The sequence below is a fragment of the Streptosporangium sp. NPDC051023 genome, assembly GCF_040689595.1.
In the GTDB taxonomy this organism is placed as follows: domain Bacteria; phylum Actinomycetota; class Actinomycetes; order Streptosporangiales; family Streptosporangiaceae; genus Streptosporangium.
Genome location: NZ_JBFBCE010000027.1, coordinates 71,625 through 115,730, shown reverse-complemented (window position 1 = coordinate 115,730; position 44,106 = coordinate 71,625). Strand labels below are relative to the sequence as shown.

General features: G+C 69.4%; 42 protein-coding genes and 1 tRNA gene (1 of these 43 cut by a window edge). 10 read left to right on the top strand and 33 right to left on the bottom strand.

The window, feature by feature from the left end; translation table 11 throughout:
- Positions 1-578 precede the first annotated feature (578 nt).
- The 10 genes from AB0395_RS19750 to AB0395_RS19705 form a co-directional block, all read right to left on the bottom strand.
- On the bottom strand, positions 579-1,094 hold the full coding sequence (locus AB0395_RS19750; protein ID WP_366282429.1) for a hypothetical protein: 516 nt from the start codon (positions 1,092-1,094) through the stop codon (positions 579-581).
- A 255-nt stretch (positions 1,095-1,349) separates the two neighbouring features.
- Entirely contained in the window at positions 1,350-1,859 is a 510-nt protein-coding gene (locus AB0395_RS19745) for a hypothetical protein (protein ID WP_366282427.1), read from the bottom strand.
- Between the two features lie 585 nt (positions 1,860-2,444).
- Positions 2,445-2,834 (bottom strand): 50S ribosomal protein L7/L12, encoded by a 390-nt coding sequence (rplL, locus tag AB0395_RS19740; RefSeq protein WP_366282425.1) that lies wholly within the window; start codon positions 2,832-2,834, stop codon positions 2,445-2,447.
- Between the two features lie 85 nt (positions 2,835-2,919).
- Positions 2,920-3,444: a 50S ribosomal protein L10 gene (gene rplJ / locus AB0395_RS19735; protein ID WP_366282424.1), complete on the bottom strand. Its 525-nt coding sequence runs from the start codon at positions 3,442-3,444 to the stop codon at positions 2,920-2,922.
- Positions 3,445-3,835: 391 nt separating this feature from the next.
- Complete coding sequence (locus AB0395_RS19730; RefSeq protein ID WP_366282423.1) at positions 3,836-4,675, bottom strand: LppX_LprAFG lipoprotein; 840 nt, start codon at positions 4,673-4,675, stop codon at positions 3,836-3,838.
- Positions 4,676-4,827: 152 nt separating this feature from the next.
- Entirely contained in the window at positions 4,828-5,541 is a 714-nt protein-coding gene (gene rplA / locus AB0395_RS19725; RefSeq protein ID WP_366282421.1) for a 50S ribosomal protein L1, read from the bottom strand.
- 183 nt (positions 5,542-5,724) lie between these two features.
- A complete protein-coding gene (gene rplK / locus AB0395_RS19720; protein WP_366282419.1) occupies positions 5,725-6,156 on the bottom strand; it encodes a 50S ribosomal protein L11 in 432 nt (143 codons plus the stop codon).
- Between the two features lie 115 nt (positions 6,157-6,271).
- On the bottom strand, positions 6,272-7,096 hold the full coding sequence (gene nusG / locus AB0395_RS19715) for a transcription termination/antitermination protein NusG (protein WP_366282417.1): 825 nt from the start codon (positions 7,094-7,096) through the stop codon (positions 6,272-6,274).
- 66 nt (positions 7,097-7,162) lie between these two features.
- Positions 7,163-7,411 (bottom strand): preprotein translocase subunit SecE, encoded by a 249-nt coding sequence (gene secE / locus AB0395_RS19710; protein WP_366282415.1) that lies wholly within the window; start codon positions 7,409-7,411, stop codon positions 7,163-7,165.
- Between the two features lie 76 nt (positions 7,412-7,487).
- Positions 7,488-7,560, bottom strand: a tRNA-Trp gene (locus AB0395_RS19705).
- 244 nt (positions 7,561-7,804) lie between these two features.
- On the opposite strand from AB0395_RS19705, the gene AB0395_RS19700 reads away from it, so the two are divergent.
- Positions 7,805-9,010: a pyridoxal phosphate-dependent aminotransferase gene (locus AB0395_RS19700; protein WP_366282413.1), complete on the top strand. Its 1,206-nt coding sequence runs from the start codon at positions 7,805-7,807 to the stop codon at positions 9,008-9,010.
- 355 nt (positions 9,011-9,365) lie between these two features.
- A complete protein-coding gene (locus tag AB0395_RS19695) occupies positions 9,366-10,445 on the top strand; it encodes an adenosine deaminase (RefSeq protein ID WP_366282412.1) in 1,080 nt (359 codons plus the stop codon).
- Positions 10,446-10,618: 173 nt separating this feature from the next.
- Here the strand turns inward: AB0395_RS19695 and AB0395_RS19690 are convergent, their stop codons facing one another.
- The 3 genes from AB0395_RS19690 to AB0395_RS19680 all read right to left on the bottom strand — a co-directional run bounded on the left by AB0395_RS19690 (position 10,619) and on the right by AB0395_RS19680 (position 16,841).
- The gene (locus AB0395_RS19690; RefSeq protein ID WP_366282410.1) at positions 10,619-12,592 is read right to left on the bottom strand and encodes a hypothetical protein; all 1,974 of its coding nucleotides are present in this window, start codon (positions 12,590-12,592) and stop codon (positions 10,619-10,621) included.
- A gap of 32 nt (positions 12,593-12,624) precedes the next feature.
- Positions 12,625-14,667, bottom strand: coding sequence for an AAA family ATPase (locus AB0395_RS19685; RefSeq protein WP_366282408.1), 2,043 nt, complete (start codon positions 14,665-14,667; stop codon positions 12,625-12,627).
- A gap of 80 nt (positions 14,668-14,747) precedes the next feature.
- Positions 14,748-16,841: an ATPase gene (locus AB0395_RS19680; protein ID WP_366282406.1), complete on the bottom strand. Its 2,094-nt coding sequence runs from the start codon at positions 16,839-16,841 to the stop codon at positions 14,748-14,750.
- A 126-nt stretch (positions 16,842-16,967) separates the two neighbouring features.
- Between AB0395_RS19680 and AB0395_RS19675 the strand changes: the two genes are divergently transcribed.
- The 3 genes from AB0395_RS19675 to AB0395_RS19665 all read left to right on the top strand — a co-directional run bounded on the left by AB0395_RS19675 (position 16,968) and on the right by AB0395_RS19665 (position 19,251).
- Complete coding sequence (locus AB0395_RS19675; protein ID WP_366282404.1) at positions 16,968-17,702, top strand: methyltransferase; 735 nt, start codon at positions 16,968-16,970, stop codon at positions 17,700-17,702.
- Positions 17,703-17,854: 152 nt separating this feature from the next.
- Positions 17,855-18,733 (top strand): tetratricopeptide repeat protein, encoded by an 879-nt coding sequence (locus tag AB0395_RS19670; protein WP_366282401.1) that lies wholly within the window; start codon positions 17,855-17,857, stop codon positions 18,731-18,733.
- A 326-nt stretch (positions 18,734-19,059) separates the two neighbouring features.
- Positions 19,060-19,251, top strand: a complete 192-nt coding sequence (locus AB0395_RS19665) for a hypothetical protein (RefSeq protein ID WP_366282399.1) — start codon at positions 19,060-19,062, stop codon at positions 19,249-19,251.
- Between the two features lie 153 nt (positions 19,252-19,404).
- Here the strand turns inward: AB0395_RS19665 and AB0395_RS19660 are convergent, their stop codons facing one another.
- From AB0395_RS19660 to AB0395_RS19630, 7 genes are all read right to left on the bottom strand, one after another.
- Positions 19,405-20,550, bottom strand: coding sequence for an acetyl-CoA C-acetyltransferase (locus tag AB0395_RS19660; protein ID WP_366282397.1), 1,146 nt, complete (start codon positions 20,548-20,550; stop codon positions 19,405-19,407).
- Between the two features lie 141 nt (positions 20,551-20,691).
- Positions 20,692-22,200, bottom strand: a complete 1,509-nt coding sequence (locus AB0395_RS19655) for a DUF2079 domain-containing protein (RefSeq protein WP_366282396.1) — start codon at positions 22,198-22,200, stop codon at positions 20,692-20,694.
- A gap of 5 nt (positions 22,201-22,205) precedes the next feature.
- Positions 22,206-23,087: a class F sortase gene (locus AB0395_RS19650; protein WP_366282394.1), complete on the bottom strand. Its 882-nt coding sequence runs from the start codon at positions 23,085-23,087 to the stop codon at positions 22,206-22,208.
- 13 nt (positions 23,088-23,100) lie between these two features.
- On the bottom strand, positions 23,101-24,024 hold the full coding sequence (locus AB0395_RS19645) for a hypothetical protein (protein WP_366282393.1): 924 nt from the start codon (positions 24,022-24,024) through the stop codon (positions 23,101-23,103).
- A 487-nt stretch (positions 24,025-24,511) separates the two neighbouring features.
- Positions 24,512-25,732: an FAD-dependent monooxygenase gene (locus tag AB0395_RS19640; RefSeq protein ID WP_366282392.1), complete on the bottom strand. Its 1,221-nt coding sequence runs from the start codon at positions 25,730-25,732 to the stop codon at positions 24,512-24,514.
- A gap of 299 nt (positions 25,733-26,031) precedes the next feature.
- Positions 26,032-26,823 (bottom strand): class I SAM-dependent methyltransferase, encoded by a 792-nt coding sequence (locus AB0395_RS19635; protein ID WP_366282391.1) that lies wholly within the window; start codon positions 26,821-26,823, stop codon positions 26,032-26,034.
- A 106-nt stretch (positions 26,824-26,929) separates the two neighbouring features.
- Positions 26,930-27,979 (bottom strand): glycerophosphodiester phosphodiesterase, encoded by a 1,050-nt coding sequence (locus AB0395_RS19630; RefSeq protein ID WP_366282388.1) that lies wholly within the window; start codon positions 27,977-27,979, stop codon positions 26,930-26,932.
- Positions 27,980-28,358: 379 nt separating this feature from the next.
- Between AB0395_RS19630 and AB0395_RS19625 the strand changes: the two genes are divergently transcribed.
- Positions 28,359-29,357 carry an alpha/beta hydrolase gene (locus tag AB0395_RS19625; RefSeq protein WP_366282387.1) on the top strand — a complete coding sequence of 333 codons (999 nt, stop codon included), beginning with the start codon at positions 28,359-28,361 and terminating at the stop codon, positions 29,355-29,357.
- A 104-nt stretch (positions 29,358-29,461) separates the two neighbouring features.
- On the opposite strand, the gene AB0395_RS19620 is transcribed toward AB0395_RS19625, so the two are convergent.
- The 7 genes from AB0395_RS19620 to AB0395_RS19590 all read right to left on the bottom strand — a co-directional run bounded on the left by AB0395_RS19620 (position 29,462) and on the right by AB0395_RS19590 (position 35,289).
- Positions 29,462-29,992, bottom strand: coding sequence for a GNAT family protein (locus AB0395_RS19620; protein WP_366282385.1), 531 nt, complete (start codon positions 29,990-29,992; stop codon positions 29,462-29,464).
- Positions 29,993-30,195: 203 nt separating this feature from the next.
- Positions 30,196-31,563 (bottom strand): carotenoid oxygenase family protein, encoded by a 1,368-nt coding sequence (locus AB0395_RS19615; protein ID WP_366282383.1) that lies wholly within the window; start codon positions 31,561-31,563, stop codon positions 30,196-30,198.
- Positions 31,564-31,890: 327 nt separating this feature from the next.
- The gene (gene tgmC, locus AB0395_RS19610; protein ID WP_366282382.1) at positions 31,891-33,051 is read right to left on the bottom strand and encodes an ATP-grasp peptide maturase system methyltransferase; all 1,161 of its coding nucleotides are present in this window, start codon (positions 33,049-33,051) and stop codon (positions 31,891-31,893) included.
- Positions 33,048-33,467: a hypothetical protein gene (locus AB0395_RS19605; protein WP_366282380.1), complete on the bottom strand. Its 420-nt coding sequence runs from the start codon at positions 33,465-33,467 to the stop codon at positions 33,048-33,050. Before AB0395_RS19605 ends, tgmC begins: the two co-directional genes overlap by 4 nt.
- A complete protein-coding gene (locus tag AB0395_RS19600) occupies positions 33,455-33,613 on the bottom strand; it encodes a hypothetical protein (protein WP_366282379.1) in 159 nt (52 codons plus the stop codon). The genes AB0395_RS19605 and AB0395_RS19600 overlap by 13 nt, the downstream gene beginning before the upstream one ends.
- A gap of 3 nt (positions 33,614-33,616) precedes the next feature.
- The gene (gene tgmA / locus AB0395_RS19595; protein ID WP_366282377.1) at positions 33,617-33,880 is read right to left on the bottom strand and encodes a putative ATP-grasp-modified RiPP; all 264 of its coding nucleotides are present in this window, start codon (positions 33,878-33,880) and stop codon (positions 33,617-33,619) included.
- A gap of 293 nt (positions 33,881-34,173) precedes the next feature.
- On the bottom strand, positions 34,174-35,289 hold the full coding sequence (locus AB0395_RS19590) for a hypothetical protein (protein WP_366282375.1): 1,116 nt from the start codon (positions 35,287-35,289) through the stop codon (positions 34,174-34,176).
- A gap of 198 nt (positions 35,290-35,487) precedes the next feature.
- On the opposite strand from AB0395_RS19590, the gene AB0395_RS19585 reads away from it, so the two are divergent.
- From AB0395_RS19585 to AB0395_RS19575, 3 genes are all read left to right on the top strand, one after another.
- Positions 35,488-35,781 carry a hypothetical protein gene (locus AB0395_RS19585; protein WP_366282374.1) on the top strand — a complete coding sequence of 98 codons (294 nt, stop codon included), beginning with the start codon at positions 35,488-35,490 and terminating at the stop codon, positions 35,779-35,781.
- A gap of 423 nt (positions 35,782-36,204) precedes the next feature.
- Complete coding sequence (locus AB0395_RS19580) at positions 36,205-36,522, top strand: hypothetical protein (protein WP_366282372.1); 318 nt, start codon at positions 36,205-36,207, stop codon at positions 36,520-36,522.
- Positions 36,417-36,851: a hypothetical protein gene (locus AB0395_RS19575; RefSeq protein WP_366282370.1), complete on the top strand. Its 435-nt coding sequence runs from the start codon at positions 36,417-36,419 to the stop codon at positions 36,849-36,851. The genes AB0395_RS19580 and AB0395_RS19575 overlap by 106 nt, the downstream gene beginning before the upstream one ends.
- Positions 36,852-37,010: 159 nt before the next feature.
- Here the strand turns inward: AB0395_RS19575 and AB0395_RS19570 are convergent, their stop codons facing one another.
- The 3 genes from AB0395_RS19570 to AB0395_RS19560 all read right to left on the bottom strand — a co-directional run bounded on the left by AB0395_RS19570 (position 37,011) and on the right by AB0395_RS19560 (position 40,354).
- The gene (locus AB0395_RS19570; RefSeq protein WP_366282369.1) at positions 37,011-37,940 is read right to left on the bottom strand and encodes a superoxide dismutase; all 930 of its coding nucleotides are present in this window, start codon (positions 37,938-37,940) and stop codon (positions 37,011-37,013) included.
- A gap of 233 nt (positions 37,941-38,173) precedes the next feature.
- Complete coding sequence (locus AB0395_RS19565) at positions 38,174-39,058, bottom strand: SDR family oxidoreductase (RefSeq protein ID WP_366282367.1); 885 nt, start codon at positions 39,056-39,058, stop codon at positions 38,174-38,176.
- Positions 39,059-39,094: 36 nt separating this feature from the next.
- Entirely contained in the window at positions 39,095-40,354 is a 1,260-nt protein-coding gene (locus AB0395_RS19560; protein ID WP_366282365.1) for an MFS transporter, read from the bottom strand.
- A 40-nt stretch (positions 40,355-40,394) separates the two neighbouring features.
- Between AB0395_RS19560 and AB0395_RS19555 the strand changes: the two genes are divergently transcribed.
- Positions 40,395-41,333, top strand: a complete 939-nt coding sequence (locus tag AB0395_RS19555) for a LysR family transcriptional regulator (RefSeq protein WP_366282363.1) — start codon at positions 40,395-40,397, stop codon at positions 41,331-41,333.
- Between the two features lie 79 nt (positions 41,334-41,412).
- Here AB0395_RS19555 and AB0395_RS19550 read toward each other — a convergent pair whose 3' ends face one another.
- The 3 genes from AB0395_RS19550 to AB0395_RS19540 all read right to left on the bottom strand — a co-directional run.
- Complete coding sequence (locus AB0395_RS19550) at positions 41,413-42,327, bottom strand: SDR family oxidoreductase (protein WP_366282362.1); 915 nt, start codon at positions 42,325-42,327, stop codon at positions 41,413-41,415.
- Positions 42,324-42,935 carry a TetR/AcrR family transcriptional regulator gene (locus tag AB0395_RS19545; RefSeq protein WP_366282360.1) on the bottom strand — a complete coding sequence of 204 codons (612 nt, stop codon included), beginning with the start codon at positions 42,933-42,935 and terminating at the stop codon, positions 42,324-42,326. Before AB0395_RS19545 ends, AB0395_RS19550 begins: the two co-directional genes overlap by 4 nt.
- A 125-nt stretch (positions 42,936-43,060) precedes the next feature.
- Positions 43,061-44,106, bottom strand: partial view of a glycerophosphodiester phosphodiesterase family protein gene (locus AB0395_RS19540; protein ID WP_366282359.1) — the 3' portion only. The gene runs 178 nt beyond the window's last position; 1,046 of the gene's 1,224 nt are visible here — the last part of the coding sequence; the start codon falls outside the window, past its right edge; it ends in the stop codon at positions 43,061-43,063.

Genomic DNA, 44,106 nt, shown 5'->3' with positions numbered 1-44,106 from the left:
TTCGAGCGGCTCCTGAATTCGTGCGAAAGACACACGACGGGGACCAGCGGGTACGGCGGAGGCGTTGCGCGAGGCTGCCAACAGATGTCCTTCCGAGGGCTCGCGGCGGACTGACTACACGCACGCCAGACGACCATGCATCAGAGCACCAAAAGAAGCGGGTCGTCAAAGGGCAGCGCAAAGGGGCAGTGTAGCCGAACGGCATACACCTGTCCACTCCACTCTCGCTGCACGCTCCACGTTGGTCGCAGCATCGCCCGTCAGAGCCGAAACGTCAAGCCCGCGAGCCGACATTTCAGCCAAGGAACAGCCGAGACGCTGGGAGTTTGCCCATCATGTGACCTGCGCAACCATTGGATCCAAGACGATACCCGCGACCTGGGGTGGCTAACGCTCCGTCACGCGGCGAATCGAACGCCAGCCGATGACGGACTGACGATCGACGCTGCCATGGATGATGTACCCGGGACAAAACCAACCCCAAACACAGGCTTTGATAACAATTGAATGAAGCGCCACGCCGGGAGGAGTGCTCAGCCCGGCGGGGGTTTCCGAGGAGTTCCGGCCTGGAGGCGAGTTCAGTTCGGTGGGGGGTTTCCGAGGAGTGTGGACAGTTCGGAGACGAGCCAGTGGGAGTCCTGTTTGACCATGACCAGACGGGCCCGGTTCTGCCTGATCTGCCGCCGGGGCTCCTTGTCCCCCGGGAGGGTTCTCACCGTGTTCATGTTCACGAACAGCAGCACCTCGACCCGATCGGCCTGCGCCGACTCGACCCCGGCCCCTGCCACCGTCGCCTGCTGGACGGTGCGCTGTTTCCTGGCGGTCGGCACCAGGGTCGTGGTGAGCTGCCGGTAGTACTGGCTGAGGTTGCCCGTGGTGTATCCCCGCGCCCTTGCGAAATCCTGTTCGATAGTGCGGTAGTCGTAGGACAACATGTCGGCGGCGACGGAGCGGGCGGTCGCGAGCGCCTCCTGCCCCGCGGCCTCATCCGAGCGCAACCGGCTCAGGTCCGCGAACATGATCCACACCACGGCGGCGAGCGAGAGCGTGACGGCCGTCAGCACCCCGACCAGCAGCAGGGAGACGCGCGTCACCACGTTCCCCCAACATGGACGCCCCGTCCTTCAGAGCGGGGAGGAGGTGCGGAACGGTCCCTCATGGTGTTCTCCGGACTTTCTCTGCGGGGCTTGTTGCGGTGAGTGAGTCGGCGATAACCAAGCCGGCGTTGCGTGACCGCCCCAGGGCATGGGGTGGCAGCGCGGGGAGCCCTCCAGCCGTTGGGCGGGGCTGTGAACCGCGAACCACCCGGTTTCGGCCGGGAATCCCGGTCCTTCGGGGCCGGGAGGATGTCAAAGGACCAGCTCCGCCTTCGACACGAGCCAGGCGGTCCCGACCTTGGTCACTTCCATGTTCCACTGGTAGAACCGCTCCTGCGGGATCTGCTTGCTCCCCTCCCAGCGGATCACGGCGTCTCCGACCACCATCACCTTGGCGATTCTCCCCTTCAGCGAGACGAGCCCGGAGGCGCGCAGCGCTCCCGTCTGGAGGACCTTGTTCTTGACGGTGGTCTCCTTGAGCGTTGTAACGGTCCTGGCGTACTCAGCCTTCGCCTCGCCGGTCGATGTGTCCAGAATCCGGCGGATATCCGCGTCAACGGTCTTGTGTCCGACCGAGAGCAGATCCAGGGCGTGCGTCCCGGCGGCCCGCATCGCCGCCTCGCGGTCGTCGGCCGCCGCCTGAGCATCAGCCAGGGCCTCGCACAGCCAGAAGGCGGTGCCAAGCAACGCCACGATCATCAGGCCCAGCACCAGCCCGGCGATCTTCAGCGGGTGAGCCCGCCGAGCAGCGTTCACCGCCATGCGCTCTCTCCCATCGCAGGTCCACCGGCACATGGACCGGCGACCACGTGGCGCCGGCCATCCAGACCGAAAGCTCCCCGATCGCCGGATCATAACCCGCGAAACGGATCGTCATGGAGGGCTTTGCCGACCTCTCCCAGAGTTGTCCCTCAGCGTCGAGGATGGGCCTCTCAGACTCTGGCCGCCGATCTCGCGGCACGGCCCGGCCCGGACCACCGATCTCGCAGTTCGTACGGCCATCCGCCACCGATCCGCCGGGTCGTCGCCCCCTCCTCACGGTTTCAGGCGAGAAGCGGCTCCACGCCTCCAGGGCGGCTCCACGAGGCCGCGCACCTCGATTGGGGACTTAACCACCCCTGCACGCCATACCAGCCTCAACGTGGCTCATAGCGCGCTATAGCGACAAATCACCCAGAGTGCCGCAAATCACGGGAAGCAGGGCAGGCATCCCGACCGGGGGACGCTCGTCCCGCCGGGGACGACACCACCGCGGGAGAACGCGCGAAGGCTCAGGAAACGCGAAAAGAGCGGGCCACCGGCACCTGGTGGACCCGCTCTTTCCGATGAAGCTTTATGCCAAGTGAATTACTTGACGGTGACGGTGGCGCCGGCGGCCTCGAGGGCAGCCTTGGCCTTCTCCGCCTGCTCCTTGTTGACCTTGCCGTCGAAGACGGCCTTGGGAGCACCGTCAACGAGGTCCTTGGCCTCCTTGAGGCCCAGGCTCGTCAGGGCGCGGATCTCCTTGATGACCTGGATCTTCTTGTCACCGGCGGCCTCGAGGACGACGTCGAACTCGTCCTGCTCCTCGACCTCCTCGGCGGCGGCGGCACCGGGGGCCGCGGCAGCGGCGACGGCGACCGGAGCGGCAGCCTTGACGTCGAAGGTCTCCTCGAAGAGCTTCACGAAGTCGGACAGCTCAAGGAGGGTCATCTCCTTGAAAGCGTCGAGCAGCTCGTCGGTGCTGAGCTTCGCCATAGTGGTTCCTCCGTATGGATCAAACGAACTAAGAATTGGGACCGCGGTACGTATGCGCTAATCCCCTGCGCCCGCTTGCGCGGACCTACTCGCCGGCCTCTTCGCGCTTCACGCGCAGAGCCTCGGCCAGCTGAGCCATGTTGGTGGGCAGCGCGTTGAAGACGGCGGCCGCGTGGCCCTGCTTCGCCTTCAGAGCGCCGGCCAGCTTCGCGAGGAGGACCTCGCGCGACTCGAGGTCGGCAAGCTTGCTGATCTCGGCCGGGTTCATCGACTTGCCGTCGACGACACCGCCCTTGATGATCAGGAGGGGATTGGCCTTGGCGAAGTCACGCAGACTCTTGGCGGCCTCGACCACGTCGCCATTGACGAACGCGATCGCCGACGGACCCGCGAGCAGGTCGTCGAGCTCGCTGATCCCGGCCTCGTTGGCCGCGATCTTGGTCAGCGTGTTCTTCACCACGGCGAACTTCGCATTCCCACCGAGAGAAACGCGCAGCTGCTTGAGCTGGGCGACGGTGAGACCGCGGTACTCGGTCAGAACGGCAGCGTTGGAGCCTTCGAAGTTGCTCCGCAGCTCGGCTACAGCCGTTGCCTTTTCCGCCTTCGCCATGGGCCTCCTTCCAGATGTGCCGCCGGTAAGAGCCCACAAACGCGAACAAGCCCCGGGCGCAGGCGCACGGGGCTCACATAAGGAGGTCAATCCAAATGAAAACTCACATCACACCTACGCGGGCCGTCCACTACGTGGATCCTTAAGTCACCAGGCCATGAGGCCCGACGACGACCGGCGGTCTTCGGCGTTGACAGCGTACGCCCTGTCGAGGGCAAACGCCAAATCGAGCACAGCGCCCCGACAAACGCCCCGAGAGACGCCGTGCTGGACACCCGGCGGACGAGCAGGCCGGGGCCGGAGCGCGTCCGGGGAACATACCCCGGCGAACGCCACGGCCCGCGTCCCTCGGCGGATCAGTCCACCGCGGGCCGCGGGCCGTAGCGGGATATCAGTTTCCGCCGCCCGGGTTACCGGGGTTCTTCGGCAGGTCGCCCACCTGCTCGGCGGGCGGGGCCACGATCGTCACGGGCTCGTTGAAGCCCTTGAACTGCGCGGTCAGGTTGAACGTCTCCTGCTGCTCCGAGCCGCTGAGCGTGACCTTGCGGGGCAGGCTCTGGGCGTCGGCCCACAGGTCGAACTTCACGTTCTTGGCCTGCGAGAGCTGCTGCTGGAGCTGCTCCCGCCTGGCCGGGTCGAGCACCTGCGCGGCCTCGGCCACCGGGAAGGTGCCGCTGTAGTGGGTCGTCTCGACCCCACCGACCGTCTCGGTGCCGACCGCCTTGACATCCTTCGACGCGGTGAGCAACTTGACCGTCCCGGCCAGGTCGAACTGCTGGACCTGGTCCAGGAAGCCCTTCACACCCGTCTGGTCCTTGGCCTCAAGATCGCTGAGCGAGGCCTTGAGCCACGGCTTGGTCGCACCGGCGAACCTGGCGAGCAGCTCCGACTTCACGTAGACCGTGTCGCCGGTGAAGATCGCCCTGGCTCCGCCGGGGACGTTCTGCCCGCCGAAGGTGATCGTGTCCAGTGTGATGTCGGTCGCAAGCTGGGGCTTGCTCTGGTAGACCACACTGCCTTGGATCTTGGTCGCGCCCCTGTCGCCGTTGGCGTCAAGTACGAGGTCCGCGGAGTACGAAGTGACCTCCCCAGCCCTCTGGGCGCTCTGCTGCACCACCTCGGCGGCGGCCAGCTTGACGTTTCCGAGGGAACTGGTGCTCTGCGCACCACATCCCGTGACCGCGACCAGCACGGCCGCTCCCAGTGTCAGTGCGGGAGCCAATCGGCGCATTCGTCTTCACTCCTTCGTGTCCCCCGATGGACTTGTTTATGACCCTACGCCGGGAGATCACGGCATGCGTCCTCCAGAAGAACGAAGAAAGGCCTCAACCGAATGGCCATTCGGTTGAGACCTTCCCAAGAAAACGTCTGCTAGCGGATGCCTCAGGCGTCGAGCTCCGCGGTCATCGCCCGCGTCACGTTCGGGTCGACCGGGATGCCCGGGCCCATGGACGTGGAGAAGACGACCTTCTTCAGGTAACGGCCCTTGGCCGCGGACGGCTTGAGACGCAGCACCTCGTCGAGGGCGGCGGCGTAGTTCTCGATGAGCTGACGCTCACCGAACGACACCTTGCCGATGATGAAGTGCAGGTTCGCGTGCCGGTCGACACGGAACTCGATCTTGCCGCCCTTGATGTCGGTGACGGCCTTGCCGACGGCCGGGGTCACGGTGCCGGTCTTGGGGTTCGGCATCAGACCACGCGGGCCGAGCACGCGGCCGAGACGGCCGACCTTGCCCATCAGGTCCGGGGTCGCGACGACGGCGTCGAAGTCGAGGCGGCCCTTGGCGACCTCGTCGATCAGCTCGTCGGCGCCGACGATGTCGGCGCCCGCGGCGCGAGCCTCCTCGGCACGGTCGCCGGTCGCGAAGACCAGGACCCGGGCAGTCTTACCGGTGCCGTGCGGGAGGTTGACGGTGCCGCGCACCATCTGGTCCGCCTTGCGGGGGTCGACGCCCAGCCGCAGGGCGACCTCGACGGTCGCGTCGAACTTGGCGACGTTGGTCTCCTTGGCCAGCTTGGCCGCCTCGACCGGGCTGTAGAGGTTCTCGTTGTTGATCTGGGCCGCTGCTGCGCGGAATCCCTTGCTGCGCTTCACTTGCTCACTCCTGTGGATCCGAGTGTCCGTGGTGCGGGCCAGCGCCTGGCCCCTCCACTTACTTCGACGTTGTGGTGACGGGCGCGCTCACTGTCGCGCTCGTCGCTGTCGGGCCCCGCCCGGTCCCGTGAACGTCTTCAGGCGTCCACGTCACCGGCCCCCGGCCCGGCTTCGCCGCGTCTTCTAGTCGGCGATCGTGATGCCCATCGACCGGGCGGTGCCGGCGATGATCTTCTCGGCCGCCTCGATGTCGTTGGCGTTGAGGTCCTGCATCTTGGTCTCGGCGATCTGGCGCAGCTGCTCCTTGGTGAGCTTGCCGACCTTGTCCTTCTGCGGGACGGGCGAGCCCTTGGCCACACCGGCGGCCTTCTTGATCAGCTCAGGCGCCGGGGGCGTCTTCGTGACGAAGGTGAAGGAGCGGTCCTCGAAGATGGTGATCTCAACGGGGATGATGTTGCCGCGCTGGGCCTCGGTGGCAGCGTTGTACTGCTTGACGAAGTCCATGATGTTGACGCCGTGCGGACCGAGGGCGGTACCGACCGGCGGAGCGGGCGTGGCCTGGCCAGCGGGAAGCTGGACCTTGACCAGTGCCGCGATCTTCTTCTTAGGAGGCATGGTTCTCTCCGGGTCCTAATCGGGGTGATGCGGCTCCCACGCAGACACGGGGAGCATGTCGGAAGGCCGTGCTTCGCGAGACACGGCCACCGAACGTCTTAGTTTATGTGATCGATCAGATCTTCGAGACCTGGTTGAACGAGAGCTCGACCGGGGTCTCGCGACCGAAGATCGAGACGAGCACCTTGAGCTTCTGGGACTCGGCGCTGATCTCGCTGACCGTGGCGGGCAGGGTGGCGAAGGGACCGTCCATGACGGTGACGGACTCGCCGACCTCGAAGTCGACGGTCGCGGCCGAGGCCTTGGTGGTCGACTTCTTGACCTCTTCCGAGGGCTCGGGGGCCAGCAGCTTGGCGACCTCGTCGAGGCTCAGCGGACTCGGCTTGTTCGACAGGCCAACGAAACCGGTCACACCGGGCGTGTTGCGCACCGCGGACCAGGACTCGTCGGTGAGCTCCATCCGGACGAGCACGTAACCGGGGAGCACCCGCTCCTTGACCAGCTGACGCTTGCCGCTCTTCACCTCGGTCACGTGGTGCGTGGGCACCTCGACCTGGAAGATGTAGTCCTCCATGTTGAGGGACTGCGTGCGGGTCTCGATGTTCGACTTCACGCGGTTCTCGTAACCCGCGTAGGAGTGGATGACGTACCACTCGCCGAACTGACTGCGCAGCTGGCGCTTGAACTCTTCGACCGGATCGACGTCGGGGAGGACGTCACCGTCCTCGTCGACCTCTCCGGCGGAGACCTCTTCGGCCTCCTCGAACTCGTCGGCCTCTTCCTCGTCCTCGTCGACGTCGGCCGCGACCTCGTCGGTCTCGGTTTCGGCGTCGAACTCGTCGGACTCGGCGAGCGAGCCCTCCGCGAGGTCGACGACCTCTTCCGGCGCGTCAGTCCGCTCTTCGCGGGACTCGCCGGCCGGCTGTGGAGACTCGGACACGGTGACTCATTCTCTTTCCGTCGATGGGCTGATGAAGTTACGGGGGGCGATCCGCCGGGTTCCGGCTCAGGCTCCGCCGAAGATCCGCAGCACACCTTCGGTGAGCACCGCGTCGAGCGCGGACACGATTCCGACCATGACCAGAACGAAGACCAGAACGATCGTGGTGTAGGAGAGCAGGTCCTTGCGCGTAGGCCAGATAACCTTGCGCAGCTCAGCGATAACCTGCCGGTAGAAAAGGGCGGGAGAAGTGCGCTTGGCCTTCTTCTCACCGCTCGGCTTGCCTGCGGTTTCGCCGCGCGTGTCGATCGCCACAGTCCTCACCTGCTCTGTCGAGTCCAACGCATGTCTGCGGCGCGCTTAGACGCCCTGATGCGCGGACCGCTCCTCGCAGGGCACGAGGGACTCGAACCCCCAACCGCCGGTTTTGGAGACCGGTGCGCTACCAATTGCGCTAGTGCCCTAAGACATGAACCACCATACATCGGCTGGACCGATGTTTGTCCGTGGCTCACGGTCCTGCCCGCCGATTCACGCATGCGGCGGTAAGACCATGCTGGAGTCTACGGGGGAATGGCCCCTACGTCGAACCGGTTAGTGATCGCCCAGGTCACGGTCTTTTCTGCTGCTTGTACGGCTTGCCGGCGGATCCACGCGGATCACGGACGCGGGGCGGAAACCGCGCCACAGGTCTGTAACCATGGAGGCATGACCCGTCCTCGCATCTCAGCGCGCATCTCCGCGATCTCCGAGTCCGCCACGCTCGCCGTGGACGCCAAGGCCAAGGCCATGAAGGCGGCGGGCCGCCCGGTCATCGGCTTCGGCGCGGGCGAGCCGGACTTCCCGACTCCCGACTACATCGTCGAGGCCGCCATCGAGGCGTGCCGGAACCCCAGGTTCCACAAGTACACCCCGGCCGGCGGCCTGCCCGAGCTGAAGCAGGCCATCGCGGACAAGACGCTGCGCGACTCCGGCTACCAGGTCGACGCCGCCCAGGTCCTGGTCACCAACGGCGGCAAGCAGGCCGTCTACGAGGCGTTCGCCACGCTCCTCGACCCGGGCGACGAGGTGCTGGTCGTCGCCCCCTACTGGACCACCTACCCCGAGGCCATCAAGCTGGCGGGCGGCGTCCAGGTCGACGTGGTGACCGACGAGACCACCGGCTACCTCGCGAGCGTCGAGCAGCTCGAGGCGGCCCGTACCGAGCGCACCAAGGTCCTGCTGTTCGTCTCCCCGTCCAACCCGACGGGCGCGGTCTACACGCCTGAGCAGGTCGAGGCGATCGGCCGCTGGGCCGCGGAGCACGACCTGTGGGTGGTCACCGACGAGATCTACGAGCACCTCACGTACGGCGACGCGACGTTCGCGAGCATCGCGACCGTCGTCCCCGAGCTGGGCGACAAGGTCGTCGTGCTGAACGGCGTCGCCAAGACCTACGCCATGACCGGCTGGCGGGTCGGCTGGCTGATCGGCCCGAAGGACGTCGTCAAGGCCGCGACCAACCTGCAGTCGCACGCCACGTCCAACGTCTCGAACGTCGCCCAGATCGCCGCCCTGGCCGCCGTCTCCGGCGACCTGTCGGCCGTGGCGAAGATGCGTGAGGCCTTCGACCGCCGCCGTCAGACCATGGTTCGCATGCTGAACGAGATCCCCGGCGTGCTCTGCCCTGAGCCGAAGGGCGCGTTCTACGCCTACCCGTCGATCAAGGAGCTGCTGGGCAAGGACTTCGGCGGCAGGCGCCCCGAGACGTCCGCCCAGCTCGCCGAGCTCATCCTCGAGGAGGCCGAGGTCGCCCTCGTCCCCGGCGAGGCCTTCGGCACCCCCGGCTACTTCCGGCTGTCCTACGCGCTCGGTGACGAGGACCTCGTCGAGGGCGTCAGCCGGGTGGCCAAGTTCCTGAGCCAGACGAACTGAGCTCGACGGGCTGAGCCAGTGGGGCTGCCGACCGGCCGAGCCGGACCCGTCGGCCCCCGTGGCCGCCCGACGATCAGGGGTGCCGGACGGCACTCCTGATCGTCATCCCGTGCCCCACCCGGTGACGACGCGCTCCATCTCGGCGGTGTACCCGAGGCCCGTGCTGACCACGGCCGCGCATCCGCCCCCCCTCAGAAGCCGCTGGAAGCCGCCGGACGCGCTGCGGGTCCCCGTCACCCGCGGGCCGGGGTGAAACCGGGCCGAGGGGAGCCGGATTCACCGGTTCCGGGGCAGGCGTCACCGGTTCGACGGCGAGAAGGACCGCCGAGCCCCTGGCATACGGCACCATATGGAAATGCCACGCCCGCTCACCGACCTGCCAAAGGCTCACCTGCATCTGCACTTCACCGGCTCGATGCGACACACGACCCTGATCGAGCTCGCCCGCGAGCAGGGGCTGCACCTGCCGGACGCCCTCGAGGAGGACTGGCCGCCCCGGCTTCGGGCGACCGATGAGCGCGGCTGGTTCCGGTTCCAGCGGCTCTACGACATCGCGCGGACCGTGTTGCAGCGGGAGTCCGACGTTTACCGGCTGCTGCGGGAGGCCGCGCAGGACGAGGCCGCCGAGGGCTCACGCTGGCTGGAGATCCAGGTCGACCCCTCGGGATACGCCCACCGGTTCGGCGGCCTCACCCGGACCCTGGAGCTGATGCTGGACGCCGCGCGAGGGGCCGCCGCCCACGCGGGCATCGGGGTCGCGGTCGTGGTCGCCGCCAACCGGACGCGCCATCCCTTGGACGCCAAGACGCTCGCCCGCCTCGCCTCGCACCACATGGACCAGGGGGTCGTCGGGTTCGGGCTGTCCAACGACGAGCGCAGGGGACGGGCTCGCGACTTCGACGGGGCCTTCAGGCTCGCCAAGCGAGCGGGGCTGCTGGCCGTACCGCACGGCGGGGAGCTGCTCGGCGCGGAGAGCGTGGCGGAGTGTCTTGACGTGCTGGGCGCCGACCGGCTCGGGCACGGGGTGCGGGCGGCCGAGTCACCGCGGCTGATGGAACGCCTCGCGGACCGGCAGATCACCTGTGAGGTCTGCCCGACCTCCAACGTCGGGCTCGGGGTCGCAGAACGGGCCGAGGACGTGCCGCTGCGGCGGCTGTTCGAGGCGGGGGTGCCCATCGCGCTCGGCGCCGACGACCCGCTGCTGTTCGGCGCGCGGCTGCTGCCGCAGTACGAGCTGGCGAGACACGTGTACGGCTTCCGCGACGCGGAGCTGGCCGAGCTGGCCCGCCAGTCGATCAGGGCGTCGGCAGCGCCGGAGGGGGTCCGCAAGGACGTCCTCAAGGAGATCGACGAATGGCTGACGTCCCCCGACCCGAGCCACGCGGCGAACCCGGAGAGCGCGGAGAGCGCGGAGAACCCGGCGGACAAGGGCTGAGAGAGCCGGGAAGGCCACACCGGAGCGGTAAGCCACGAAGGGCCGGGAAGACCGGTAAGGCCACGCCGCGGCAGGCTGGGCCTCTTGTAGGGCATGAAGGGGTCGCAGGCCGGGGCCGTTGAATGCGAGAGACCGGACGTCCCGGAAGCCGGACAGGCGTCGAGGACCCCTCTCTAGAGGCCGGGTGGGCGCCGGTCAGCTTCTTCCCGTTCCTCCGGGCAGGGTTTCCTCCTCCCGGGTGCGAGACTCACCGCTGTCTCCTCCCCGAGTGCGAGGCTCACCGCCGTCTCGAGGTCGATCCTCCCGCCGCACGCGACGGGATCTCCCGATCGCCGGTGTTCTACGGCGAACACCGCGGAGCCGCTGATCGAGGCGAGAACGGGCGAGCGCAGGTGCTCGCCGCCGAGCGTCGCCCAGGCGTCGCGGGCCGCCGCGAGCAACATCACCCCCTCCTCGATCCGCTGCTCGGCGACGGCCAGCGCGCCGAGCAGCTCGACCCCGGCGGCCTGGGCCGTACGGTCGTCGAAGAGACGGGCGGTCCGCAGGGCCTCGCGGGCGTGCTCCCCCGCCGCGGCGACGTCACCGCGCAGGCACTCGGCCTGGGCGCGGAGGTGGCACAGGTGGGAGCGAGTCCAGAACTCCTCGCACGCCTCGCAGAGCTCCAGGCCGTCGACGAGGACCTCGATCGCGGCGTCGACGTCTCCCACGGCCAGCAGGGAGGTGGCCACGACGGTGTAGCTGGGCAGCAGGCCCGGGAAGAGGAAGCCAGCGGAGCGGTGGCGATCACGGGCCTCCTGGATGAGCAGCACGGCGCTGGCCGCCTCACCGCGCTGGGCCGCGACCTGCGCGGTGAGCTGGTTGACGTACGCGGTCGCGTAACCACCGGGGTCGCCCGCCCGGCACTCGGAGAGCCGCTCCTCCGCCCCCGGCAGGTCTCCCTGGACACTGGCGACCCAGGCGCAGACCCACAACGCCCTGGTCCGCGCCGGTCCCGCCTGCCGGTCCAGGGTCAGTGCCCGGTCGAGGTAGCTGCGCCCCTCCTCATGCATCCCGCAGCACACCCACAGGAACCAGAGCATCCCGGCCAGCTCCAGTCCGGTCCCGGCCTCCAGGCCCGTCTCCAGCGCCAGTCTGAGGTTGGCCGCCTCGACGCACAGCCTGCGGTGCCAGCGCACCTGACGCTCCGGCCACTCGCCCTCCGCGCGGCGGGCGAGGCCGAGGTAGAAGTCATGGTGGCGCAGCCGCATCTCCTGCTCCTGCCCGAGCAGCGCGAGCCAGCCCGCGCCGAACTCGCGCGTCCCGCCGAGCATCAGGAAGCGCACTCCCGCCGAGGTCTCCCTGCGCAGCAGCACGGACTTGTCGACCAGGCCCGCGACCACGTCAACCATGTCCTCCGCGCCGAGTGTCTCGTCCTGGCAAACGTAGGTCGCCGCCTCCAGGTCGAACTCTCCGGCGAACACCGAGACGCGCGCCCAGAACAGCCGTTCCTTGGCGGTGCAGAGCTGGTGGCTCCACCCGATGCAGGTGGCCAGCGCCCGATGCCGGGACGGGCCGTCCCTGTCCTCATCGACGAGGAGGCCGAAACGGTCGTCGAGCCCGGCCATGAAGTCCGCGACGGACATGGTGCGCAGCCGTACGGCCGCCAGCTCGATCGCCAAGGGAAGGCCATCCAGCCTGGCGCACACCTCGGGCAGCCTGTCGCGCGCCACGGGAGGCCAGGTGCCGCCCAGACAGGTGAGCAGGGCGTGCGCGTCCTGCTCGGGAAGCCCGGTCAGCACCCGCAGATGCTCACCGGGGACGGAGAGCGACTGGCGGCTGATCGCCAGGACGCGGAGCACGGGGTCGGCGGAGAGCAGCTCGCCCACCAGCGAGGCGACCTCGTCCACCAGCGCCTCGCAGGTGTCGAGCACCAGGAAGGACCCGGCGGACAGGGCCAGGGCCTCCGCGACCGCGGGCTCCAGGGCGTGTGGCCCCTCGACCGTGGCGACGTCAACGACCGCGGGGTCGGGAGCGATCATCCGGGCGAGTTCGAGGCCGAGCCTGGTCTTGCCCACGCCACCGGCGCCGGACAGGGTGACGAGCCGCACCTGTCCGAACAGGGCCGTGATCTCCGCGACCTCGCCCCGCCTACCGACGAACGCGCTCATCCCACAGTCTCCTCGCGGCGTGCGCATTCATGCTAAAGGTGATCGAAGCCCTCGCTATCCCGGATTCGCGCGATGGTCGTGTCCACATCCATGACCATTCCCCTGTCGAACGCGTGCTCGTACACGACGTCGCCGACCAGCGCCCTCGCCTGGTGCTCCGTGTGCTCACGGGGGGCCGCGTACGAGGACGATCCGGGCCCGGGAGAGTCAGAGACCGTCCACATCCGCCACGCCGCGCCGAGCAGGCAGGCCGCCCGCCGCCCGTCACCGCGCGCCACGGCGGTCGCGGCGAGCTGGTCCATCGCCATGGCCGCGCCGAACGGGTCGCCCAGGCGCCACTTCACCTCCAGCGCCGTACGCGCGTAGGCCTCCGCCGCCTCGATCCGCCCCCTGCCGAGCTCGGCGAATGAGCGCACGTGGTCGCCGTTTGAGCGCGCCCACAACTCGCCCCGCTCCGCGCACCTGGCCCACTGCCGGACGAGCACCTCGACGGCCAGGTCGAACTCGCCCCTGAGACTGTGCGCCAGCGCCAGCGTCGTCTCGGCGACGGGCAGCCCGATGTGGGCCTGGTGCCCGAGAGCCGCCTCCTCGAACAGCCCGGCGGACTCGGCCGCCAGGCGCGCGGCCTCGTCGAGGTCGCCGAGGACGAGGGCGGTCGCCGCCGCTCCCTGCCTGGCGCATCCCGCCGCTACGAGGTCGCCCTCGGTCATCGCGGCCTCGTACGCCTCCCCCGCCCTCTCCGCGGCGGTCGCCGTGTCACCCGCGGCGAGCGCCGCCCACGCGTAAACCCACAGGGCCTTGGTGCGGGCCGGGCCGGGATCGGCGTGTCTGTCCAGCACCCGGTCCAGATATCGGCGGCCGAGACGCACCCTGCCGAGACAGCACCAGACGAACCAGAGCGCGGTCACCAGGTCGAACCCGTCGTCGTGGTCGAGGGCGGCCTCCAGGTCGGGCAGCGTCCTGTGGGCCCAGTCGGCCCACTGCGCCTGCCGCGGGCCGTACCACTCGGCCTCGGCCCTGCGGGCCCGCGCCAGGTAGTGCCCTCGGTGGCGGCCCGCCATGACCTCCTCCTCACCCAGGCGGCACAGCCACTCCCTGCCGTAGTCACGGATCGTGTCGAGCATCCGGTACCGCGATCCGTCGGTGACCAGGATCGACTTATCGACCAGGCGGGACAGCGGAAGCGCGGCGAGCCGCCCGTCGACGCACACGGCCCACGCGTCGTCGGCGTCGAACCAGCCCGCGAAGACCGACAGGCGTGCCCAGAGCAGGCGCTCAGCCGCGGTGCAGAGCTCGTGGCTCCAGCCGACCGCGGTGCGCAGGGTCTGGTGACGTCCCAGCGGGGTACGGCTCCCGCCGACGAGCAGGGCGAAACGGTCGTCGAGGCGTTCGGCGATCTGCGGGACGGACAGCGCCCTCAGCCGCCGTGCGGCCAGCTCGATGGCCAGCGGGATGCCGTCGAGCGTGCGGCAGACCTGGGCGACCTCCTGCGGGTCGAGGGTGATGCCGGGCACCAGCGCCTGGGCCCGCTCGGTGAACAGCCGCACCGCGGCGGACTCCGCCGCGCCCACGCCGTCCGGCACCGCCAGCGGTTCGATGGGCATGAGCCGCTCCCCCGGCAGGCCGAGCGGCTGGCGGCTGGTGGCGAGCACCCGGGTGTGCGGGGCCTCGGACAGGATCCGGCGCAGCAGCGCCGCGCACGCGTCGATCAGGTGGTCGCAGGTGTCGAGGACCAGCAGCAGCCGCTTGTCCGCGAGGAAGTCGGCGAGCACATCGGCCTGGGGCCGCACCGCCTGCTCACGCAGGCCGAGCGCGGCGGCGATGGCGTGACCGATCAGCTGGCCGTTCTGCTCCGCGGAGAGCTCGACGACCCACACCCCGTCGCAGAACGAGTCACGGAGCCGGTCGGCCGTCCTGACCGCCAGCCTGGACTTGCCGACTCCGGCGACCCCGGTGAGCGTCACCAGGGGCGACCGGCCGATCAGCACGGCCAGCTCGTCGAGTTCTTCTTCCCGCCCGACGAGGCTGCTCGTCTCCGCCGGGACGTTGTCCCGACGTGTACGCGTTTCCGCCACCGAATTCCTCGCCCCTCCGCGTGAGGTGGCAAGCCAACCACGGAACCGGTGGCAGATCTGGTGAGATCGGACACCCCCGGTTACGGGATCTTCTCCTCCAGTACATATTTCACAGCAAGGTGCAGGTCAAGGGCTTTCCCTTCGGTGAAACGGGTGTCGAATTCTCCACCGCCGAGAACCTCGACGGCCCGAGTCACGGCCCGCTGCCTGACGATGATGAGGATCGGTGAGCTGAACTGCTGCAGCCCCGAGGAGTCCCAGGCGGCCTGGGCCACGCCCAGGAGCAGAGCGGCCGTTTCCGCCGTTCCCGCGGCCGCGGCCCAGGCGACCAGTTCGACGCAGCCGACCGTCAGGAGCAGGTCCTCGAAGAGCAGTGCCCCGGCGAGCGCGGCCCTGGCGTGTCTGAGGACACCGGGCGCGCGGCCCTTGACGTGTTCGGCCCAGGCGAGGACGTACTCCATCTGGGCACGGTTCCACTCCTCTCCGTGGGCCTCGCAGAGCGCCTGCCCCCGCGCGAGGATCCGGTCGGTCTCCTCCGGGCTGCCCGCCGCCAGCTGGCTCAGGGCCGCCATCGTGTGGCTGGGCAGCAGCCCGGACAGCAGGTCGCCCTCGGCCGTGTGCCAGGCGATGGCCTCCAGCAGCAGCTCGACGGCGCGGGGAAACTCCCGCCGCATCAGGGCGAGGAGGCCCTCCATCTGGGCGACGTATCCGGCGGCGGTGCCCGCCATGTCCTCCGCGCGGCAGCGGGCGAGCCGGTCCCGCACCGCGTCGAGGTCGCCCTGGAGCGCGGCGACCCAGGCGCAGACCCACAGCGCCCTTATTCGTTCCGGGCCCGGCCTGGTGTGCGAGCGCAGCGCGGCGTCCAGATGGTGCCGCCCTTCGCGCGTCATGCCGCAGCAGACCCACAGAAACCACAGGGACCCCGCCAGATCCAGGCCGGTCCGCGACCACTCGGGGTCGGTCAGGCACAGCTCGAACACCCTGCGGAAGTTGAACCGCTCGGCCCGCATCCGGCCGTACCACTCGACCTGGCGTCCCGGCCACTCGGCGGCGCACCGCCTGGCCAGCCCGAGGTAGTGATCCCGGTGCCGGGCCCTGACCGCGCGGGTCTCGCCCAGCCTGGACAGCCACTCGGCGCCGAACTCCCTGACGGTGTCCAGCATGCGAAGCCGTAGGCCGGTGGGGTGCTCCTCCCGCTGTACCAGGGACTTGTCGACCAGCCCGGTCAGCGCCTCGAACAGCAGCGGGGCCTGGAGCGGCCCGCCGACGCAGACCTCCTCCGCGGCCTCCAGGTCGAACCCGCAGGCGAAGACGGACAGGCGGGCCCACAGCAGCCGCTCGGCCGGGGTGCACAGCTCGTGGCTCCAGCCGACCGCGGCGCGCAGCGACTCGTGCCGCACCGGGCCGCCGCCCCCGCCTGCCTCCCCGGTCAGCAGGCGGTAGCGGTCACCGAGCTCGCGGATGAGCCGCTCCGGTGACGTGGTGCGCAGCCGTACGGCCGCCAGCTCGATCGCCAGCGGGACGCAGTCGAGCCTCCGGCACAGCTCGGCCATGCCCTCCCGCCCGGCCTCCACGCTCCACTCGGAGGCCTCCGTGGCCTCCGTGGCCTCCGTCGTGCTCGCCGCCGGATCGCCCGCCGCGCCCACCGCGCCCACCGTGCTCGCCGCCGGGTCCGCCGTCAGACCGGCGCGGTCGCTCAGCAGCGCCACCGCGTCCTCGACCGGCAACGGCGGGACGAGGTAGACGTGCTCGCCGGAAACGCCGAGCGGCTGGCGGCCCGTGACCAGCACGCGGAGGTTGGGCGCGGCGCGCAGCAGGGTGTCGGCCAGCGAGGCCACCGCCTCGACCAGGTGCTCGCAGGTGTCGAGCATGAGTAGCGCCCTGCGCGGGCCCAGCCAGTCGGCCAGGAGCTCCTGGGGTGGCCTGGCCGACTGGTCGGCGATGCCGATGCTGTCGGCGACGGTGCCCGGCAGCAGGTGCGGATCGGTCAGGGAGGCCAGCTCGGCCTGCCAGAAACCACCGGGGAACTCCCCCGAGATCTCCTCGACGACCCGGAGCGCCAGGCGCGTCTTCCCGACGCCGCCCAGACCGGTGAGCGTGACCAGACGCGACTCCCGCAGCAGGCGGACCACCTGTGCGATCTCTGTGCGCCGGCCGAAGAAGGCAGTTTCCATGCGGGTGCCCATGCTAGGGCGCCCCGAGTGGTTTGGGGGCCGCTCTCGGGGAAGCGCCACTAGACTATTTGCCTGTCCCTAGCCGTGGTCTCCACGGTTTCCTGTGAGCGAGCTGGACGGAACCGCATGTCTGGGTATGACCGTGTAGTGCAACCGGCGGCCGGTGACGAGGCCCTGGAGAACCACCTGGGTGGGGACGAGGCCAAGAACTACCGGCAGTACGAGCTCGACATGGTCGCCCCGCACGTGGGCAAATCCATGCTGGAGATCGGCTCTGGTCTCGGGCACTTCGCCGAGGCGTTCCTGCCCCGCCTGGACAGGCTGGTGGTCAGCGACTTCGACCCCTACTGCGTCGAGCAGCTCACCAAGCGCTTCGCGGGCCGCGACGACATCGACGTGCTGCAGTTCGGCCTGCCGACCGACATCCCGATCGGCGAGAAGGTCGACACCGTCGTGATGATGAACGTCCTGGAGCACATCGAGGAGGACGTCGAGGCCCTGCGCTCCCTGGCCAAGGTCACGCTGCCCGGCGGCCGGATCGTCATCTGGGTGCCCGGCTACATGCAGCTGTATGGAGACTTCGACCGCAAGGTCGGCCACGTCACCCGTTACACCCCCGCGACCCTGCGCAGCACGGTCTCCAAGGCGGGCCTGGACATCGACGTGCTCAAGCCGATCAACTTCCTCGGCGGCATCGCCTGGTGGGCCGCGGTCCGCCGCGGCGGCGTCGGCTACCCCGACCCCCGGCTGGTCAAGATCTACGACCGTACGGTGGTCCCGGCGACCCGGTTCATCGAGCGCTTCATCCGGCCGCCGTTCGGCCAGACCGTCTTCTGCGTGGCCCGCGTCCCGAAGAAGTAGGGGGAACGGCCGCGCCCAGGCCTGGGCACCGCCGTACGGCTCGCATCCGTCTTGGGAAAATTGCCAGGATTGATTAGGCATGATGAGAATGCGATGCCGTGTGGGGAGGTCACCCCTGCGATTCGTCAGGCGAGCATGAAAAGGGGACGGGCATGGCGACCGAGGGACGTCGAAGCACCGGTGGGTCCGCACCTGGTTCACGCCGGAACAGGTTGCTCGTCGAGCGCGCCAAGACCTACAAGGAGATGGGGCGTCTGGAGGAGGCGATCACGGACCTGACCGAGGCTCTCCTACTCGCCCCCGGCGACGACATCGCCTGGGCCGAGCGAGGCGAGGCGTGCCGCCTGGCCCACCGGTTCGACGAGGCCCTGTTCGACTTCGACAAGGCCATCGAGATCGACCCCGACTACGTGTACGCGATCGGCAGCCGGGGCCAGACCTACATGGCGCTCAACCGGTTCGACGAGGCGTACGCCGACTTCTGCCGCGCCCTCGAACTCGCCCCGAACACGACCTGGCTCCTCACCAGCAGGGCGCTCCTGTTCCGCAAGACGGGCCGCTACGACGACGCGGAGAGCGATCTGACGCGCGCCATCGCCCTCGACCCCGAGGACGCCGAGCTGCACGGCATCCGCGGCGACCTGTACTACGACGTCGACCGCTACGACGAGGCGCTGGCGGACTTCGCGCAGGCCCTGCGTCTTGAGCCGAACAGCGTCAGGGCGCTCGTCTCCCGCGGTGAGACGTACCGCATGATGGACCGGCTCGACGAGGCGCTGAGCGACCTGAACCACGCCCTGCAGCTCGATGCGGGCAACGACCGCGCCCTGGCGAGCCGCGGGGCGATCCTGCACGAGCTGGACCGGGACGAGGAGGCACTGGCCGACCTCACCAGGGCGGTCGAGATCGATCCCGAGTACACCTGGGCCTACGCCCGTAGGAGCGAGGTCCTGCGTTCCCTCGGCCGCTACGAGGAGTCGCTCACCGACATCAACCGGGCGATGGAGCTGGACGCGGGCACCGAGGGCTGACCCGGGAGAATCCGCCGCTCTCCCATCCCCGCCCCTGGCCGAGCCGGTACGGTCTCCGGCTCGCGTTTTCGTGTCCGGATGAACGACGTGCCCTAGCCGAGCCGGTACGGCCTCTGGCTCGTGCCTTCGTGTTCGGAATAAATGACTTGCCCCGCCCGATGCGGTCACCGTACGGTGACCGCATGTGGATTAACTCCTAGAAGCCGGCGTCGATCAGCCTCGACTGATCCGCCCGCTCTCAGCTCTCTGGCCCCGTTCGTCTGACGCGGCAGCTGAGTTTCCGGCACGGCACACGACCGCGTCGTCATGATCTTCAAGGAGTCCATATGCGAATTCGCGTTGCCCAAAAAGCCGTCCAGAAGCACGAAGGCGATGACGAGGCGACCAGCCCTCGTATCCCGCTGCCCCTTCCCGAGCGGAACCTGCCTCCCGCGGCGCCCCGGCGCGTGCCGATGCCGCCCATGCCGAAGAGGCCGACCCGGCAGCCGCGCCGGATTCCCGGCAAGGGCGGTCGCTGACGACGCCGGTAAGGCGGGCGCCGTGGTCTCCGGGTTCCGGAGGCCACGGCGCCCGCCGCGCCTCGCTGTCCTCGGCGCTGTCCTCGGCGTTCCTCGCGCCGCCGTCGCGGCGCCCTGGCCGCGTCGCTCAGGCCGGTTGCGCCGCCCGCCGGGTCAAAGGCGTTCGATGACGGTGACGTTGGCCTGGCCGCCGCCCTCGCACATCGTCTGCAGGCCGTACCTGCCGCCGGTGCGCTCCAGCTCGTGCAGGAGCTTGGTCATCAGGATGGCGCCGGTCCCGCCCAGCGGGTGGCCCAGGGCGATCGCGCCACCGTTGGGGTTGACCTTGGCCGGGTCGGCGCCGATCTCCCTGATCCACGCGAGCGGCACCGGGGCGAACGCCTCGTTGATCTCGGTGACGTCGATGTCGTCGATTGACAGGCCGGACTTCCGCAGCGCCTTCCTGGTCGCCGGAATGGGCGCGGTCAGCATGTAGACCGGGTCGTCGCCGACGAGCGTCAGGGTGACGATGCGGGCCCTGGGGGTCAGGCCGTGGTCGCGGACCGCCTGCTCGGAGGCGATCAGGAGGGCTCCGGAGCCGTCGGAGATCTGCGAGGAGGTCGCCGCGGTGATCCGGCCGCCGTCCCGCAGGGTTTTCAGCGACGCCATCTTCTCCAGCGTGGTGTCGGCCCGCGGGCCCTCGTCGTCCTCGACGCCGTTGAGCGGGGCGATCTGGTCCCTGAAGTAGCCGTTGGCCACGGCCTTCGCGGCGCGCTGGTGGCTCTCGTAGGCGAAGCGCTCCAGTTCGTCGCGGCTCAGCTCCCACTTCTCGCACATGAGCTCCGCTCCGCGGAACTGGGAGATCTCCTGCGTGCCGTACCGCTCGACCCACTTGTCGCCGAACGGGAAGGGCATGCCCTTCTCCAGCGCGGCGGTGATGGAGGAGCCCATCGGCACGATGCTCATGGACTCGACTCCGGCGGCGACCACGAGGTCCTGGGTGCCGGACAGCACGCCCTGGGCCGCGAAGTGGATCGACTGCTGGGAGGAGCCGCACTGCCGGTCGATGGTCACCCCGGCCACGCTCTCCGGCAGGCCCGCAGACAGCCAGGCGTTGCGCGCGATGTCCATGCTCTGCGGGCCGAACTGCATGACGCACCCCATGATCACGTCTTCGACCGCGGACGGGTCGACGCCCGTGCGGTCGACAAGCGCCTTGAGAGTGTGCGCGGCCAGGTCCGTGGGGTGGACGGTGGACAGACCACCCTTCTTCTTACCGACCGGGGTACGGACCGCCCCGACGATGTACGCCTCTGCCACAATGCCTCCCGCTCAGGAAACCGAGCATTGTTCGGTTACTCGCAGGTTACCGCAGAACACCCGCCCGGCGAGTGCCCCGAGCGGATGTTCCGGGCTGTTCGCGCACCTCGGACAGGTTCGGCCAGACGGCCCCGGAGCGCCTCAGGAGGGGTGGTTCAGCACGACGTAGCCGTCGCGCTCGTACACCTTGACGTAGCCCGCCCGCAGCGCCTCGTCGACCCGCTGCTGCTGCACCTCCGGGGCCCCGAAGGGGAAGGTCCACCGGGTCACGTCGGCCACGATCCACGGCGCCCCGTAGGCCTGTGGCCCCCACAGCAGCACCGTCGTCCGCGCGCTGAGCGCGGGGCCGACGTTGTTCGCCGCCTCGACCACCACCCCGTCGGGGACCTTGGCCACCGCCTCACGGGCCGCCGTGACGTACGGGTCGCCCTGGTAGAAGGACGACTCCAGCAGATTGCCGAGCGCGAACCTGGGGACGAGCGTGAGCCCGATGACGCAGACCGCGAACGCCCAGCGTCCGGTCAGTCCCCTTCCCGGGATCTTTCCGGGGAAGCGTTCGGGGAAGCGCGCGGAGAGCCGTCTGGTGAGCCGGTGGACGCCGTCGACGGCGGCGCAGACGAGGATGGCGACGATGAAGGCGTTGTACTGGTACTCCGGCCCCCACCACTGCGGTCTGTCAGCCAGGAACCGCTCGGCGACCAGCGGGATCGCGACCAGGACCAGCGGGGACAGCAGCGCCGTCAGCAGCATCGGCCACAGCAGGAAGGCCAGGGTGTCCACCTTGACCTCCGGGCTGACCATCTGCCACAGCGCGCCCAGCGGGTCACGGACGATGGACAGCCCGACCTCTCCGAGGGTCGCGCCGCGACTGCCGTACGCCCAGTGGAACCCCGCGCCCGCCGAGCCCGCCAGCGGCATCAGCACACCGCGGATGACCATGAGCGCGCCCAGCCCGAACAGGACGAACCCCACGCCTTCGAGGCGCCGTCTGATCAGGAACAGGTACACCCCGAACGCGGCGACCAGCAGGCCCATGTCCTCCTTGACCAGCAGGATGCCCAGGGCCGCAGGCACCGCGTAGCGCAGCCTGCCCGCGTCGGCCCGCTCGATCATGATCGCGCTGAGCAGCGGAACGAACGCCACCTCATGGAAGTCGAACCCGGCGGCCTGCGCGACCGGCCACGAGACCAGGTAGGCCACGGCGACCAGGTGAGCGGAGCCCGCGCCGAGACGGCGGCGCGTGTAGTGCCAGACGGGAACCGCGGCCAGCGCGAGCAGCACCCCCTGCGCGACGATCAGGGTCTCCGGGCCGTCGTGGATCCAGTACAGCGGGGCCAGGACGGCCAGGATCGGCGAGAAGTGGTCGGCGATCTGGAGGAAGTCCATCCCCTGGCCGTAGAACGCGCCGACCGAGGGCGCGGCCGGTGGCCCGAAGTGCGCGTACCCGCGCACGGCCTGGTCGAAGATGGCCAAGTCGAAGATGCTCGCCTTGAAGGTGGAGAGCTTGACGAGGCCGAGCACGGTGTAGGCCGTCGCGGCCAGCGCGACGAGTGCCCCCAGCGTCAGCCCGTGCCGCCGCAGGCGCAGGAACGCGGGAACGTCCAGGGACCTCGGGGTCCTCTTGATCGGCTCCTCGGGAGCCGTGGTCACGGCGCTCATGCTCTGCGGGTGCTGGTCATCGTCGCGTAGGCGATGACGTTGTCCGTGTAGTGACCGGTCACGTGGTTGTAGGTGCCACCGCACGTGATCAGATGGAGCTGGGGGTTGGGCGATTCGCCGTAAACGCGCTGCGTCGGGAACACCGTTTTCTCCGCCTGTTCGAGTCCGCCTACCGTGAAAACCGCGATGATGCCGTCCTGGCGGCGTACCTCGATCACGTCACCGTTCCGGATCTCGGCGAGGCGGCTGAAGACCGCGCTCCCCGACCGCGTGTCCTTGTGCCCCAGGATGATCGCCGGTCCGGCCTCGCCGGGCGTCGGCCCCGAGCGATACCAGCCGACCAGGTTCGGGTCGCCGACCGGCGGCACCTCGATCGCCCCCTGCTTGTCGAGCCCGACCGAGGTGATCGGCGCGTCGATGCCCAGCCGCTTGACGACCAGGCGCACCGGGGTCGAGGGCTGCATGGCAGGGGCGGGCGGAAGGTTCGGCAGGGGTGGCGGCTCAGTGGGGGCCGCGTGGAGGTAGGGGTCGGCGGGCGCGGTCGCGTTCGCCTGGGTGCGGGGCGGCAGCGTGGTGCGCTGCTCGGCCAGGCCGTACTGTTCCGGCGAGGCCACCATGAGCAGCAGGCCGACCAGCACCGTGACCACTCCGGCGGCCCCGGCGAGGATGAGCACGGAGCGCAGGATCCGGCCGCCGTCGGCCCGGCCGTCCCGCCACTCCTCGTACGGCTGCTCGTACTGCTGCTCATACTGCGGCCCGTACACCGGGTATCCCGGATGGCCCTGGTATCCGTACGGCTGCTGGACGGGCCCCTGGGCATACGGCTGCGCGGGGCCTGGAGGATGCGGCGGCCAGCCGTCCGGCGTCGGGGTGGTCATTCAGCCGCTCCGGTCAGCCCCTGGTCGCGGTGCGGCGCCGCAGCACCAGCCCGCCGGCCCCTGCGGCGGCGACCAGCGCCGTCCCTCCGAGAACGATCATCCGCGCGTCGGGGCCCGCCTCCCCGCCCCCGCCCGTCGAGGCTCCGCCCCCGGGGGTCTTGCCGATCTGCCCGGTCTTCCTGGGCTTCGACGTCGGCTTCGACGTCTTGGTGTGGGTGACGGTGACCGTCGGCTCGGGGGTGGTATAGGTGGGGGTGGGGGTCGCCGTCGGGGTTCCCGTGCTTCCCGTCGAGGTGCTCGTCGGCGTGCCGGTCCCCGTGGTCGCCCCCGACGGCTTGACCGTGATCATCAGCGCGGCGGCGGTCGCCTCCGCCTGGTTCGCGATCACGCAGTCGTACAGGGTGCTGGCGGACCCGACAGCGGTCCCCGGGTTGTGGATCAGGGTGAAGGCGTCCGGCTGGACGGCGATGACCCCGGTCGCGGTCGGGGTAACGGTGATCATCACGCTCGGGAGCGGCAGCGTACCGTTGGCGGCCACCGCTCCGGGGGTCGCCGAGGTCGTGACCGTCCTGGTCTCCGCGGAGGACGGCAGAGGTGACCCCGTGACCACCACGTCCGCCTCGATGCTCAGCCGGTCACCGGCCGCGATGGCCGAGGGGGCGACCAGGAAGGGCGACGCGCCGGGCTGTCCCAGCTTCCAGGTCACCACGATGACCGAGCCGGGGGTCGAGGTGAGGGGACCGGACAGGTCCATCTGCAGCTTGTAGGGATTGGTGACGGCCGTGCCCGTGGTCGGGGTGCACGTGTAGCTGACCGGCTTGGGAGCCGCCGTCAGGGAGGCGATCGCCGGGACCGCGCCGAGGAGAATGCCCGCGCCTACTATTCCAATGGCAGCCGTCTTAGCCGCGACGCGACGTCGCGTCTTGGACTTCAGCACAGTTTCTCCCCATTTCGGCACAGCTGACCGCTTTGGCGCGGTTGCCCACGATTCCAGGCTATGGTCACAGTCCGGCATAGATCCTATGAACACAAGCCGAGAGATGCACGGGTGTTGGCAAAACGGGCATAAATTCCCTCCCGCCCCATCATGGCCATCTTCGCCCGCCAACGCGCGCTGATTTCTCGGCGAATACCTGGTGAACGGCCGCCTAACCGGTCACTTTCACCGAGGCGGATCGTTATCCCCGCACCAACGGAATCGCCGCGGACGCGCGTCGGGTCGCGCACCGCTCATGAGACAGAAAAGGTCCGCGCCGGCCGCCGTACCGGCGCCGCGAAGAAACCTCGACCACGAGGTACCGCCACCGGACCTCACCAGGTGGCATCGCCATGGACAGCGGCTCTGAAATGGGAGGACGGTCAGCTGTCGGGTGGCGCTATGAGGAGATCACCGGTGACCCGGGGGGTGGCCACCGGCCGGTCGGTCACCGCGCGGTCATCTCGTCCGGGTGCTCCGGCGTGGATGATTCGTGCGACCCCTGCCCGCCTTTGGACCCGCGCAGCGAGTCGAGCCACTCGGCCGCCTGAGCGATCCGGTAGTACACCCGCGGCGGGACGTGCGGGAGCAGCCGGGAGTGCCGATCACCGAGCAGCGCGAACATCTGCGGCGGCGGAAGGCTGATGTAGCGCGTGAGGTCCTCATACCACCGGGCGCTGTAACGGGCCGCTCTCTGGGTGCGCCGGATCGCGGGTCGGCGTTTGCGCTCGTAGCAGGCGAGGGCGGGCTGGAGCCGCGCGTCCCCGTGCAGCGCGTCGACCAGGAAAGCGGCGTCCCCCAGCGCGAGGGCGGTGCCCGCGCCGATGGAGTAGTGCGTGGTGTGCGCGGCGTCCCCGAGCAGGACGAGGTTGTCGCGGTACCACGTCCGGTTGGTCAGGGTGTGGAAGTTCAGCCAGTGCGCGCTGCCGTCGGGGTGCGCCCGGCCGATCAGCGGGTGCCCGTCCAGCATTCGGACGAAGAGCTTCTCCAGAAGGGCCAGGCTGTCGGCCTCGTTCGCCTGGTCGAACCCGAGTCCCCTCCAGGTGTCCGGGGAGCACTCGATGACGCAGGTGCTGTGGTCCTCGCTGAACCCGTAGCCGTAACACCAGATCCAGCCGTGTTCGGTCTCCACGAAAGCGAAGGTGAAACCGTCGAAGACCTTGGTGGTGCCGAGCCAGATGTAGATGTTTCGCCCGACCTCGACCTTGGTGCCGAAGTGGTCGGCGTGGCGCTCGCGCAGCACACTGTTGACACCGTCACCGGCGACGACGAGGTCGGCACCGGCCACCTCCTCCTCTGCGGTGATCTCGCGCTCGAACTCGATGTTCACACCGAGGGAACAGGCCTGCTCGGCGAGGATGCCGAGCAACCGGCGCCGGCCGATGCCGAAGCCCCCCTCCCCGTCATGCACCGTCATCGTCGTGTGGTCACCGACGTGCACGACCCAGCTGTCCCAGGAGACCGAGCTCTCACTGATGACGCGCGCGGACTCGGCGTCGGCCCTGTACATACCGTTGAGCAGTTCGTCCCAGTAGGTCACGCCCCAGCCATACGTCGACCCGGCCGGGTTCCGCTCGTAGACGGTGATGTCATGGGACGGGTCCACCCGCTTCATCAGGATCGAGAAGTACAGGCTGGCAGGCCCCCCGCCAACACAGACAATCTTCACACTAACTCCCACCGCAACTCAATGTAACTGATTCGTAGCACAGAGTAGCAGATGAGGTGTATGGCGCCCGGCCCCCATCCTGTTGAGCCGCCGTCAATGAGACGGTAGATCCCCAGCTCAGAAAGGGTTTGGCAACGGCGCAACACTGGTCGACGGCACCCCGGCACGATGAGGAAGGACCCGGCGCGGCAAGGGCATGCGGCCCCAACACGGCAGAGGCGGAAAGGCGCCGTGGCTGAGCGGGAACGGCGAAGGCGCGAGGACACCGCCGCAGGGTCAGGCGGTCACGGTGGTGCGGCTCAACCGTCCTGGCCGAGCAGGGCCCGGACCGTCATCGTGGTGATGGGAAGCTCGAACTCGCCCTGCGCGGTCTCCGCGGTGGATCGCAGGTAGTCGACGACCCTGCCCAGCAATTCGTCACGCTCACTCTCCGGAAGGGTCAGCACGTGGGAGTGGGTGGCGATCGTCGCCGCCATCGACTCCGCGGTCCTGCGCTGGCCATGCGGGAACCGGGCCTGCTCGACCACCGGGAACCTCGGTCCTCGCAGCGTGACCAGGTCAGGGCGCCACCGGGTGAACGACACCGTACTGGCGGCCACCCGCTTCAGGCCCTTCACCCACGGCACCTGGTCATCGTCGAGATTCCACAGCCCCGCCAGCACCCCGCCCGGTGTCAGAACACGGGCCATCTCCGGCACGGCCCGGTCGAGGTCGAACCAGTGCATCGCCTGCCCGACCAGGATCGCGTCAACCGACCCGTCCGGCAGCGGGATCTCCTCCGCGCTGCCCTCCATCGCCGGAACACCGGGCAGCCGTCGGCGGAGCTGGGCGAGCATGGCCGAGTCGGGTTCGACCGCGACGACCTCGGTGACGTGCCGTAGCAGCACCTCGGTCAGCTTCCCGGTTCCCGCCCCCAGGTCGAGGACACGCGACGGCACGCGGTCCGCGACGGGTTCGAGCGCCCACAGCACCGCGGCGTCGGGGTAGTCGGGCCGCTCCCGCGCGTAGGCCGCCGCCTGCCCGCCGAACGACGACGCCCTCCGCGCGAGGGTTTCAGGACTGAGGCTGTCGAAGGCGGATGACCCACTCATGGACTCACGATAGCCGCGTACGTCCTCACGAACTCGCGACAGCCCACGGGCTCACACCGGCTCGCGGGGTTCCGGGGGTGCAGGGGCCAGGGCGCCGCGGGAAGGGTCAGGAGCCCGCGAGAAGGCGGTCGCGGGTGGCGCGCGCGACGCCGGGATCGTCGGCGAACACCCCGTCGACGCCGAGCCCGTAGAGACGTTCCAGCCAGCCCGTCACGTCCCCCGCGGCGCGCGGGTAGTCCGGGTCGGCAGGATCTCCCCGCCGGTACTCGGCCGGAAGGTGCGCGTTCTCGTCACGGATGGTCGCGACGTGGACCTGCAGCCCCCTGCGGTGGGCGTCCTGGACGAGCGAGGTCGGCGCTCCCAGCCTCCCCTCCCGGTCTGTCGGCACGATCCGCGAGGTGACCACGCCGACGCCGTCGGCGTAGCGCGCGACCCACTCCAGCCCCTCGGGGGTGACGAGATCGCCGAACGTGCGCCGGTCACCGGCCTTCACCAGGTCGTACGGCGCGCCGGACGCGCCGATGAGCTGGATGAGCCGCACCCGTGTGGCGGAACGCAGCTCCCTGAGGTTCCCGGTCTCGAAGGACTGGACGAACACCGGGGCGCAGGCGTGGTCCCAGCCGTGCCGCCTGAGGCTCTCCGCCAGCGGGCCTTCGAGCGGCAGCCCGATCGAGGCGAAGTAGCTCGGATGCTTGGTCTCGGCGTACACGCCGACGCCGTTCCGCTGCGCGAGCTCGACGACCTCGTCCAGCGTCGGGATCCGCGCCCGCCCGTCGTAGGCCGTGTTCCCCGGGCGCAGCGCGGTGAAGCGCTCTCTGGCCCAGAGGGTGCGCAGCTCGTCGAGGGTGAAATCCTCGGTGAACCAGCCGGTCCGCCGTACCCCGTCGACGATCCTGGTCGTCCTGCGGTCGGCGAACTCGGGATGATCCTTGACGTCGGTGGTCAGTGAGAGCTCGTTCTCGTGCCTGGCGACCAGCACGTGGTCCTTGGTCGGCACCAGGTCGGGCTCGATGTAGTCGGCCCCCATCCGGATGGCGGCCTCGTAGGCCAGAAGCGTGTGCTCGGGACGGACGGCGCTGGCGCCGCGATGCGCGATGACGATCGGCTCCCGGTCACCGCACACCCTCCCGGCCACCGCCCTCGCGGCAGGCGGCACAACGGCCGTCCCCAGGGCGGGCGCTTCAACAGCCCTCCCCGCCGCCGGAGATCCTGAAAGGACTACAGGCCCGGCTCCCACCAGCACGGCCAGCACCCCGACCGACACCATGCCCACCATCCCCGGCACACCCCGCTCTCCGATCTCACGGGGGGAGCACCGACATCACCCCACTACCCAGCATGATCGACAGTTAACAAACCGTCACCTTCCGGAGAACGGGCGTCCGTCCCACCACGGCGGAGGCCTGCGGCCTCAAAACCGCCCAAAGAACTCATCCTGACGGATGAGAAGGCGGCGGCGTGTGGAGCTCCGGTGGCATCGAAGGTCCCGCTGCGAGGAGGAGGAAACGGGCAGACCGAATACCTAACTTCAAGACATGGTGGACGGAGAGCTCGAACGCGCGCTGGTCACGCGACCCGGCAGGGGGCGCAGGCTACTACGCACGCTGCTGCGGATCGCCGCCCTGAGCACGATCCTGCTCGTGCTGGCCGCGGGCGTCGGAGCCGCCTACGAGACGAACGCCGCGCGGGCGGACGCGAAGCTCCACCGGGCACCGGGGCGGCTGGTCGACGTGGGCGGCCACCGCCTGCACATCCACTGCACGGGGAGCGGCTCCCCCACCGTCGTGCTCGAAGCGGGGCTGGCGGAGTCGAGCGCGAGCTGGGAGGTGATCCAGCGGCGGGCCTCCGCACACCACCGGGTGTGCTCCTACGACCGGGCGGGATACGCCTGGAGCGAGGAGGGCCCCTCGCCGCGTACAGCGGAGCGCACCGCGCAGGAGCTGCACGCGTTGCTGGTCGCCTCCGGGGAGGCGGGGCCGTACGTCCTCGTCGCGCACTCGTTCGGCGGCAACACCGCGCGCCTCTTCGCCGACCACTGGCGCGACCTGACCGCCGGGCTGGTGCTGATCGACGTCACCGACGAGACGGCCGTCACCGCGCTGCAGATCTCCCGGCCGCTGCTGGCCGTACAGCTCACCGTCAACCAGCTTGTCGCCCGGACGGGCCTGCTCAGGCTGCGAGGCGACGCCCTCGTGCCGCCGGAGGCGACGGCGGCGGCCCGCGCCGCCGCGACCGTCGTCTACGGCTCGGGGAGCATGGCCGCGGCCCGCGCCGAGGCCTGGGCCTCGGTGGACAGCGCCGCCCAGGTCAGCGCGACGGCCCGTCCCGGAGCGTGGGGCGACCTGCCGGTCGTGGTGATCTGCGCGGCGGGCCAGCCGGAGTCCGACACCGAACACGCCAGACGCATCGCCGCGCTGTCGAGCCGGGGCCGCCCGGTGGTCGCGACCACGACGGAGCACTACGTGCAGAACGCCCAGCCCGACCTCGTCCTCGACGAGATCGGCAAGGTCGCCGCCGCCGGCAGGCGAAGATGACGGCGCGGACCGTGATAGCTGGGTCACCTCCGCTCGTCGGCCCGGGGTAAGGGACCCGCGTCCTTGTCAGGACGGTGGGCGGGCATGCCACCTGGTCGGGTGTGTCAGTCGTCGGGCAGGCCGACCTCGTGGCGCAGCACGCTGTAGAGCACCGCGTCGCGCCACCGCCCGTTCCTGAAGCCGTAGCCGCGCAGTATGCCTTCCCGGGTGAAACCCGCCTTCTCCAACGCGCGCTGCTCGGCGAGGTTGGTGACCTCGGTGACCGCCTCGACCCTGGCCACCTGTGTGTGGGCGAACAGGTAGCTCGCCAGCAAGCGCTGGGCCTGGGTGCCGAAGCCCTGCCCCCGAGCCTCGGAGAACAGCGCGATCCCCACGTTCCAGCAGTAGGAGGAGTGCGAGGTCAGGACCTTGCGCCAGGCGACGAAGCCCAGCCGATCGGCGCCGCGGACCACCATGAGCCGACCGCTCTCGGCGTCGAGGAAGCCGTTCTCCTCCCACATACGACGCCATCTGCCGGGATCCGACCAGCCGTACCAGTTGAACGGCCCCATCCCTGCGGGCTCCGTCAAGAACCGTTCGAGCACCTGTAAGTCATCCTCGGCCATCGGCCGCAGCGACACCTCGTCATCGCTCATGGCCGACAACGCTACGGATCAATCCGCCGGACCGTCCAGATGGCCGAAGATCTCACGCGCGGAACCGAGGCTCGCCCGCAGCGCTCGCTCCAACTGGTCCGCCTCACCGGTGAGCCGCCCTATCTGCGGATCCGGCTGAATTCAGCCCGGTTCTATCGAATTCACCAATCACTCGGACACCGGGATGGTCTCAACGCCCAGGATCACGGCTGGCGTCGTCCGGGGATCCAGTTGCCGTGGAAGCCCGCCGGGACGCGTACAGGGAGGTGAATCTCGGCGATCGGGGCAGCGGCGAGGTCGGCGGCGTCCAGGATGGCCAGGTAGCCGGTTCCCCGTGCGCGGTCGTGGGCGAAGGTCAGCAGGTAGCCGTCGTCCTCGTGGCGGCCGGAGGCTCTGGGGACGAAGACGGCCTCCCCGCAGGTGTGACCGGCCGGGAGGCGGTGGACGTCGCGCGTGCCACCCCGCTCGAGGTCGTACTTGTAGATCTCGGTGCGTTCCGGCTCGGCCTCCAGGGAGAAGGCGACCGTGTAGCCGTAGCGGTTGGGCAGCCCGATTCTGTCGTCGGCCACCCGTGGATACTCGCTGGGCGCGTCGTCCAGGCGGCTCTCGGCGACGGCGCCCGAGGCGAGGTCGAGGGTCCAGCGGTACAGCGAGGGCAGCCCGCCGCCGTGGTCGTCCGTCCCCTGACGCCAGAGCGTCTCGACGCGGGTGCCGGTCACGGTGATCGAGTCGCCGGTCTCGAAGGCGTTCATGGTGTGCCACACGTAACAGGGCTCGACGTCGAACCATCGCACGGGCGCCTCGCCGTCGGCCCTGGGCAGGACCCCGAACCGGGCGCGGTGCCCGTCGTCCCACCTCCACGGCGGCCCGCCCTCGGCGGCCTGCCGTACGTCGAACACGACGGGCAGGTCCATGAAGATCACGTAGTGTTCGGTGACCGCGAAGTCGTGCATCATCGTCGCCCTGGGCACGTCGACGACCTGCGTCTGGAGCACCTCGCCGTCCGGGGACGCCCGGTAGTAGGTGAGGTAGGGGGGTCTGAGGCGGTAGCCGAAGAACAGCAGCTCCCCGGTGAGGGGGCAGGTCTTCGGGTGCGCGGTCATCGGCGTCCGCAACGCCCCGTCGAAGGTGAAGGCCCCGACTGTGGCCAGCTCCGGGGTCACCTCGTACGGAAATCCGCCCTCCTCAAGGGCGAACAGCCGGCCCGCGTGGGCGACCAGATGGGTGTTCGCGGTGGTGACCCGGTAGTCGATCCGTGAGGTGACCGGGTCGAAGGCCAGGGCGAACCGGGACTCGCCCGGGTGCTCGTAAAGCGGGGTACGCACGTACCGGTTGCGGTACCAGGCAGCCCGGCCGTCCCCAAGCGCGACGGTGTGGATCATCCCGTCACCCGCGAAGGAGTGCGGCGACCACCCCGTGCGCGGATTCGGGCCGTTGCGGAAGAACTGCCCCGACAGTTCCTCGGGAATGGAGCCGATCACCTCGCTCGGCTCCAGCGTCACCTCCTCGGCGATCGGCGCGTTGTTGCCCGCCAGGTGCAGCGGCACATCGCCGACTGTTCCCTGGGTCATGGTGCCTCCCGTGATGACGTCCGGCCTCCTGTGGCGGGGCCGGTGACGCCGCCAAGAGTGCCTCGGCAATCACCGAAGAAACAGTCTTGTTCTTGCCTCCCCCGTCAGCCGCCCGATCCCTGCGCAGGTCACAGGCCCCACAATCGGACCTCGCGACAGCCTTGCAATCGGACCTCGCGATCAACGCGCTCCGCGCGGCCCCCCTCGGACAGCACCTCTCAGGGGGCGTGCCGCCCCCTTCGACCCCCACAACGAGGGGCTCCGCCCCTCGCGCTCCCCGCTGCGCAACCAGGGCGGCTGTCAGGGAACGGAGAAAACTTGCGGGCGTCAGGCGGGCAGGTTCCACCTTGGCCCGTCCGGGGTACCCAGCCACACGTATTGGCCGTCCGGGGTGACGGTCAGCCCGAACGCCGACTGGTGCGGAGAACTCATCTCCTGCCAGGCCACGACAGCGCCCTCGATGCCGTCCCACAACCGCAGCGGGCCGTACTGGCGCACTGTCCACCCGCCCTCAGGGTCCGGTTTCGTGCTGGCCTGGGACCCGGTGGCGACGTCCAGCAGCGTCACCCGGTCACCGGCTCCGATCAGTTGGGCGGACGGAGCGCCGAGCTGAGCGACGAACCGGCCGGTCCAGTCGCCGAGGATCTTCGGGTCGATCCGGCTTTCCCGCGCGTCGCCGCGGTTGAGCCGGTAGTGCGTGATGGGGGGCGCGGTGTAGGGGCGGGCGGGCATGAACGACACGTCGACCTGGCTGAAGTGGCCACTGGCGGTGCCATCGTCGGCCAGGGTGAGATGGGCCAGGGCGTAGCCGTGCATCCACCCCCACAGAGGGACGGTGATGGTGCCGCCGTCGCGGACCTGCCGCATCCAGGGGGCGGGAATGTAGCGGGCGGCGCAGGTCGCGATCAGGCGGTCATACTCGAAGGTCTGCTCATACCCACACAATCCATCGCCGACCACGAGGGTCGGTTCGTAGCCGAGCGCGGTCAGCGTCTGGCGGGCGCGCTCGGCCACGACCGGGTCGACCTCGATCGAGGTGACCGCGTCACCGCCGAGCCGCTGGCACATCAGCGCCGCTGAATATCCGGTTCCCGTACCGATCTCCAGCACGGACTCGCCCTCCACGAGGCCGGTGACTTCCAGCATGTCGACGACCACCGCAGGCAGGGACGACGACGATGTCGGGGTGCCCGTGAGTGGCTCGGTCGCGTCGGCGGCGTTGACGCCGTCAATCTGGGTCACCCACGTGGCGTTGGTGTATGCCAGTCCCAGCCATTCCTCCTCCTTCACGTCGCTGCGGTGCAGCGGCTCCCACCAGGTGGGGCCTCCCTCATCGTCGAGGCGGCGAAACATCGCCTCGCCCAGGAACGCCTCCCTGGGGACGGCCTCGACAGCCTTCCGCCACTGCGGGGTCAGGTGGTTGTCGGCGGCGAGCTGGGCGGCAAGAGCGTGCCGGAGGTCGGCGGCGCGTAGAGCGGCAGCGGTCACAGGGGCGGGTGTCCTTTCTGAAGAAGATCGGCCAGGGCTTCGGCTACGGCGTCTTCCTGCTCGGCGATCCAGGCCCATTGGCCATTGGGATTCGATTCCAAGAACACCCACTCGCCCGAAGCGGTCAGGGCGAAGTCGAACGCAGCGAACAGCAGACCATACGTGGTCATGTAGGCGCCGATGGCATGCCGCGTGTCGGGCGGGCATGGGATGAGGGTGTAAGTCAGGCTTGGGTAGTGGGCGCGCCAATCGAGCTGTCCACCGTCGATCCGGACGGCGAACACCCGGTCGCCGACCACGGTGACCCGCACATCACCGACCTTGTCTACCCGCGCCTGGAACAGGTGTGCGGTGCCGGTCACCGACTCGTCCAGGTCGGCCGTACTCACCGTGTTCGCCCAGATCATGCCCGCCACGCCATCACGGTGCTGTCCGCGCCGAGGAAATCAGCGGGGTCCAGCCGCACGACGGGCACTCCCCGGGCGTGCAGGCGCCGAGTGACGAGGTCGGCGGTGACGTCTGTGTCTCCGGTGACGACCAGGACGGGGGCTGAATCAGTCATCGGTCAGTCGTCGCCGTAGTCGGTCACGGCATCGGTGTCGCCGCCGCCGTCTTTCGCGCCGTCGCCACCGCTGGTCGCGGTCGGGTCGTTGGTTTCCTTGTTGGTGCCATGGGCACCGGCCTCGATGATCTGACCGGCTATGTCGCGGTAGACGCCGGTTTGCGTGACGGGGTCGAGCTCGACCCGAACCGCGCCAAAGGAGGCTGGGGCGGGCGCGGGGAAGGGCCGCGATCGGGTCAGGCCCCAGGGCGGTGTGTGACTGTTCATTCAGTTCCCTTTCTCGATGTGGATCCGGGACTGCATGGCATATGGGCACGATCCGCCGTTGCCGTCTGCAGTCAACGAGCGTGGTGGAGCGACGGTGCCGCCCGGGGAAAGCGGCGCAGCCCTGGTGACCCTGCGTGGGGCTGTCGGATCACTGCGGAGGCAGGACCTGCCATAGGCCCAAGTGGAGTTGGTGACCTGCATCCAGGTCGGCAACCGGGCAGGGGAGGCGGTCTCAATCGCGGTGCGGTCACTGCGGCGGGCGGCGAGGAACCATCACCCCTACAGCAGCCCCCTCAAGTGACCCGGGTTTCGGTGAGTGCTTCGTGGAACTGCCGGACCTGGGGCTGGGTCGGCCAGCGAGCCGTCAGAGTGGCGTCGAGTTGGGCGAGTTCCGCCAAGACATGCTCGGAGGAGACTCGCCGCGCTTCAGAGAGCGATCCCAGCGCGGCGAAGGCGGCGGCGTCGGGCACCCTGTCGGCGGCGTGGGCGGCACCGAGTCGCACAAGATGGACAGCCCGGTCACGATGATTGGAGACAGGCAGGGAAGTGACCTTGCTCTGCAGGATGGTCACCGCACGGCTCGGAATCCCGGCGTCCACGTAGCAGGTCGCCCGCTGGACATCGGCGAAGTCGGCGGCGAAGAACCGCAGGTAGGCCGGGTCGCCTTCGGAACGGCCTCCAGTGATCAGTTCCGTGGCCTCGTCGAGCTGGGCGGCGGCGACCGTGCCGTCGAGCGCGTGCCCACGTGCCTCGTACGCCTTGGCGACGCCGTACAGCACCGGCGGGACGGTCCAGGAGGCACTGCCTACGGCGGTGGCCAGCTCGACGGCCGTGGTGGAGTCACCAGCGTCCAGCGCGAGGCTGGCCTTCCTGACCATCATGTAGGCCGCCATGGAGGTGTCACCGCCTTCGAGCGCCCATGCGGTCGCCTGGTCGGCCCACCTTCGGCACGAGGCGATGTCACCGCACTCGCGGTACAGCCAGCTCAGGTGCTCGGCGTACTCGCCCTGCACCTGCCGTAGATCACGACGGGTGGCGGTTCCCGCGCCTTCCCGGACATGGTCGATGTCGCGCAGTGTGTGACGCAGGGAGACGATGTGAGAGCGCGGGTCGAGAAGACGATGACCATTCTGGTGAGCGGCAAGGAGCTGCCGGTAGTCGGCACCGCTCAACCCGGCGGTTGAACGAACCACCGCTTCAGGGAGTGCCTCGGAGGCGAGGGCCGTTTCGGGCAGCATCGCCGTCAGACCGGCAGCGGCCAGCAGGTGGGTGAACTGGCGGCGGGAAAGCGTCACGGTGATGGGCCCTTCGCCGGTGGGGACGCTTATGGCGATGACACCGTCATCGTCCTCGGCCTCTTCAGAGTAACCGCCGCTTTTCGACATTGACAGGAAGTCGGAGAGCGGCAAGGTCGAGAAAGTGGCCGATTGTGACAGGCACGGACCGCGAAGCAGGTCATCGACCAAACAGCCGTACAGATCGGCCAGCCGCGTCAGGTCCAGGTATGACGGAGCGCGAGAGGACGAGGAGGTTCCGAAGAACTCAGGCCCTTGCCAGCATTCCCAGTAGGAGACGTTCTTGAATGTCTTCGGGAGTTCACTCGGCCAGTGGCGGTTGTAGAGCTCGGCCACTTCTGCCTGCGTCAATCCTGCCGCATGGCGAAACGCCACCCGTGGATTCATCTGGAACCGCTGAGCGATGATCGCCGCGATCTGCCGTCTCGTCGCTCCCTGCTGCTGCAACGTTGCGCGCAGCTCGCTGATCTGACGTCGTATGCCGACGGCGTCCACCACAAGGTGCCCCTCTCCAACCAAGCACACGGTTCACCCCAACGCTACGCCTCAATCGCACAGCGTGACATCTCCTCCAAGCGGGGAGTCAACTTTCGTTACGGAAAGTAATTATTTCCTCGTGTGAAGGGGTCGGCCTCGCTGGGTTCCCAGTGTTCTCTGGGGGCGCAAGGCTGACACCGCCGGGCGCAAGCTTCCGGAAGCACGGTGTGCGCAGACGCCGTCAGTTTCCGGGAACGGGTGGCTCCGCTTCTTCCTGGAGGGGTGGGAACGGAGCCACTTTCATCCGGCCAGGCCGTACGGCTTGGCCGGGGAACACGGTGATCTCTCGCGTTGAGGGGCGCGGAGGGTCATCGTGGCGGCTCCCGCTCACGCGCCTCGCCTGACCGCGAGAGGCGGGAGCCGCTCCACAGACGTCCGGCCTGAGCAGCCCTCTCACGGCCGGACGTGGCCCCCGACGCCCTTCCCACACCCGTCGGGGGCCACCTCAACGAAAAGCAGAGCGAAGACCCACACCTCACAACCGGAGGCCCCGTGGCCGTTCCCGACACCCCCGACACCCCCGACACCGAGGTCACGATCACCGCGACCGCGCACCTGGCCCGCCTGACCGAACACCTCATGCGGTACGGCCTGCACTCCCGGGTCCGCGTCACCCGGCATGGCTGCCCGCAGCTCGTCATCGTCAATCCCGATGCCCCAGCCCTGTCCGAGATCGTCTACGCGGCACCGCAGGAAGGAACCTGGTGGTTCTGGTGGTCCTGGTCGGAAAGAATCTCCTCCACCGACGAGACCGGCGTCGCAGCCCGGCGGATCGGCTGCGTCTTGAGCTCAGCCGTACGGCGGAACTGACTGCAGCCCGAGACCGTACGGCAGAACCGCTCCCCCTCCCCGGCCGTCCGGCACTCCCGGCCAACGCTCCCACCCGTAAGGCACCGCCGACCGGGGCTCCCAGCCGTACGGCGCCGCCGCCTCCCGCCCCCGGCTCAACCCACGAGGCCCGTGACCTGGAGGCCCGCAATCCCGGCTGGGTCGTCGTCTGGCGCTGCTGGGCCCGCCGCTACTGGGCCTTCCCCTGCTGGATCACCACCGGCCCCGAACCCGTCGAGGCCAGGAACGCCCAGGACCTCACGCACCTGATCCGACTGACCGAGACCGAAAACCCACTTCCGAAGCAATAGCCTCCGGCACGATCCACCCCGCCGGAACCGTCAGCGATAGTCCTCCACGTTCGCGTCCTTCCTGTCACCGAAGTAGGCGTCGGCGGGTAAGGCACGTCACACCCGCCGCCGCCCGCCGGTTCACCGGCTCTTCCTTCGCGGCCGGCTCATGACCGCTGCTCAGGGGCGGGGGATGGCAACGACGGTGTACGGGGTGGTGGGCGTCGGGCTGGTGTCAAAGCGGGCGTTGGGGAGGTACAGCGAAGACCCGAAGGCTGCCACGGTCGCCGGTACGTCGAACCGGCGATCACTCACCCGCCGCACGACGTGGCCGTCGGTCCCGGCCGCGTTCAACTGGAGGACGGTCACGACGTTGAGCCGGTTCTGCACCGCGTACAACGTCCGGCCGCGCAGTAGTAGGCCGTCGCCTTCCTTCAAGGACTCGCCGTGCAGGTTCACCCGGCGGGTCGTACCGGACGGGTCGACGCGAAACAGTCCGCCGGTGTTCGACTGCACGACGATGAAGCCCCGGCCGTCCGGAGTCGGCGTGATGCCGTTGGCGTTGAAGCCGTCGCCGTACACCAGATCCCCGGTGAGCGGGATCCGCTGCGCGGCGGCGGGTAGCCGTCCCTCGCGCAACGGCAGCTTGTAGAGCATCGGGTTGGTGGAGTCGGTGAACCACGCGGCGTCCTCGGTGAGGATGACGTCGTTGACGAACGACTCTCCGGTGGCCAGCCGGTAGGAGGCCAGCACCTGGCCGGTGCGGGTGTCGATGACGCGCGCGTCACCGCCCGTGCCTCCGGCCACGAACAGCCGTCCACGCTCATCGATCTTCATTCCGAGGGACGGTGTGCCGGGCCCGCGGCTGACGATGGTGCCGCGTCCGGTGCGCAGGTCGGCACGGTAGATGGAGCCGTCGGCCATGGAGCCGATGAAGGCGAACGGCCCGAACCCGATGGCGATGCCCTCGGGCTGGAACCCGTCGGGCAACGAGATGGATGTCGGAGACATCCCGGCTCGCGGGTCGGATGCCGCTCCGGCGGAACCGCCCATCGTGATGGCCAGGGCCAGTGCGGAGAGGATCGTGCCGATGCCTCTGAGCGATCGCATCGCGTAACGCTTCCTTTGGGATTTTGTGCAGGATCTATCGAGTGCCGTGGCTTCTGACGGCTTGATGGCGTGACCGAGCTTGGCCGCCGCCGGGCGACGGCTGGCACACGGCGCATCTGGTCGGTGGATTCGACCGCTCGATCCCATCCCTCAGAGCCGTCGCGAGGTCCATCACGGAGATCGCGAGGTGACCGCGGCGTCAACGTCCGGCGGCTGATCGGCAGGTCACGGTTTCAGTTGGTGTCGGCCGAGGTGAAGGCCGCGGCGTGGTCGCGGACGAAGTCGGCGAGGTCGCGCGGTGGGTGGCCGAGGAGACCGGCGACCGTATCGGTGGTGAAGTCTCCCCAGCCGGTGGCATATGCCTGCGCGTACTCCTCGAGCATGTCGACGATCCACGTCGGGACGCCGACGCCGAGCAAGGTCTTACGCCTGGCATCGTCGCTGACCGGCAGGTACGCGACGGGCCTGCCGAGAGCGAGGCTCAACTGGCCCGCGACCTCGTCGAACGTCAGTGAGCGCGGGCCGGTGAGGGTGTAGGTTTCGCCGTGGTGGCGGTCCGGGTCGTCAAGGAGCACGCGGGCGGCGCACTCGGCGATGTCGCGTACGTCGATCATCCCGATCCGCGCCGAGGCCAGGTTCAGCGAGAACGCGCCGGTGGCGGAGACGTCGCCCGCCTCGTTCAGCAGGTTCTGCATGAACCAGTGGGGGCGCAGGATCGTCCAGCGCATGCCGCATCGTTCGGTCTCCCGGTCGGACAGCGCGTGCAGTCTGCCACTGCGGTTGGGCGCGTCGTGTGCCGCGCCGACGACCGACAGGCGCACGATCCGTTCCACACCGGCCTGGCGGGCGGCCCATACGGCGTTCATGTTGTGCTCGGGGGCACGCGGGCCGTTCGGGGTGAGCAGCCACACGTCCTGTACACCCGCGAAGGCGGCCGGCAGCGACCGCGCGTCGTCGAGGTCGCCGACGAACACCTCAGCGTCGTGCTCACGCGGGCCGTCCGCTCTGGATTCGTCGCGGACGAGAGCCCGGACGTCCACATCGGCTCCTTCCAGCGCCTTCAACAGTGCGCTGGACACGCTCCCGGTGGCTCCGGTGATCAGCATGGTGCGCGACACGCTCATTCTCCTTCGATGGTGGCGGGGGGATACGGATCAGTCGACCGAGACAGCCGGTGTCGTGTCATGGCTTTGGTGAGCCGAGGTCTTCTGGGCCCTGGCCGCCGCCTGGCGGACAGTGGCGCGCTCCAGGAGCCAGAGCACGACGGTCCCGGCGGAAAGGGTGGCGCCCACGACGCACACGCCACTCCAGCCGCCGCGTACCCAGGCCGCCGAAGCCAGCGCGGACCCGGCCGCGCCCCCGACGAAAAGAGTGGTCAGGAAGGCGGAGTTGATCCGGTTACGGACCTCAGGCCGCAGTGCGTAGAGAACGTTCTGGCTGCTGTTGAGCACCGCCTGATGCGCCAGGTCCAGCACCACCACGCCGACGAGCAACCAGAACAGTGAGTGCGCCCCCGCCGTGAGCGCCGCCCAGGACGCCACCAGCAGGAACGCTCCCGCGCCTGAGACGACCTGTACGAAACCGCGGTCGGCCAGCCGCCCCGCCACCGTGGCGGTCAGCGCGCCCACGGCACCGACCAGCCCGACCAGGCCGATGGCCGACTCCGGCCAGCCGTACGGTGATCCCGACAGCAGCAGGGTCAGCGCCGTCCACAGCGCGCTGAACGAGGCGAGGCTGAACGCGCCGATCCCCGCCCGCCACCGTAGCAACGGCTCGTACCGGAACATCGCCACTGTTGAGCGCAGCAGGCCCAGATAGGTCTGGCGTTCGCCGCTTGCGCCGAGCCGGGGCAGGAAGATCCGCAGCAGCACGGCCATCAGCGCCATCAGCGCCGCGGCCACCCAGTAGACCGTCCGCCACCCGCCCAGCTCCGACAACGCCCCGGACGCGGTCCGTGCCAGCAACAGGCCGAGCATCAGCCCGGTCATCACCGTGCCCACCACCCGGCCTCGCTCGGCCGGGTCCGCCAGCGTTGCCGCGAACGGCACCACCACCTGCGCTCCCACCGAGGTCAGCGCGGTCAGCGCCGTACTGACCAAGAGCACCGTGCCGTTCGGGGCTGTGGCTGACACCAGCAAGAACACCGCGGTCACCGCATAGAGCACGACCGCCAGCCGTCGCCGCTCCACCAGATCACCGAGCGGCACCAGGAGGGCCAACCCCAGCGCGTACCCGCCCTGTGCGGCGGTCACCACCAGCGCCGCCGCCGACGGCCCGACCCCCAACTCCCGGCCGATCACGTCAAGCAACGGCTGCGCGAAGTAGTTGCCCGCCACCGCTGACCCGGTGGCCACCGACATGAGTAACAGCAGCCCGCGCGACACGCCGTTCGTGTGAGGTTTTCTCGCTGTCATGCCCCAAGCATCGGCGGCGGGGAATCAATGAGTCCAACACATGATTGTCATCGAACCGATCGTGTATCACGATCAATGTATGGAACTGCAACAGATGCGCTACGTCGTCGCTGTCGCGGAGACGAGCAACTTCACCCGCGCCGCCGAGCAGTGCCTGGTCGTCCAGTCCGCGCTGAGCCACCAGATCGCCCGCCTGGAACGTGAGCTGGGCGCCAAGCTGTTCGACCGCACCAGCCGCCGTGTCCGGCTGACCCCCGCAGGCCAGGCGTTCCTGCCTGCCGCTCGCCAAGCCCTCGACGCCGCCGAACGAGCCCGCGCCGAGGTGGCGGCCGCCACCGGCGAGATCCGCGGCCGGCTCGCCGTCGGCGCCATCCCCACCGTCACCGCGGTCGATCTCCCCGCCGCGCTGAAAGACTTCCACCTGCGGCACCCGCAAGCGCGCATCAGCCTCCGCTCAGGCGCCAGCGAGAAACTGATCGAACAGGTACGGCAAGGCACCCTGGACGTCGCATTCCTGGGGCTTCCCCTGGGCCAACGCCCCAGTGGCGTCCGCGGCCGAGAACTGGCGCGCGGCGACCTCGTGGCCATGGTGCCGTCCGGCCACCCGCTGGCGAACAAGGAACGGGTGGACCTGCATCAGTTGTCGGACGATCCATTCGTCGACTTCCCCCCGGGCACCGCCGCCCGAGCCCAGTCCGACGAGGCGTTCGCCGCGGCCGGAGTCCAGCGCGAGGTCGCCTTCGAAGTGACGACCGTGGACTTCATAACTCGGCTGATCCGGCAGGGCCTGGGCATCGGGATGCTGCCCGCCGCCTTCGTGTCGGAATTCCCCGGCCTGCACGTCCTTCAGCTTCGCGACGCTCCCGCGCGCATGGAGCACCTCATCTGGAGCCGCTTCCCTCCATCGCCTGCCGCCGCAGCGTTCCTGGCCGTCCTTGGTGTCTCGGCAGCGGAATCCCCAAGGTCATCCGACTCGTGATTCCGCTCTCGCCATCTTGATCCGGAACGGACACCATCCGGCGCGACAGCCTCCGGCACGATCCACCCCGCCGGAACCGTCAGCGATAGTCCTCCGCGTTCGCGTCCTTCTTGTCACCGAAGTACGCGTCGGCGAACAGGGCGCTGGCTTGGGGCTGGGAGCCGTCCAGGTCGGTGAATCCGTAGTGTTTCGCCAACTGCCCTGAGGAGAGCGACTGTCCGGCCCAGCGGCGCACATAGGGGTCACCGGCCAGGGCGACAACGGCCCTGCCGATGTAGCGCGGGGTCTCGGAGATCGCGAACCACCTGTCTTCGGGAATCGCGTCGCGCCAGTTCGCCTCGGTGACGCCGCGGATCTCCAGCACCTCCTCGGAGCGCAGGTATCCGGGGGTCAGCGAGAGCGAGGTGACACCGTGCGGAGACAGTTCCTCATCGAGCATCTTGCCCAGGCGCGCGATGGCGACCTTGACGACGTCGAAGAACATGGAGCCCCGGTAGTGAGCGTTGAACATGTCGTCGCCGTCGGTGATCTCGCAGACCAGTCCGCGACCACGGCGCACGAGCAGCGGGAGCAGCGCGTGCAGGGTGATCAGGTGGGTCTCCAGGCCGTTGCGCAGCGCCCGCAGCCCGTTGTCCAGGTCGTGCTCCCACAGCGGTTTCCACTCGATCCACCGCCCGGCGCCCCAGGTGTCGTCCACCAGGACGTCCAACCGGCCGTCCTGCTCCTCCTCGATGCGCCTGGCCAGCGCGGCCACCTCGGAAGGGACCATGTGGTCGCACCGGACCGCGATCCCCCTCCCTCCGGCCTCGGTGACCAGGTCGGCGGTGTCCTCGATGGTCTCCGGGCGGTCCACCGGGCTGCGCCCGGCCCGGGTGCTGCGTCCGGTGACGTAAACGGTGGCGCCCGCGGCGCCCAGCTCGACGGCCATGCCCCGGCCTGCTCCGCGTGTCGCACCGGTCACCAGCGCCACCGTGCCGTGTAGCGAATGGTTCATATCATCCTCCTCTGGTTGGGGGGGTGGCGCGTGGCCCAGCCGGCCAGCACCGCGTCGAGGTCGTCCCGCAGGCGTGCGCACAGGCCGCCCCGCGGGTTCGCCGACCAGCGGATCGCCGTCCCGTCCGCCAACGCCGCGAGGATCCGGGCGGCCACCGGGGCCGGCGGCGCGCCGGGCAGGTCTCCGGTGTGCGCCGCGTGTGCGAGCAGGGGCTCGATCCGGGCCTCGATCGCGGCGTGCAGGTCGGCCATCCGTGCGCGCAGGACCTCGTCGGAGAGGTCGAAGGCCAGCTGGGCCAGGTTGTTGGCCGCCGCCCGCGGATCGTCCAGCGGCGCGTACCGCTCGACGATCTCCTGGCGGATGACCGTCACCGGGTCTTCCACGTCTCCGGCCTCGGCCGCGGTTCCGGAGCGTGTCGACTCGATCGCGGCATCGATCATCGCGACCAGCAACCCGTGTTTCGAGCCGAAACGATGGACCAGCGTGCCGGGAGTGACCCCGGCCTCCGCGGCCACGTCCGCCAGCACGAATGCCGGGCCGAACCGGGCGATCGCGGTCCCGGCCGCCTCAAGCAGCCGCTCGTCAGTGATCTTCCTGGGTCGCGCCACACAAGTTATTAAACCATCATGCAATAACTACTTGGTGCGGAGGACCGGGGGCCACGCGAACCGTCCCGGCGGTTCGAGGCCCCGGCCCGGCGATGTTCCGGCCCGCCCGGCTCAGGGGGACGAGGTCAGTCTCCGGCGGCGCACATCCGGTCCCGCACCACACGTGCGCTGACGGGATCGTTGGCGAACACCCCGTCGACGCCCAGCCCGTAGAGCCGCGTCAGCCAGCCCGCCACGTCCCCCGCGGCACGCCGGTAGGCGGGACGGCTGGGATCGCCGCGCCGGTAGTCCGCGGGAAGCCCCGCGTTCTGGGTGCGGATGGTCGCCACGTGGACCCGCAGGCCGTTGCGATGGGCCTCCTCGACGAACGAGGTGGGAGCCGCCAGCCTCCCGTCCGGTCCCGTCGGCACGATTCGCGGTGTCATCACGGCGACGACGTCGGCGTACTCGGCGATCCGCCGCAGCCCCTCGGGGGTGACCAGGTCGTCGTAGGTCCGCCGGTCCCCCGCCTTCACCAGGTCGTACGGCGCGCCACCCCTGCCGATGAGCTGGACGAGCCGCAGCCGCGTCAGGGAACGCAGCTCCCTCAGGTTGCCCGTCTCGAACGACTGGATGAGCACCGGGTCCTCGCTGTCCTGCCAGCCGTACAGCGCGAGGGTCGCCAGCAGCGGCCTCTCGACCGGCAGTCCGATCGAGGCGAAGTAGGTCGAGTACTTGATCTCGGGGTAGAGGCCGACGCCGTACCGCTGCGCGAGCTCGACGACCTCCTCCAGCGTCGGGATCCGATCACGCCCGTCATAGGCCCTGCTGCGCGGCCGTCGCTTGGGGAAGCGCTCTCTCACCCTGAGGGTGCGCAGCTCGTCGAGGGTGAAGTCCTCGGTGAACCAGCCGGTGCGCTGATGGCCGTTGATCGTCTTGGTCGTCCTGCGGCCGGCGAACTCGGGGTGGTTCTCGACGTCGGTGGTCGCGGAGAGCTCGTTCTCGTGCCTGGCGACCAGCACGTGGTCCTTGGTCGGGACCAGGTCGGGCTCGATGTAGTCGGCGCCCATCCGGATGGCGAGCCGGTACGACGCGAGCGTGTGCTCCGGCCTGAAGTCGCTGGCCCCGCGATGCGCGATGACGATCGGCGCATGATCGCCGCACCGGGGCCCCTCTGTCGCCTCTGTCGCCG

What these genes read in the sequence shown, in the direction of transcription:
- AB0395_RS19745 (WP_366282427.1), bottom strand. Translation starts at nt 1,859, where the DNA reads ATGGCGGTGAACGCTGCTCGGCGGGCTCACCCGCTGAAGATCGCCGGG.
- rplL (WP_366282425.1), bottom strand. Translation starts at nt 2,834, where the DNA reads ATGGCGAAGCTCAGCACCGACGAGCTGCTCGACGCTTTCAAGGAGATG.
- rplJ (WP_366282424.1), bottom strand. Translation starts at nt 3,444, where the DNA reads ATGGCGAAGGCGGAAAAGGCAACGGCTGTAGCCGAGCTGCGGAGCAAC.
- AB0395_RS19730 (WP_366282423.1), bottom strand. Translation starts at nt 4,675, where the DNA reads ATGCGCCGATTGGCTCCCGCACTGACACTGGGAGCGGCCGTGCTGGTC.
- rplK (WP_366282419.1), bottom strand. Translation starts at nt 6,156, where the DNA reads ATGCCTCCTAAGAAGAAGATCGCGGCACTGGTCAAGGTCCAGCTTCCC.
- AB0395_RS19700 (WP_366282413.1), top strand. Translation starts at nt 7,805, where the DNA reads ATGACCCGTCCTCGCATCTCAGCGCGCATCTCCGCGATCTCCGAGTCC.
- AB0395_RS19695 (WP_366282412.1), top strand. Translation starts at nt 9,366, where the DNA reads ATGCCACGCCCGCTCACCGACCTGCCAAAGGCTCACCTGCATCTGCAC.
- AB0395_RS19690 (WP_366282410.1), bottom strand. Translation starts at nt 12,592, where the DNA reads ATGAGCGCGTTCGTCGGTAGGCGGGGCGAGGTCGCGGAGATCACGGCC.
- AB0395_RS19680 (WP_366282406.1), bottom strand. Translation starts at nt 16,841, where the DNA reads ATGGAAACTGCCTTCTTCGGCCGGCGCACAGAGATCGCACAGGTGGTC.
- AB0395_RS19675 (WP_366282404.1), top strand. Translation starts at nt 16,968, where the DNA reads ATGTCTGGGTATGACCGTGTAGTGCAACCGGCGGCCGGTGACGAGGCC.
- AB0395_RS19670 (WP_366282401.1), top strand. Translation starts at nt 17,855, where the DNA reads ATGGCGACCGAGGGACGTCGAAGCACCGGTGGGTCCGCACCTGGTTCA.
- AB0395_RS19665 (WP_366282399.1), top strand. Translation starts at nt 19,060, where the DNA reads ATGCGAATTCGCGTTGCCCAAAAAGCCGTCCAGAAGCACGAAGGCGAT.
- AB0395_RS19650 (WP_366282394.1), bottom strand. Translation starts at nt 23,087, where the DNA reads ATGACCACCCCGACGCCGGACGGCTGGCCGCCGCATCCTCCAGGCCCC.
- AB0395_RS19635 (WP_366282391.1), bottom strand. Translation starts at nt 26,823, where the DNA reads ATGAGTGGGTCATCCGCCTTCGACAGCCTCAGTCCTGAAACCCTCGCG.
- AB0395_RS19625 (WP_366282387.1), top strand. Translation starts at nt 28,359, where the DNA reads ATGGTGGACGGAGAGCTCGAACGCGCGCTGGTCACGCGACCCGGCAGG.
- AB0395_RS19620 (WP_366282385.1), bottom strand. Translation starts at nt 29,992, where the DNA reads ATGAGCGATGACGAGGTGTCGCTGCGGCCGATGGCCGAGGATGACTTA.
- AB0395_RS19615 (WP_366282383.1), bottom strand. Translation starts at nt 31,563, where the DNA reads ATGACCCAGGGAACAGTCGGCGATGTGCCGCTGCACCTGGCGGGCAAC.
- AB0395_RS19600 (WP_366282379.1), bottom strand. Translation starts at nt 33,613, where the DNA reads ATGACTGATTCAGCCCCCGTCCTGGTCGTCACCGGAGACACAGACGTC.
- tgmA (WP_366282377.1), bottom strand. Translation starts at nt 33,880, where the DNA reads ATGAACAGTCACACACCGCCCTGGGGCCTGACCCGATCGCGGCCCTTC.
- AB0395_RS19570 (WP_366282369.1), bottom strand. Translation starts at nt 37,940, where the DNA reads ATGCGATCGCTCAGAGGCATCGGCACGATCCTCTCCGCACTGGCCCTG.
- AB0395_RS19560 (WP_366282365.1), bottom strand. Translation starts at nt 40,354, where the DNA reads ATGACAGCGAGAAAACCTCACACGAACGGCGTGTCGCGCGGGCTGCTG.
- AB0395_RS19555 (WP_366282363.1), top strand. Translation starts at nt 40,395, where the DNA reads ATGATTGTCATCGAACCGATCGTGTATCACGATCAATGTATGGAACTG.
- AB0395_RS19550 (WP_366282362.1), bottom strand. Translation starts at nt 42,327, where the DNA reads ATGAACCATTCGCTACACGGCACGGTGGCGCTGGTGACCGGTGCGACA.